Raw genomic sequence first — 40,382 nt, forward strand, 5'->3', positions numbered from 1 at the left:
GACATCGGTGATCGGGAGCAGGGTGGCGCCGCTGGTGCGCCCGGTGCCGGTACCGGCTTCGAGGTCGTGCAGGGTGGTGGTGACGATGATGGTGACCGGCAGCCCGCGGTGGGTGCCCAGGTCGCCGGAGGCGAACAGGGCGCGCAGGGCGGCCAGCGTCGCGTCGTGCTGACGCTGGCAGGTGCTGCGCCGGTCGGCGCCGGCGACCTCGGGGTCGGGTTCACCGTCGATGACTGGGGCGTCGTCGGCGGGGTTGGCCATGCCGGGGGCGGCCAGTTTGGCCCATAGCGCTTCGATCGCGGCGCGTAGTTCGGGGGTGATCAGCCCGCTGATCGTGGACATGCCGTCCCGTTGCTGGGCACCTAGGGTGATCCCGCGCGATCGGGTGCGTTCTTCGTCGGTGAAGTCCCCGTCAGGGTGCAGGCAGTTCATCATCTGCTGGGCGTAGCCGGCGAGCTCATCGGGGCGCTGCCAGGCGGCTTTGTCGGCCAGGTCGGCTTCGGCGGCCTCGCGGGTCAACGCATCGACCGCCGCGGGCAGATGTTTGAAGAAGTCGCGGATCACCTTGACTTGGCCGTCGCCGATGCGCCCGGCGTGCTGGCCGGCTGCGGTCGCGCTCAGCACCGGCTCCAGGGGTTGTCCGGTCAGCGCGCGACGCGGGCCCAGATCCGCGGCCTCGGCGATGCGGCGGGCGGCGCAGGGTTTGGTGATGCCCAGCCGGGTGGCCAGCGCCTCACACAGCGTGCCCCCCAACTCGGTTTTGTCGGCCTGGGCGGCGAGCTGATTGATCAACGGGTGCTGCGGGACCCGCAACCGGCGCGCCACCCGTTCCAGACGCTCCAACGCGCGCAGCCGCTCCGGGGTGGTCAACACCTCAAACGACAACCCACACAACCGATCCAACCCAGCATCCAGGGCATCGAAGACCGCCACGATCTCATCGCGCGAACTCGTTGCCATACCGATGATTCTACGAACCACCACCGACAACCAGATGAGCGATAAACGATTGCGCCAGAACATAATTCGCTCAAGATAGACGGAACCGAACGGCACCGGAATGCGTCTAACACATTAGTAGCCGGGGCGCACCGCCACTTCGAGTCACAGATGTGACGGACGAGACCCGCCACGCGTCACCTAGCAGCGAAGCGGCACCGATCAGGAGCCGTCCTCCAACTCGGGCGGGTCAGGAGTCACGGCGCCGACGGCCCTGTTGAGCCACTGCGGTGCCACCACGGAGACCACGGTGGTTCCCGCGGTGGCGCCGATCACGCCCGTCCACGCCACCGGGCCCAGTGGTGTGCAGCCGAAGAACTGGCTGAGCACCGGTGTCTGGATGATGCCGACCAGCACGCCCGCGCTGCCGAGCGCAGTGGCCACCACCAGCGGGCTGTGGCTACGGGTCAGCAGCGTCTGCGCCAGCTGCGTCGTCACCAGGGCCGTCAAACCCATTGTGGACGTGCGCCTTTCGGTGCCGGGTGTCCAGCGTCCGATGGACCAGGCGGCCGTCGCACCGGCAGCGGTGATGACGCCGCGGTTGACGATCGCACGCATCAGCGGCTCGTCGAGTGACGGCGCGGGTTGGGTCAGCAGGTCGAGCTGGCGGGCCCGGCGCGCATCCTCCACTTCGTCGGCGCTCAGACCGTCTTCTTCTTCCGGGTCCTCGTACTGCGAGGTGACCGCGACCGCGAGGGCGGGGAACATGTCGGTGAGCAGGTTCACCAGCAGCAGCTGACGGGTGCCGACCGGGGCGCGGCCCTGGCCGAAGGCCGTGCCGAGGATGGTGAACAACACCTCACCGACGTTGCCGCCGACCAGGATCGTGACAGCGTCACGCACACCGGCCCACATGTTGCGGCCCTCGACCAGGGCGTCGACCAGCACCCCCAGGTCGTCGTCGGTGAGCACGATGTCGGCAGCACCGCGGGCCGCCGACGATCCGCGGCCACTGACACCGATCCCCACGTCGGCCATCCGGATGGCGGCGGCGTCGTTCGCGCCGTCGCCGACCATCGCGGTGACCCGCCCGCAACGTTGCAGAGCCGCCACGATCTGCACCTTCTGCTCCGGGCTGACCCGGGCGAATACCTGGACATCGGCGGCGAGCTTGGCGTGTCCCTCTTCGTCGTGGCTGGCGAATTCGGCACCGGTCACCACGCGCGCGTCGTCGGGCAGGCCCAACTGGCGGGCGATGGCCCGTGCGGTGATCGGGTGGTCGCCGGTGATGAGCACGACGTTGCGCCCGGCCTCCACCAGCGCCTCGATCAGCGGCCGGGACGATTCCCGCGCGGTGTCGGCCAAACCCACGTAACCGAGCAGTTCCAGGTCGTGCGCGGCGGCGTCGACGTCGTCGACGTCGGTGTCGTCTTCCCTGGTGCCGTGCTCCCAGGTACGTTGCGCCACGGCCAGCACCCGCAACCCCTGTTCGGCGAGGTGCTGCACGAGCGAATCGGCATGATCGGACTCAGCCTCGGGATCGTCGAAGCGGCAGCGCGGCAGGATGACCTCGGGCGCGCCCTTCACCATCAGCACGGGCGCGGCCGCCGTGTCGGCCTCCGCGCCGATCGATGCGGCATAGCCTCGGCTTGATTCGAATGGAACCTCGGCCAGGATCGTCCAGTCACCTTCGCCGTCAAGGGAATTCGCCGCCGTGAGGATCGCCTCGTCGGTGGCGTGCGCGTGTCCCTCGCCGTCGTGCGGCTGGGTGGATGCCCGCGCGGCGGCCCGCAGCACTGCAATCGACTGCGGTTCGGACGTTTTCGGGAACGGTCCCTGTGCCGAGGTGGCGGCCGGGACGGCCAGCACCACGCGCAACCGGTTCTCGGTGAGGGTGCCGGTCTTGTCGAAGCAGATGGTGTCGACCCGGCCCAGGGCTTCGATGGTGCGCGGCGAACGCACCAGCACTCCACGCGCAGTCAGTCGCTGGGCGGCGGCGAGCTGGGACAGTGTGGCCACCAGCGGCAGCCCCTCGGGAACTGCGGCGACCGCGATGGCCACACCGTCGGCCACCGCCTGACGCAGCGGGGCGCGCCGCAGCAGGGCCAGGCCGGTCACGGTCGCCCCGCCGGCCAGGGTCAGTGGCAGCACCTTGCTGGTCAGCTCGCGCAGCCGGGCCTGCACGCCCGCCGACGTCTCGACGTTGGCCACCGCGGAGATGGCGCGTTGTGCGGCGGTACCGACTCCGGTGGCGACGACGATGGCCCGGGCGCGCCCGGCGACGATCGTGCTTCCCTCGAACAGCATGCTGGCCCGGTCGGGGTCGTTGACGGCGACGGGATCCACCTGCTTGTCGACCGGCAGCGACTCGCCGGTCAGGAAGGATTCGTCGACCTCGAGGTCGTCGGCAACCAGGATCCGGGCGTCTGCCGGGACCACCTCGGGGGCGGTCAGGTCGATGACGTCGCCGGGGCGCAGCTTCTTGGCCGACACCGTGGCGGTCCGGGTGGCGTTGCGGGCGGCCTCCAACCGGCGCCGCGTCGTTGCTACCGCAGGCACCACCACCCGACGCACCAGTTGGTCCTGCTCGGCGAACAACTCCGCGGCCGCGGCCTCGGCACGCAGTCGCTGCACTCCGCCGGTGACCGCGTTGACCGCCATCACGCCGGCGACCAGCAGTGCGTCGACGTTGCTGCCGACGATCGCTGAAGCCGCCGCGCCCACCGCCAGGATCGGCGTCAGCGGGTCGGACAATTCGTGCCGGGTGGCCACCGCCAGCCGCCCCAGCGTCTGAACCGGACCCCGCAGCGGCGCCACGACCGGCTCGTAGGACAGGTCGTCGAGCCGACGGCGCCAAGTCGGGGTGTCGGACGCCACTGCCAACGGGCGCGATCCGCCGGCCAGCCGCGAGTACACGATCTCCGGGTCCAGCGCGTGCCAGGCGGTCAGCGGTTGCGGTGTGGGATCCGGCAGGCGCAGCACCCGGGCGGCTGAGAAAGATCCGGAGAGCAGGGCCGTCGCCGCGGCGGTGTTGACCGGGTTCAGGAAGCGCCGGAAGGACACCGGGCTTGTGGACCGGCCGTCCTCACCGGTGACCAGCAACAGGCCGGCAAGCGTGGTGCCGCCCTGGGACAGATGCACCGCGGATTCGCTGGCGGCGCGGGCCACCGGCAGCGCGGACAGGATGCGCACCGCGGCGGCCAGATCGGTGCCGGTGATGATGTCGGCGGCCCACGGCGTGGCAGCACGGGGATCGTCGAGGGCGACCCCGATATCGGCGATGGCCAGTGCGGCCAACGTGTCGGTCGAGGCGAAGTCGCGGTGCAGCGCGGTGATCAGCAGCACGGGTCCGCGGTCCCCGCGCAGGTCGCGCACCAACTTCAAGAGCGGAGTCCCGGGCGGATGCGTCGAACCGACGCTGGCGGACAGATCTTCGGTGCCCGCCACGTGCCGCAACACCACCCGCGCCCCGGTGCGGTTCGCGGTCTGCAGCAACGGGATTGCGAAGGGGTCGACTTCCCAACCGACGTCGACGTGGCCCACCCGCCGGCCGTCGCAGACCAGGTCGGCGTGTTCCAGACCCTGCGCCGGTGTCGCCGACGAAGAACCTTCCGGCCGAATCCATTTCAGCCGCGCACCCCCGGCAGGCAGTTCGTCGGGATCGGGTTCGGGTGGCTCCTCCTCGTGCAGCAGCGCGTCGGCCACCTCGTAGACGCGGTCGTCGTCCCAGCCGGGTTCCTCACCCCAGGCGCTCAGCACCGCGCGGTGATCGCCGCGCAGTGCGGCGCCGTCGATCACCACCACCTGTATGCGGTCCAGGCGACGCAGCGCCCCCGGGTCGAGTACCAGCAGTCCCGCATTCGCCAGACCGCGCCCGAGAGTGGTCGCGAACGATTCCCGGCCGATGTGCGCGGCTTTCGGCACCCCGGCCAGGATCGCCTCGGCGGCCTCGGCTGCACCGCCACCGGCGAACAGCGCACCCGCGGCGGCGATCACCGAACCGCTGGCCGCCTGGTCTGAGTAGTTCTCAACCGGGCCTTTCATCGCGCCCTTGCCGATGTCGATCGCCGCGTCGATGGCACCGTCGACCACGACGTGGGAGGCCTCGCCGGCGGCGGCCGCCGCCCAGTTGTGCCGGGGCATCTGCGACTCGGCCCCCGCGGAGTTCAGCACCGGAACCACCGGCGCCTGCGGCCGGGCGGGTGAGGCGAGTTCGCGTTCCCGCTCCCGCCAGCGCTGCCGATGGGCCGTCGCCTCCACGAGCTGCAATGTGCGCTGGGTGAGATTCAGCATGGGTGTGCTGGGGGAACCGCTCAACCCGTAGGCCAATGCGGTGGAACCGCTCAGCGCGATGTCGGTGCCGACGCGACCGAGGCGCGACTCCAGGACGGCGACCACCCGCGGCTGGTAATTCAGCAGGGCCGCGGCGGCCTTGGCGCTGCTCGGTGCCATGGGCAGCCGGGTGAGCCAACCGGTCACCGCCGCACCCACCGCCACGGCGTCCATCGCCGCAGCGGTCAGCGGCACCAGGATCGCCAGCGGGTTGGCCGGGTCGGCGAACGGTGCCGCCTGGGACGCGGAGGAGGTGCCCGAGGCGGTGAGGTCGGTAGCGACGGCCGCGGCCGTTTCGCGGATCTCGTCCAGCACCGCGTCCTCGTCGGCGTCCTCGGCGATTTCGACGACCAGCCGGCCCAGCGCCCCTTCGACGTGTGCCTGGGCTACTCCGTCGATGCGGCGGACCGGCTCCTCCATCACCGCCGCGTATTCATGCCAGCAGGGAAACGGCAACAGCGGGTCGAGGTCCAGGTGCACCCGGCGCCCGCTGTGCCAGCGCACCGGCGGGGTGACCGCCTCGGGGGCGCCGTCCTTGGCGCCGCCCAGGCCGATCGCGCGCCCGGTGCTGTGCGCCACCGATTGCACCACCGGGCCTACCAGCTCGGTGACGGGACTGGTCAACGTCTGCACCGCGCCGGCCGCACCGGCAGCTCCCTGGACGCCGGCCCGGACGACCTGCGTGGCGCCTCCGGTGAGAGTGCCGACGATGTCGGCCACGCCCGGAATTTTCATCCATCACCCTTCGAATACGTCTATCCCGCGCCAATCCTTCCGGCGCCTTCAGCACCTGTCCACACGGTCCGCGGATTGCCCCTGGACTACCGCGTGGGCGGCAACCCAAACAACGAGAACAGCGACGGATCGAGAAAGACGGCCATCGCGGCGATGCCCGGGACGCCGCCCCGGTTGAGGCAGGTAAGAACCTGGATGGAATGGGCCGCCACCATGTTATCGGTGTTTGGCCGGTACCCGGCGACGGCCGGTTGAATCGGCGAGTGTGCGGACCACGACGCGACACGCCGGCGCGTCGTCGTGAACCGCACGCTCGGCGCGGCCGCGAGCTCCTACAAGTGCCGGTGATTCGCCCGGCCGACGTGATAGCCGGTGGGGAACGACTTCTCGATCACCTGGAGGTGGTGGTCCACCCGGGATTCCAGCTCGAGGACCACACAGCCGTCGCCGACGGCCTTGGATTCCAGCACGATGTACCGCTGACCGTTGTCGGTGATCGGATCGCCTGAGTGCAAATCTTCGACGGCCACCAACTCGGGGGTTCCGTGTGACTCCACCTCTGTCACAGTAGGTGAACCAGGCAGGCGAGGGAATAGTCCCGGTGGCGGGGGTGCGGCGCCGGGCAGCGGACGCCCGGCAAGAATGGCGCCATGACTACTTCGCAGCCGCCGGCCGATGCGCCGACCTGCTATCGGCATCCCGAACGCCAGACATACGTCCGCTGCACCCGCTGCGAACAGCCGATCTGTGGGGACTGCATGCGCAGTGCCGCGGTCGGTCACCAGTGTGAGCAGTGCGTGCAGGCGGGCGCGGCCACCGTACGGCAGCCGCGGACCCGCTTCGGCGGGCGGGAGGGCTCGGACCGGCCGGTGGTCACCTACGCGCTGATCGTGATCAACGTGCTGGCGTTCGTTGCGGAGTATGCCTCGGTCGCGGTGCAACGGCAGTTCACCCTGTGGCCGCCGGCGGTGGCGGCGTACAGCGAGTACTACCGCCTGGTGACCTCGGCGTTCCTGCACTACGGCCCCGCTCACCTGGGGTTGAACATGTTGGCGCTGTATTTCGTCGGGCCACCGCTGGAGATGTGGCTGGGCCGGTTGCGGTTCGTCGCGCTCTACGCCCTGAGTGGACTGGGTGGTTCGGTGCTGGTGTACCTGCTCGCACCGCTGAACACGGCCACGGCGGGCGCATCCGGCGCGATCTACGGGCTGTTCGCGGCGATGTTCGTCCTGGCCAAGCGGCTCACCCTCGACGTGCGTGGGGTGGTGGCGGTCATCCTCATCAACCTGGCGTTCACGTTCGTGGTGCCGGCGATCAGTTCGCAGGCGATCAGCTGGCAGGGGCATGTGGGTGGGTTGGTGGCCGGCGGCGCGATCGCGGCGGCCTACATGTATGCACCACGGCAACGACGTGACCTGGTCCAGGCCGCCGCGACCGTGGCAGCGCTGTGCCTGTTCGGGGCGTTGATCTGGTGGCGCACGGCCGATTTGCTCAACCAACTCACCTGACGCCGGGGCGGCGGTTCCCGTGCGGGGTAGGTTGCCCGGTATGACCTGGTGGACCGCGCAGGCCGAGCGGACGCTGAGCGAACAGGTGCCCGCCCCGCCCGGCGAGGTGCGCGACTACTACGTCGACCTGGGCAACATCAAACTGGTGCACCCGCTGATCGTCTCGGTGGAATTGCTCGATCGCAGTGACACCCCGGACGGCTACCGGGTCGGCTACCGGGTGGTGGACCGCATCGCGCTGGGGCCGATCACGATGAAGGTCCGCTACCGGGCGCGGCTGCATGTTCCCGTCGACGGCGACGTACACACCGAGGCCGACCAGTCCCCGGGCGTGCGGCTGCGGGGCACGGTGAGTTTCGCGCCGATCGAGGGCGGCACGCTGGTCACCGAGCGGATCAGGTTCGCCGCGCCGCGACCGCTGGCCGGGTTCACCGTCCGCGCGGCGGCCGAGGCGCACACCAAGATGCTGTCCGGCATCCGGCGTCATTTTGAATCAGGCTGAGCCGCTTTCCATTCCGACGTCAGCGCGAACTCGGACAGGTACTTGGTGGAACTCCATCCGCCGTCGACGACGATCGTCTGTCCGTTGATGAAGGCACCACCCGGCGAGCACAGAAACGCGACCGTACTGGCGACGTCGTCGACACTGCCCAATCGCTGATGCGGTGTCATCTCGGTGTTGATGCGCCGGAAACGTTCGTCCTGCAGGCGATGTTCGGTCATCGGCGTCTGTATCACCCCGGGAGCCACCGCATTACAGCGAATGCCCTGTGCCCCGTACTGGCAGGCGATGTGGGTGGTCATCGCCGTCAGACCGCCCTTGGCTGCCGAATAGGCACCACCGCGCATGCCGCCCACGACCGCGAATGTGGAGGTGATGTTGATGATCGCCGAACCGGCCTGCAGGTGCGGCAGCACCTCGCGCACCAATCGGAACGGCGCGCGCAACATCAGCCGCAGAAAATGGTCCAACGATTCATCGTCGGTTTCGTGTAGCGGTTTGGGGCTGCCCACTCCGGCCGCGTTGACCAGGAAATCGACACGGCCCCAGTGGTCCAGCGCAGCAGCGACAACCTGCCGGGGCGCGTCGTCGTCGACGAGGTCGACAGCGAGGGTCGCCACCCGTGCGGGATCGCCGATCGCGCGACTGAGCTCAGCGAGCCGGCCCTCGTCGCGACCGGTAGCCAACACCGCCACCCCCGCGTCGGCAAGCTTTGTCGCACAACCGAATCCGATGCCGCCGGTCGCCCCCGTCACAATCGCTACCTGCATGTCACCGATCTTCCGCCATCAGTTCCGCCCGGATCCGATGCTTGAGGATCTTCCCCGCATCGTTTTTCGGCAGACCCGCCCAGATAACCACTTGCTCGGGTGCCTTGAAGCGCGCAACGCCCGCGGCTTCGAGGAACCTGCGCAAGTCGTGCACGTCGGGGCCGGGACCGGCGGCGACGACGACCGCGCACGCCCGCTCGCCGGTGCGGTGGTCGGGCAGCCCGACCACGGCGATCTCGGCTATCCCCGGATGGTTGGTCAGCACGTCCTCGACCTCCTTGGGGGAGATGTTCTCGCCGTTGCGGATGATCATGTCCTTGGCCCGGCCGGTGACCACCAGGTATCCATCGCCGACCCAGCGCGCCAGGTCCCCGGTGCGGAAATAGCCGTCGGCGTCGAAGGATCCGTCCTCGTCCTCGGGGTGCAGGTAGCCGACCAGCATCTGTGGGCCGCGCACCCGGATCTCGTCGTCGATCAGCCGCACTTCTGCGACCCCGACCCGGCCGTCGGTATCCGCGGCACGATCGCGGTCCCGCGGCGCTCCGATCGTGGTCACCGGCACTTCGGTCGAACCGTACACCCGGGTCACCACGGCTGCTTCGAAATACGCTGTCGCGCTGCGGATCAGTGACGGTGACACCGAAGCGCCACCACAGATGAACAACTTCAGATCGGGCAGGCGGGTGTGGGCGCGCTGTGCGGCCGCCAGCAGCTGCTCCAGAAACGGTGTGGCGCCCGCCATGTGCGTGCAACGCTGGGCCCGCATGATCCGCACCGCGCTCTCGGCATGCCAGCGGTCCATCAGCACTGCGGTGGTGCCGAGCAGCAGCGGTGCTTCGAAGGCGTAGATGGATCCGCCGATGTGGGCGATCGGCGAGGCGACCAGAAACACGTCCCCTGGCGAGACGAACCAGTGCTCGCGAATCTGTCGGATCAGCGCGTGAATCGAGTTATGGCTGTGCAGAACGCCTTTGGGGCGACCGGTGGTTCCCGAGGTGTAGAGGATCATCCGGACCGCATCGGCATCCAGTGTCGGCAACGGCTCGGGCGTTCGCGGCGTGGTGAGCAGTGACCGGAACGGGATCTCGTCGGGTCCGCCGTCACCGCGCACCACGACGACATCCGGCGCTGACTCCAGCTGGGCGGTGACCCGACGCAACATCGGGACATAGTCGTAGCCGCCGAAATCAGGCGGGATGAACACCACTCGGCTGTCCGCGTCCTCCAGGATGAAGCGCAGCTCCCGATCGCGCAGCGACGGCAGAATCGGGTTGGCCACCATGCCCGCCAACGTGGCGCCCAGGTAGATCACCGCGGCTTCATGCCAGTTGGGCAGCTGGAACGACACCACACTGCCCGGCGGGATCCGCGCGTGCAGCGCGTGGGCCAATGCCGTGGCCTGCCGATGCAGCTCGGCGCAGGACAGTCGGTAGTCGCCGTCGACCAGCGCGATCCGCTCCGGAGTGTCCCGAGCGGCGTCCTCGAGGGCATCTGCCAATGTGGCACGGCCCCAATAACCTTGGGCGTAGGCCTGCGCGGCTCGGTCATCGTCCCAGCGCAGTAGGCGGCCGCCGATCAGCTTCCTACCCACGCACTCGTCGCATCGTCATCGAATGGCGGAAGCGGGACGCCGGGTGGGTATTGATCGTGACCTGGGCGACCTGGCCGTCGGAGGCACGGTAGGTGCGTTGCACCTGCAGCGCCGGCGTGCCGGGCTCCACATCGAGGCCGTCGGCCACTTCCGGGGCCAGCAGGACGGCGATGATTTCCTGTTGCACCTCAACGATGCTCAACCCGAACAGGTCCTCGATCAAGGGAAAGATCGGTCCCTCGTGGCGCTGCAGCAGTCTGCCGACGGCCGCGAACGCGCGGTTGATGTAGTACTCGGTGCGGCACAACGCGGTCTCGGAGTCGTCGGAGCGACGAAAGCCACGAACGGTCAGCCACTGCTCACCCACGGCCAGCCCGCTGCGTGCGGCCGATTCTCCGTCGATGGTGACCATCGCGACCGATTCGATCGCAAACCTGGTGCCGGTGGCGAACGCCAGCAGGTCGTTGATCGACATGACATGCTGGACATACGAATCCGACGACGGTCGCGGCACCACCAGAGTTCCGGTGCGTGGCCGCGACGACACCAGGTTGTCGTCGCGCAGTCGTCGCAACGCCTCCCGGATTGTGTACCGGCTGACCGCAAACCGCTCGCACAGCTCGTGCTCGGTGGGCAGCTGCGATCCCACCGGGTAGATGCCGTCCACGATCTCCTTGCGCAACGTGCGGGCCACCTGCAGGTACCGGTGGTCGACGACTTTTGCTTCCGAAGGTGGTGAGGACATTGCCGGTGGCCCTTCAGGATTCCTGACGTAGGGCCAGCAGACTGCCGTCGCCGTCGGCCGAGATGTACAGCGTGCCGTCGGGGCCGGCGGCGATACCCGCGAACGGTCCCTGAGGACCGGAGAACGGCGGCATGCCGCGCAGCGGTTTGGGTGTGATGCCCGGCGGGGCGCCGAGCGGCAGATCCGCAGCGAGGGTGGTCCGGACACCGGTGTCCAGGTCGAAGGCGACGACTTCCTTTGCGCCGGTGTCTACTACGTAGAGTTGCCGGCCCAGCACCAGCAGCCCCTGCGGCCGCTGCAGACCGTCGAACACCAACCCGCCGTCGAGGCTGCGGACCCGGCCGGTCTCCGACACCAGGCAGCTGCCGTCGCGGTCGATCGCGACGCCGACCGGATCGATCAGACCGGAGGCCAGGACCTGAACCTGGTTGCCGCGGAGTCCCAGCACCCGACCGGTGCCGAGTTCAGCGACGAACACGGTCCCGTCCGATGCCGCCGCCACACCGTAGAGCTGATCGAAACCTGCCGCCAGCACTTCGCTTTCGTTGTCCGCGGGCCGGTAGCGGGTGACTTCTCCGTTGGAGGTGGTGACGACGAACTCGCCGGGACCGGTCGAGTCCAGTCCGCGCAGGAATCCCGGATAGCCGGGGCTGAACAACATTCCGACGGTCCGCAGCGTGCCGTCGTCAAGAAGCGTGTAGAAGAAGGTGCCGTCGGCAATGTAAAGCTGCCCGTCGGGTCCGACCGTCAGGTCCAACGGCCAGTTCAACCCGCCCTTGAGCACCGTCTGCGAGTCACCGTTGCGACCGATTTCGGTGATCTCGCCGGTGAAGCTGGAGACGAACAACCGGTTGCCGACGAAGGTGCAGTTGTCCAGACCCGGGTTCAGGCTGGCCAGTACGGTCTTTTCACCGGTGCGCGGATTGATGCGCAGCACCTGGCCGCTGTGCACCTGGGTCGACACGATGTAGCCGTCGGCGTCGAACTTCACCGAGTCGGGGACACCGAGGTCACCGGCAACCCGTTCGGCTGCACCGCCTTCGGGGTCGATGCGCCAGATCTCGTTGGCGGTCATGACGGGGAAGTAGAGCATTCCGTCCGGCCCCACCTCCATCGCGTTGGGCATCGGAATGTTCTCCAGCAGCACCCGCGGCGCCCCGCCGTTGAGGTCGAGTTCGAGCAGCCGCCCGCCGGTGCGGCACTCGTTGATGAACAACCTGCCCCGGTGCACCGTGATGCCGTTGGCCGACGGCAGGTCGTCCCGTAGCACCCGGGTGCGGCCGGCGGCGTCGCGCATGCTGACCCGGCCGTCCATCACTTCGGTGGCGTAGAGGTTGCCTTCGGGGCCGAACGCGACGTCGTCGGGTGCGATGATGTCGCCGCCCTTGGCGCTGACCGTGTCTACCAGGCCGGTCTCGATGTCGAGCGCGCTGATCTGGCTGCCCGTCACCTGGGCGATGTAGATCCGGCCGTCCGGTCCGGTGCGGATGCCGTTGGCCCCGAACAGACGGCTGGGATCGGTGAGCCGAATCAGTGTCCACCCTTCGGCCAAAGTGGGCGAGTACGGGACGGGGTACCGGCCAAGTTGGCCAGTTGGGTGCGACGATCCGGTTCCGGCTATCACCGCTCGGACGATAGCAATCGTGCCGTGGTCCAGACAATAGTTCGTCGATATTCCGCGGCCGGCCTTGACGTGCACGCTACGTAGAGAGAATCATGCTCTCCAATGGGTGCACATCATTATCTTGTCCGGACAATTCGGTGAGCACGGATCTGCTCGGTCTCGCCGGACGCGTCGTCGTGGTCGCCGGCGCTGCCGGTGGCGGCATCGGCACCACTGTGACGCGCGTGGTCGCCGAGGCCGGCGCGACGGTGATCGGCGTCAGTCGCGGCCAGGACAATCTGGACCGGCACCTGGGTCCGCTGGTAGCCGAAGGGTTGCCGGTGGTACCGGTGGCCGCCGACGTGTCCACCGATGACGGCGTGGCGGCCACGATCGAAGCGGCGCGGCAGGCCGACGGAGAACTGCATGGTCTGGTCAACGTGGCCGGTGGTGCGGACCCGTCGACGTGGATGCCTGCGACGCGGGTGACGCGCAGCGACTGGCGGGAATTGTTCACCCGCAATCTGGAGACGATGTTCTTCATGAGCCAGGCCGTGGCCGCGGAGCTCAAGAGCAACCGGCGCGCCGGATCGATCGTGTCCATCTCGTCGATCAGCGGGCTGAACACCGCGCCGTTCCATATCGCCTACGGCACCGCCAAAGCCGCGATCGTCGCAGTGACCCGGACCATGGCCGCCGAACTGGCCTGTGACGACGACGGGGGCGCGGCGATCCGGGTCAATGCGGTCGCGCCCGGGGTCACCGAGACACCGGCGTCGCGCACCTACACCGACGACGATCCCGAACGGGACCGACGTGCCATCGCGATGGGCCGGCGCGGGCGCCCGGCGGAAATCGCCGGTGCGATCCTGTTCCTGCTGTCCGATCTGTCGAGTTACATCACCGGACAGACGTTGCTGGTCGACGGCGGTCTGAACCTCAAGTGGGGACACCTGGGTGCCGACAACACCTCGCTGTTCCTCAAGGACGAGTCGTTCCGCGCTGCGATCAAGCGTTGAGGAGAAGGGGAAGCGATGAATGACGATCTGACCGCACCGGTCACGATCGGGGTCGAGGCCTACATCTCTGCGGACTACGCCCGCGCCGAACGGGACAAGCTGTGGCGCAAGGTCTGGCAGCAGGTCGGGCGCGTCGAAGATCTGCCCAAGGTGGGTAGCTTCCTGACCTACGACATCCTGGACGACTCGATCCTGGTGGTGCGCACCGGACCCGACACCTTCAAGGCCCACCACAACGTGTGTGTGCACCGCGGCCGTCGGCTGGTGGACACCCCCGCCGGCGCGAAAAGTGCTTGCGGCCACAAGAAGTCGTTCGTCTGCGGATTTCACGGATGGACCTATGACCAGGACGGCAACTGCACCCACATCCCCGAACGGGCGGACTGGCAGGGGGCGCTGACCCCGGAGAACACCCATCTGGGCAGGGTCAACGTCGACACCTGGGGCGGCTGGATCTGGATCAACATGGACCCGGCGGCCGAGCCGCTGCGCGACTACCTAGAACCGGCAGCGACCATGCTCGATCCGTTCAATCTGGCCGACATGCGCTGCAAGTGGCGCAAATGGCTGCATTTCCAATGTAATTGGAAGGTCGCGATGGAGGCTTTCAACGAGACCTACCATGTCGCCACCACGCACCCGCAGTTCAACAAGTTCGGCAACTTCCGCGGCTGGGCCGCCGCGCACGGCAGGCACAGCAACATCGGCTACGACGCACCGGCGGATCTCGGTGAGACCAAGTCGAAGATCCGGTTGGGCACCGGGGCGGACCCGCGGGTCTCGACGGCCGAAATGCAGCTCTACACACTGGAAGAGACCAACGCCACCACCACTCAGACACTGGTGAACGCGGCGTTGCGGTTGGTCGACGAGCTGCCCGACGACGCGCCCGCCGACAGAGTGCTCAGTCACTGGCTGACCTCGGCACGCCGCGACGACGCCGACCGCGGCGTGGTCTGGCCGACCATCGATCCCGAACACCTGGCCAACAGCGGCACCGCCTGGCAGATATTCCCCAACTTCCAGATCGGGCAGGGTCTGACCACGGCGTTGTGCTACAGCGCGCGCCCGCACGGCTACAACCCCGACGAGTGCATCTTCGAAGCGTCCTGCTACGAGCTGTATCCGAAAGGCGAAGAGCCGCACACCGAGTGGGTGTATGCGCCGCCGGACGACCCGAATTGGCGCAGCGTCCTGCCGCAGGACTTCTCCAATATGGCCGCGGTGCAGCAAGGAATGAAGTCCCTGGGCTTCCGCGGCCCCAAGCCCAACCCCTACATGGAACGCAGTACCGCCAACCTGCACCGCAACCTCGCCGAGTACCTGGGCCGGGGCGCGCCGCAGGCCCTTGCAACAGAGACGGAGATTCAACGATGAAGGTCAACCTTGGCTTCGGAGCACACAATTCGCACGACTGGGAGCGAGTGCTGGCCGAGGACTTCAGCCAGCCGCCCGCAACCCCGGACTGGGAATGTGTGCAGAGCACACTGGCGATCGCCGATCTGGCCGAGCCGCTCGGGTTCGACGGCATCTGGATGCCCGAGCACTGCGGCACGCCCTATGGCATGACACCCAACCCGATTCAGGCGTTGAGCTATTTCGCCGGTCGCACCGAACGGGTCGCTCTGGGCACCTTTGTGGCGGTGGCGCCGTGGTGGCACCCCATTCGGTTGGCGCACCAGATCGCCTACCTCGACATCATCTCCAACGGCCGGTACACCACGATCGGGATCGGCCGTGGTGTGTCGAAGGGCGAGTTCGACGCCGTCGGGGTGCCCAGGGAGGAGAGCCGCCAGCGGTTCAACGAGACGCTGGACATCCTGGAGCTGGCGTTCTCCGGGGAGCGGTTCTCCTACGACGGAGAGATCTTCAAGGTGCCCGAGATGTCGTTGCGGCCCGAGCCGCGGAGTCGGGACCTGTTCTCCCGCATCTATTCCTCGTCGTCCACCGCGGAGTCGCTGGAGATCCTTTCCCGGCGCGGCATGGTGCCGCTGTTCGTCGGCAACAAACCGATCGAGGATGCCGGCCGGGAAGTGCAGAAGGTCAACACCTTCCGGCAGGAGGAGGGTCTGCCACCGTGTCAGCCGAAGAACGTGATGTTCATGTACTGCACGGCCGATCCCGATGGTGCGGCCAAGTCCGAGGAGTGGATCTACACGGCCAACCGCGACGTCACCGTGCACTACGGGTTCGCCGACGCCTCGAACTTCAAAGGCGTCAAGGGCTATGAGGCTTATGCGGCCCGGGAAGCGACCGCGACCGCGGTGCTGGCGTCCTCGGTGACACACGACTCGAAGGGTGCGCCCAAGACGCCGGGCTATCACGCCTCCAACCTGCTGATCGGGACTCCCGAGGAAATCTTCAACCGGATCAAAGCGGCCCAGGAAGCGTGCTCGTTCTGTGAACTGACGATCGTGCCGCAGTTCGGCACCATGCCCTACGACGAGGCGACGGTCAGCACGGAGCTGTTCGCCAAGGAGGTACTGCCGGCGGTGCAGGAGATGGCGGCACCGTTGCACCCGGCCGCGCTACCGGAGAACGCGCTGGCATGACCGGAGTCTCCGACTGCCCGCCGACGTCGGCGCCCATCGACATCGACCTGGACGGTTTGCGCGAAAAGTACCGCCAGGAACGCGAAAAGCGGCTGCGTCCGGAGGGTTCCAAGCAGTACATCGAACTCGTCGACGACTTCGCCGGATACTACGAGATCGACCCGCACTCGCCGGACCTGGTGCGCGATCCGATCTCGGCGGATATCGACGTGGCCGTGCTCGGCGGCGGCTTCGGCGGGCTGCTGTGCGCTGCGCACCTGAAGAAGGCGGGCGTCGAGGACGTGCGCATCATCGAACTGGGTGGCGACTTCGGCGGAGTGTGGTACTGGAACCGCTACCCCGGGCTGCAATGTGACAACGAATCATATTGCTACATACCGCAATTAGAGGAACTCGACTATATCCCGAGCAAGAAGTTCGCCGACGGTACCGAAATCTACGAGCATTGCCGCCGGATCGGGAAGCACTACGGGCTCTACGACGCCGCGCTGTTCTCCACCCAGGTGCGGGCGCTGCGCTGGGACGAGGAGATCAAGCGCTGGCGGGTCAGCACCAACCGCGACGACGACATCCGGGCGCGGTTCGTGGTCGTCGCGTCGGGTCCCTTCCACCGTCCCAAGCTGCCGGGCATCCCGGGCCTGAAAGACTTTCAGGGACATAGCTTTCACTCATCGCGTTGGGACTACAGCTACACCGGCGGCGACGCCACCGGTGGACTCGACGGATTGAGCGACAAGCGTGTCGCGGTGGTGGGCACCGGCGCCACCGCGATCCAGATCGTGCCGTTTCTGGGCCGCTACGCCAAGCACCTGTACGTGTTCCAGCGCACCCCGTCCTCGGTCGGTGTGCGCAACAACACCCCGACCGATCCGGAATGGGTGAAATCGCTGCAACCCGGATGGCAGAAAGAGCGGCAGCGCAACTTTCACGCCTGGACGTTCGAAGGCATGGCGCCCGGCCAGCCAGATCTGGTGTGCGACTTCTGGACCGAGCTCGGCCGCAACACCGCGGCCAGGGTGATGGCGCTCGAGGATCCCGCAGCGATGACCCCGGAACAGTTCATGGCCATCCGGGAGGAGGAAGATTACAAGGTCATGGAGCGGCTGCGCCGGCGCATCGAAGACATCGTCGACGATCCCGAGACCGCCGAGGCGCTCAAACCGTACTACAACTTCCTGTGCAAGCGGCCGTGCACCAACGACGACTATCTCCCGACGTTCAACCGGCCTAACGTCACGCTGGTCGACGTGTCGTCGTCCAAGGGCGTGGAGCGCGCCACCGCAAACGGGTTGGTGGCCAACGGTGTCGAGTATGAGGTCGACTGCATCATCTACGCCAGCGGGTTCGAGATCACGACCGAGATCAGCCGCCGGTACTCACTGGAGGCGATCGAAGGCCGCGACGGCCTGTCGCTGTTCGACTACTGGCGCGACGGCTATAAGACGCTGCACGGCATGACCAGCCGCGGCTTCCCCAACCAGTTCTTCACCGGATTCACCCAGGTCGGCATTTCGGCGAACATCGCAGCCAATTACGAACTGCAGGGTGAGCACATCGCCTACATCATCGCCGAAGCGCTGGCCCGTGGCGCGACCACGGTCGAGCCCAGCCAACAGGCGCAGGACGACTGGTGCACCACGATCCGCGAGACGGCGATCGACAACAGCGCGTTCGACCAGGCCTGCACGCCAGGCTATTACAACAACGAAGGTGGCGGCACCGAGGGCATCCGGTCGCATCTGGGTGAGCCGTACGGTCCGGGCTTCTATGCTTTCGGTGACCTACTCGCCGAGTGGCGCGCCGGCGGCAAGCTGGACGGGCTGATCCTGGAACCGTGATGGCTGAACTCAGATTCGACGATCGGGTGGCGGTGATCACCGGTGCCGGCCGGGGCCTGGGACGCGCATACGCGCTGATGCTGGCCGCCCGCGGGGCCAGCATCGTGGTCAACGACACCGGCGGCGCGCTGACCGGTGGTGGCGGCGTGGACGCCGGCCCGGCACAGCAGGTTGTCGACGAGATCAACGCGGCCGGCGGTGCGGCCGTCGCCTGCACCGAATCGGTGACCACCGCCGCGGGTGGGCAGGCCATCGTCGGGGCCGCACTCGACCAGTACGGGCGGCTGGACATCCTGATTCACAATGCCGGTACGGTGCGGCGCGGTTCGCTGAAGGAGATGAGCTACGAGGACTTCGACGCCGTCCTCGACGTGCATCTGCGGGGCGCTTTTCACGTGGTGCGTCCCGCCTTCCCGGTGATGTGCGGCGCCGGTTACGGCCGCATCGTGCTGACCTCCTCGATCGGCGGGCTGTACGGTAACCACGGTGTCGCCAACTATGCGGCCGCGAAGGCCGGCGTGATCGGACTGTCCAACGTCGTCGCACTCGAAGGCGCGGCGGAAGGGGTGCTGTGCAACGTCGTCGTCCCGTCAGCGGTGACGAGAATGGCTGACGGCCTTGATATTTCGCAATACCCCCCGATGGGGACCGAGCTGGTGGCACCGGTGGTGGGGTTGCTGGCGCACGAATCCTGCCCGGTGAACGGCGAGATGCTGATCGCGATCGCCGGCCGGATCGCCCGCGCGGTGATCGCCGAAAGCCCGGGCGTGCAACGCTTGTCATGGACCGTCGAGGATGTCGCCGAACAGCTCTACGCCATCCGGAACCTCGCGGCGCCACTGGAATTCCCGGTGGTCCCCGACGGGCACGCCCAGCACATCCGGTACAGCTTCGACTCTGCGGCCTGGGCAATGCGGGAGCGCGCGCACCATGTCTGAGGCTGGTACCGGCCCGCTGGCCGGCGTCCGCGTCGTCGACCTCACCGCGATGGTGATGGGGCCGTACTGCACGCAGATCATGGCCGACATGGGTGCTGACGTGATCAAGATCGAACCCCCGCGGGGTGACGACACCCGCTACGTATCGGTGGGCCCGGCGCCCGGCATGAGCGGCGTCTTCGTCAACGTCAACCGCGGCAAGCGCGGCGTTGCCATCGATGTGAAGTCAGACGCCGGCCAGCGCGCCCTGCGGGCGCTGATCGAACGCGCCGACGTGTTCATCCATTCGATGCGGGCCAAGGCGATCGCCCGCCTCGGGCTGAGCTATGTCGAGGTCGCGGCCGTCAACCCGGCCATCGTGTACACCAACTGCTACGGCTACTCGCGGCGCGGGCCGAATCGCGACCTGCCGGCGTACGACGACACCATCCAGGCCGCGTGCGGGTTGCCGTCGGTGCAACAGCAACTGACCGGCGAGGCCAACTTCGTCGGGACGATCCTGGCCGACAAGGTCGCCGGCCTCACCGCGCTGTACGCGACGACGATGGCGCTCTTCCACCGCGAGCGCACCGGTGAGGGGCAAGAGGTCGAAGTCGGCATGTTCGAGGCGATGGCGTCGTTCATGTTGGTCGAACACGTCAACGGCGCGATGTTCGACCCGCCGTTGAGTCCCGCGGTCTACCCGCGCGCGGTGGCGCCCAACCGACGGCCGTACCGCACCAGCGACGGCCACATCGCCGCCCTGATCTACAACGACAAACACTGGGCCGCATTCGTCGACGCGGTGCGACCGGCCTGGGCCAGCGATCGGTACACGACGTTGGCGGGGCGGGCGAGTCAGATCGACACCGTCTACGGGTTGCTGGCCCAGACGTTCGCCGAGCGCACCACGCAGGAGTGGCTGGATCTGCTGCGCGAACTGGAGATACCCGCATCCCCGCTGTCCAGTCCGGCGGAGTTGCTGGACGATCCGCAACTCGACGCGGTCGGCTTCTTCGAGACCGTCGACACGCCCCACGGACCGGTGCGCTTTCCCGGAGTGCCCACGTGGTTCTCCCGGACGCCGGGTCGCGTCGCCGGTCCTGCCCCGGAGCTGGGCGCGCACACTGAGGCGGTGCTGGCAGAACTGGGCCTGATGCCGGTGGACTCCGAACCCCCCGGTTAGTCGAAGAGCGGACTGTCGGTGGTGTAGGCCCGGTAGAAGTACGTCAGATTGTCCGGGCTGCCGTAATCGACCCGCTTGAAGGCTTTGCTGATCGGGTTGGCGTGGGTGTGGGTGCCGGGGTGGTACACGGTCAGCGAGCCCAGATGCTGCGCGAGCTCGGCCGGTGTGTCCACCCATACGTAGCCGGCGTTGCGCACCATGACCTCGCCGAGGTAGCAGCCGAGCACAAAGATGGGTTCGGCCATCAGGTCGGACCCGGGCCCGCGGAAGCCGTCCAGGATCGCGTCCACGTCGTGCAACGAGGCCGGGCTGAAGTCGAGTTCGACTGCGGACAGCGTCTGGGCTGCCGCGACGGCACGACCGGCGATTTCGGCCGCCGTGGCGGGACTCGGCACCGCCGGCAGCAGTAGCGCGCGACCAGTCCATGCGGGTCCGGCCGCGACCGCGGCGGCGTCGCCCGAGATGACTTCCACCGCAGCGCCTTCCTCGCCCGGACTGGTCTTGCGACGCCGGGTGAACCAGCCCATGTGGATGCCTTCTGCCGTGCCGACCGGGTGCGCGGTTGCGCGTCGTCCAGGGTACGGAAGTTGCTGTGGCCCTTCCACAGAACATCGAGCGGGCTCCGTGACCGTGGCGTGTCCTGCCGGGCTTGCGAGGCCCGCGCCTCTAGGATTTCTTGGATCAACTTCGAGGGGTAGCGACGTATCGGCAGCAAGGACGGCGCCGGACGACCACACGGTCAGGGCGCGCTGAAGACAAGGACTGAGCCGGGCGGGATACCAGCCGCACCGGCCGATTCCGCATTCCGGCGGCGCTGGGTGGCCCCGGTCCGACGCGTCGGCCGGTCGGCGGGATGGGATCGGCAAGAGCGGCACAGCGGTGTTCCGGCGCTGGACGGACTGCGGGCGATAGCGGTGGCGCTGGTCCTGATCGGACATGGTGGCATCCCGGGAGTCAGCGGCGGATTCATCGGCGTCGACATCTTCTTCGTGCTCAGCGGCTTCCTGATCACCTCGCTGTTGCTCGACGAACTCGGCCGTAGCGGCCGGATCGACCTGCGCGGCTTCTGGATTCGGCGTGCGCGCCGACTGCTGCCGGCGTTGCTGTTGATGGTGCTGACCGTCAGCGTGGCCCGGGAACTGCTGCCCTACCAGTCACTCAACGGCCTGCGCGGGGACGCGATCGCCGCGTTCTGCTGGTTGGCCAACTGGCGGTTCGTAGCCCAGAAGACCGATTACTTCACCCAGGGCGCACCACCCTCGCCGCTGCAACACACCTGGTCGCTGGGGGTGGAAGAGCAGTACTACATCGTCTGGCCGGTGCTGCTGATCGCGGTGACGCTGCTGCTGGCCGCCCGCGCCCGGCGCTACTTCGGCAAGACCACGGTGGGGCACGTCCGGTTCAGCGCCTTCGTGATCGCCACCCTGGGCGTGGTCGCCTCCGCCGCGGCCGCCATCGTCTGCACCAGCGACGGCAATCGCGACCGGATCTACTTCGGCACCGACACCCGCGCGCAGGCGTTGCTGATCGGTGCCGCGGCATCGGCACTGCTGGTCCGGGATTGGCCGGCGCTGAACCGCGGCTGGTGTCTGATCCGCAGCCGCTGGGGACGACGGGCCGCCCGGGCGCTGCCACTTGTCGGGTTGGGCACGCTGGCGGCGGTCACGCATTACGCGACGGGAAGCGCCGGTGAGTTCCGCCACGGCCTGCTGATCGTGGTGGCCGTCGCGGCGGTGCTGGTGGTGGCACCGGTGGCGATGGAGCAGCGCGGCGCCGTTGCCCGCGTACTCGCGTGGCGTCCGCTGGTGTGGCTGGGCATGATCTCCTACGGCGTCTACCTGTGGCACTGGCCGATCTTCCTGGTGCTCAACGGTGAACGCACCGGGTGGTCGGGCGGTGGCCTGTTCGCGGCCCGCTGCGCGGTCACGCTGGCGGTGGCGGGCGTGTCGTACTGGGCGATCGAGCAACCCATCCGGCGCTGGCGCCCGGAACGGGTGCCGCTGCTGCCGCTGGCCGCGGCCACCGTTGCCAGTGCCGCCGCGGCGACCATCCTGGTGGTCCCGGTCGGAGCGGGGCTGCGGGAGGTCGGGCTGCCGCCCGGCGTGTCGGCGGTCGCGGCGGTGTCGCCGTCGCCACCGGGCGCCGCTCAGCCCACCGCCGCCCCCGGCCCGCGCGATCCCAATCAGCCGTTCACCGTTTCGGTGTTCGGCGATTCGATCGGCTGGACGATGATGCACTTCCTGCCGCCGACACCCGGTTTCCGGTTCATCGACCACACCGTCATCGGCTGCAGCCTGGTGCGCGGCACGCCGTACCGGTACATCGGTCAGACGCTGGAGCAGCGTTCCGAATGCGATTCGTGGCCCGGTCGTTGGGCGACCCAGATCAGCCAGGATCGGCCGGACGTCGCGCTGCTGGTGATCGGGCGGTGGGAGACGGTCGACCGGGTCAACGAAGGAAAGTGGACGCATATCGGCGACCCGACGTTCGACGCGTACCTCAACTCAGAACTGCACCGGGCGCTCAACATCGTCGGCTCCACCGGTGTTCGGGTGATGGTGGCGACGGTGCCGTACAGCCGGGGCGGGGAGAAGCCGGACGGCCGACTGTATCCCGAAGACCAACCGGACCGGGTCAACCAGTGGAACACCATGTTGCGCAACGCTATCGGTGAGCATCCGCATGTCGGCATCGTCGACCTGAACAAAAAGCTCTGTCCGGACGGCGTTTACACCGCGAAGGTCGACGGCATCAAGGTACGCAGCGACGGTGTGCACCTGACTCCGGAAGGGGTCAAATGGCTGCTGCCCTGGCTGGAGGAGTCGGTCCGCTAGTTCGACCAGCAGCTCAGCTCCATGCTGTCGCTCTCCCTGGCCGGGAAGTTGAAGCTCACGTAACCGTTGCCGGGGTCGCGCACAAAGTCGAGGTAGGGCTGCATATCCGACGCGCTGGCATTGTCGGCGATCACCAGCGCGCCCGACGACAGCGACGGTTGCAGCAGATTGATCACCGGCAGGTAGAGGTCTTTCCAGCCGTCCAGCAGGACGAAATCGACCGGCCCGTCCAGTTCCGTCAGGGTGGCGAGCGCATCGCCTTCCAGGATCGTGATCACGTCCTGCAACCCGACGTCGGCGAACGTCTGCTTCGCCGCGGCGATCTTGGTGTCACTGAGCTCGGTGGTCACAACCCGGCCGGCACCGTTGTCGCGCACCGCGGCAGCCAGATGGATCGCCGAAATGCCGAAGGACATCCCGAATTCCACCACCGTCGCCGGACGGCTCGCCCGCACCAGCGAGTAGAGCAGGCGGCCGGCGTCGGGCGTCACCGGAATGTAGAACTCGCTCATCGCTTCGGTGCGTTCCTGCACCGTCATCGGGCCGTCGAACTGACCGCGCCGGTCGCGCAGTTGCGACATCTGCGCGCCGGCAGCGGCATACATCCGGTCGAGCACCGAGGCGACCCGGGGATCTTGCAAAGTATTGGCCATACACCCGACTGTATGCCCCCGGAATCAGCCCGCCGGCGGTCCTGAGCGTCAGGCCACGACGTCGATCGGGTCGCCGATGCTGACCATGTTGAAGTACCAGGCGGCGTTGTCCGGGCTCAGGTTGATGCAGCCGTGGCTGACGTTGGCGTAGCCCTGCGAACCCACCGACCACGGCGCGGAGTGCACGTACACGCCGCTGCCGGTGACGCGCACCGCGTACGAGGCGGTGATCAGGTACCCGTCCGAGGAGTTGAGCGGGATGCCGATGGTGCGGGAGTCCATCACAACGGTGCGTTCCTTGGACATCGCGTTGAAGTTGCCGATCGGGGTCGGACGACTGGGCTTGCCCATCGACGCCGGCATGGTGCGCAGCACCTCGCCGTTGCGGCTGACGGTGAAGGTGTGCGCGGAGATGCTGGCCACGCCGCGCAGCTCGTCACCGGTGTCAAAGCCTTCGTTGAGGGCCTGGACGCCGACGGAGACGTGGGTGTGGCCCGGCCAGTACCGGTCCGGCACCCATTGCACGACATTGCCGTCGAGCCACTGGAAGTGACCGGTCATATTGCTCGGAGAACTGACGCGGATGGACCGTTCGGCGGCGCGGTGATCCCGCACCGGCGCAGTGAAGGTCACCACCACCGGCGTGGCGATGCCCACCACGGCTCCCCCGGCGGGGAATATCGAGGCCACCCCGGGCAGCGGGTGGGGGACCGGGACGGCGCCGGTCGCGGGACTGCCCGATCCGGCCGCGGCCATCGTGGTGATCGCGACCAGGACGAAAAGATAACGAACCGCTCGACGCATGGTCTCGACCCTTCGGGATGGTGCGGTGGACACAACCACACAGTCTAGTGGCTATCCCCCGGAAGGGGTCATAGCAAACATGGCCAGCGTAGCCGGGGCTCGGCTTTCCGGTGTCGTCAGATCTTGCTGCTGCGGTTGAGGGCGGCCAGGTGCCCGCTTTCCACTCCGGCGCCGGGATCGAGCACGCAGTCGATCAGGGCGGGACCGTACGACGCCAGTGCCTCGGTCAGCGCGGTCTCCAGCTCAGCCGGCGTCCGCACGTGGTATCCCTTGCCGCCGAACGCTTCTGCGAGCAGGTCGTGCCGTGCGTCGATGTTCAGCACGGTGGGCGCCGGGTCGGATGCGGCCGCAGTGATCTCGTCGCCGCGGTACACACCGCCGTTGTTGAGGACGACGACGGTGACGGGAAGCCGGTAACGACAGACGGTTTCGATCTCCATGCCGCTGAACCCGAACGCACTGTCACCCTCGATGGCGACGACGGGGCGCCCGGTCTCCACGGCCGCCGCGATGGAGTAGCCCATCCCGATGCCCATCACACCCCACGTTCCGGTGTCCAGCCGGTGCCGCGGCAACTCCATGTCGATGACGTTGCGGGTCAGGTCCAGCGCGTTGGCGCCTTCGTTGACCACGTAGGTGTCCGGGTTACGTTGCAGGACAGTGCGAATGGCACCGAGCGCATTGTAAAACCGCATCGGGTACGGATTTTCGCTGAGCTGCTGGCGCATCTTGGCGTCGTTACGGGCTTTGCGTTCGCCGAGCTCATCCGGCCACGCCGCCGCAACCTCCACCGGGTGGGTGGCCAGCCCGTCCAGCAACGCCGACATCACCGAACCGATGTCCCCGGTCAGCGGCGCGGTGATGGGCTGGTTGCTGTCGAACTCGCTGGGCGCGATGTCGATCTGGATGAATTCGGCGTCCGGGGACCATTGTGGTGATTCCCCGTGTCCGAGTAGCCAATTCAGTCGCGCGCCGACCAGCAGCACGACGTCGGCGCGCTTGATCGCCAGCGAACGCGCGGCGGCGACCGACTGCGGGTGTACGTCCGGCAGCAAGCCTTTGGCCATCGACATCGGCAGGTAGGGGATCCCGGTGGTCTCGATGAATTCCCGAATCACGTTGTCGGCCTGCGCGTATGCGGCGCCCTTGCCGAGAACGATCAACGGTCGCCGTGCCCGGGCCAGTACGGTCAACGCCCGGTCCACCGCGTCGGGTGCCGGCAGTTGCCGCGGGTCCGGGTCGACGATGCGCCAGATCGAGTTGGCGGCGTCGGCAGCCGGCATCGTCTGCGCCAGCACCTCGCCCGGAATGTCCAGATAGACCCCGCCGGGCCGCCCGGAGATCGCGGTCCGGACCGCCCGCGCGACACCGCGCCCGATGTCTTCGACCCGGCCGATCCGGTAGGCCGCCTTGGCGAAGGGCCGCGCCGCGTTGAGCTGGTCGATGTCCTGATAGTCACCGCGTTGCAGGTCCACCACCGCGCGGTCGCTGGACCCGGAGATCTGGATCATCGGGAAGCAGTTGGTGGTGGCGTTCGCCAGCGCGGGTAGGCCGTTGAGAAAGCCGGGCCCCGAGGTCGTCAGGCACACCCCGGGCCGGCGGTTCAGGAAACCCGCCGCGGCGGCGGCGTTGCCGGCCGAGGCCTCGTGCCGGAAGCCGATGTAGCGGATCCCGGCGGCCTGCGCGGTGCGGGCCAGATCGGTGATCGGAATCCCGACCAGGCCGTAGACGGTGCTGATGTCGTTGGCTTGCAGCGCGTCCACCACCAGGTGGAAGCCGTTGGTCAGCGCGGCGGTCATGGGTCGCCCCTCCTCAGGTGGTGATCCGGCGTCACTGCTCATCATTCACGCTGCCCGTCATTGGACAGCGAGCCTTGCGCCCCGGCAGGGTGCACTGTAGAAGCCGCACCGGCCCCGAAGGAGCGTGGCATGACAGCCGATGAGACCACTGAACGGCGTCCGGGCATTCTCGAGTTGATCGAGGTGGCCGCGAACCGCGCGCCGGAAGCGACGTCGCTGGTCATCACCGCTGATCGCGTCCCGGTCAGCTATGGCCGGCTGATGGACCTGGTCGACGATCTCGCGGCCCAGCTGACGCAGGCCGGCCTGGTGGCTGGGGACCGGGTCGGGTTGCGCACCGGGAGCAGCGCCGAATTCGTGGTCGGTCTGCTGGGCGGGCTGCGGGCGGGCCTGATCGTGGTGCCGCTGGATCCGGCGCTGCCGCTCGCCGACCAGCGCGCCCGCAGCGCGGCGGCCGGTGTGCGGGTGGTGCTCATCGACGGCGGTCCCACCGAGCCGCCGGTGCCGTGGTGGCCGATCGCAGTTGCCGTCACCGGCGGTACGTGTACAGCCCGAGTGGATACGCCCACGGCACCCGATGCGGCCGCCGTTTCCCCTGCGGGGTTGCACGACGACGACGCGATGATCATGTTCACCGGCGGCACCACCGGCCTGCCCAAGATGGTCCCGTGGACCCACGCCAACATCGCCACCTCGGTCCGGTCCATTGTCGGCGGATACCGGCTGGGCGCACAGGATGCGACGGTCGCGGTGATGCCGCTGTACCACGGCCACGGGCTGGTCGCGGCGCTGCTGTCCACGCTGGCATCCGGTGGCGCCGTGCTGTTGCCGGCCCGCGGGAAGTTCTCGGCGCACACCTTCTGGGACGACATCGACGCCGTCGGAGCCACCTGGTATACGGCCGTGCCGACCATCCATCAGATCCTGTTGGAGCGTGCTGCCGGCGAGAGCGGCGAAACTAGAAGGGCCAGTCTGCGTTTCATCCGCAGCTGTAGCGCACCGTTGACCGCGGAGGTGGCCGCGGCGCTGCACGCGGAGTTCTCGGCGCCGGTGTTGTGCGCGTTCGGCATGACCGAGGCCACCCATCAGGTGGCGACGACGTCCGCCGACCAGGAGGTTGATCCCGCGGCGTCGGCCGGCCTGGTCGGCCGCTCCACCGGACCCGAGATCCGGATCGTCGACTCCGACGGCAAGACCGTCGCGCCCGGTGACGTCGGTGAAGTGTGGCTGCGCGGCGCCACCGTGGTGCGCGGTTACCTCGGCGACCCGAAGATCACCGCTGCGAACTTCACCGACGGCTGGCTGCGTACCGGCGACCTGGGGACGCTGTCGGATTCCGGTGACCTGACCATCCGCGGCCGCATCAAGGAGCTGATCAACCGCGGCGGCGAGAAGATCTCACCCGAGCGGGTCGAGGGGGTGCTGGCCGCCCATCCCCAGGTTCTGGAATGCGCGGTGTTCGGTGTGCCGCACCCGATGTACGGCGAGGCCGTCGCGGCAGTGATCGTGCCCCGGGGGCCAGCCGCCACCGCCGAAGAGCTCGCACAGTTCTGCCGGGACCGGTTGGCGCCGTACGAGATTCCGGCCAGCTTCGCCGTAGCCGAAGACTTGCCGCACACCGCCAAGGGCTCGCTGGATCGGCGCGCGGTGTCGCAGCGGTTCAGTCCGCAGCGCTAGGCACTGGCCCGCACCCGGGCCGCGGCGGATTCAGGCATCGGCTCGTAGCGGGCGAAGCTGCGGGTGAACGACGCCGCCCCGTGCGCCAGGGAACGCAGGTCGATGGCGTAGCGGGTCAGTTCCACCTGCGGCACCTCGGCATGGACCACGGTGCGCTCGTGGCCCGCGGTGTCGGTGCCCAGCACCCGGCCGCGGCGGCTGGACAGGTCGCCCATCACCGCACCCACGAAGTCGTCCGGCACCAGCACCGAGATCTGGTCGATCGGCTCGAGCAGCACCACCTTCGTCGCGGCCGCCGCCTCGCGCAGCGCCAGGGCACCTGCCATCTGAAAAGCGAAGTCCGACGAGTCCACGCTGTGTGCCTTGCCGTCGAACAAGGTGACCCGCAGATCGACCACCGGATAGCCGGCGTGCACGCCCTTGTCCATCTGGGCGCGCACGCCCTTCTCCACGCTGGGAATGTAGTTGCGCGGCACCGCCCCGCCAACCACTTTGTCCACGAACTCGAATCCCGAGCCCTCGGGCAGCGGCTCCACCTCGATGTCGCACACCGCGAACTGGCCGTGGCCGCCGGACTGCTTGACGTGCCGACCATGCCCTTTTGCCTTGCCGCCCAACGTTTCCCGCAGCGGCACCCGCAACTCGACGGTGTCCACCGTCACCCCGTAGCGGTTGGCCAGGGCATCGAGCACCACACCGACGTGCGCCTCGCCCATGCACCACAGCACCATTTGATGGGTCTCCGGGTTCTGCTCGATGCGCAGCGTGGGGTCCTCGGCGGCCAACCGGGCCAGCCCGACCGACAGCTTGTCCTCGTCGGTCTTGGCGTGTGCCTGAATAGCGATGGGCAGCAACGGTTCCGGCATCGTCCACGGTCTGAGTACCAGCGGCTCGGACTTGTCCGACAAAGTGTCGCCGGTTTCGGCGCGGCTGAGTTTGCCGATCGCGCAGATGTCTCCGGCCACCACGGACGGAGCGGGCCGTTGCTGCTTTCCGAGGGGAAACGACAACACCCCGATGCGCTCGTCCTCGTCGTGGTCGGGGTGCAGCGCCCCGTGCCCCTGGACGGTCCGGTCCTGGCCGAAGAACGACGAGAAGTGGCCCGACACATGGACGGTCGCATCCGGCTTGATCGTCCCGGAGAACACCCGGACCAGGCTGACCCGGCCGACATAGGGGTCCGAGGTGGTCTTCACCACCTCGGCGAGCAGTGGTGCGTCGACATCGCAGGCCAGGTCCTCGTGCGCGGCGCCCTGCGGGGTGAACACCTCCGGCAACGGATGCTCGCGGGGAGAGGGAAAGCCGCGGGTGGCCACCTCGAGCAGTTCCAGGGTGCCGACGCCGGTGCTGCTGCACACCGGAATGACCGGGAAGAACGAGCCACGGGCGACGGCCTTTTCCAGATCCTCGATCAGCACCGACTCGTCGATCGTCTCGCCGCCGAGGTAGCGGTCCATCAACGACTCGTCCTCGGATTCCTCGATGATCCCTTCGATCAAGCTGCCGCGGGCCTCCTCGATCCGGTCGGTGTCGGCGGGTGATTCGGTGCGCGTGCCGCCGGCGTAGGTGTACTCGGTTTGCGACAGCAGTCCGATCAGCCCGGCGTCGGTGGGCAGGTACAGCGGTAACACCTTGTCGCCGAACGCTTCTTGGGCCGCCGCCAACGCTTCTGCGTAGTTGGCGCGGGCGTGGTCGAGTTTGGTCACCACCACGGCCCGGGGCATGTCGACCTGGCTGCATTCCTGCCAGAGCGACTTGGTCGGTTCGTCGACACCCTCGTTGGCGGCGATCACGAACAGCGCGCAGTCCGCCGCGCGCAGACCGGCCCGCAACTCCCCGACGAAGTCGGCGTACCCGGGTGTGTCGATCAGGTTGACCTTGACGCCCTGGTAGGCGAGCGACGCCACCGCGACGCCTACTGAGCGTTGCTGCCGGATCTCGGCCTCGTCGAAGTCGCACACGGTGTTGCCGTCGGTCACCGAACCCGGCCGCGACAACACCCCGGCGGGCACCAGCAGCGCCTCCACCAGGGTAGTCTTGCCGCCCCCGGACGGCCCGACCAGCGCCACATTGCGAATGCCGTCCGGACCGGTCGCGGTGGGGGCGGTAGCCGCGCCCTGGGCAGCACTGACTCTGTCGGCCATGACATTCCTCCAGTTCTCCCGGAATTCCGGGTGATCCAGCTCACAGGACGCAGTGCCAACTTTTCTCCGCGGCGACGTCCAGCACAAGGGTCGGGCGCGGCAGTGCGCCGCTGGGCGGGCGGGGACGGCGGGGACGGCGGGGTCAGGCGTGCCAGCTCGACCAACGGCACACGGTCACCGCGATCACCGGGCCATCCAGCGAAACGGACTGGTACTGCGGATATTTGGCCCGCAGCAGTCGAAATCCGGTGTCCAGTGACTCGCCGTCGCGGGCAATGGCCGCGGTGCCGTCGGCGCGCACCCACCACAGCCGGGTCCAGTCGTCGTCGTAGTGGTCGACGAGCAGACTGACGGCCGGGTTGGTCTCGATATTGGTCAACCGTCGCAAGCGCCGGGTGGTTTTCGGCTTCGCGTCCACCGCGGTATAGACAACACCGGAATGCAGCGCGAAGACCACCGGCACCAGGTGGGGAACACCCTGCGCGCTCACCGTCGCCAGCCGCGCGACCGGGGAACGCGCAAACCACGCCACGGGGTCGAATTCCACCGGCTCAGCTTAGGAGGTGACGAGAGTCACCTTCTGGTTTGGCAATTGCGCTTTGAGCGGAAATTAGGGTCGCAGTTCCCCGATTCCTTGCCTGACCACCGTATTAAATGGGTATCTGGAATACGGTGGTGCCAGACAAGGCCGCCGCCCGGACCCTTGGGCTGGGACAATTCGGCTGTTTTCCGACGCAGGAGGTTCTTCACCGATGAGCAAATTGCGCCACCGTTCGCTGGGGTGGATGGTCGCCGTATTGGTCCTGCTCGGATTGGGCCTGGCGATCCCGCCCGGACCCGCGCAGGCCGCGCCGTTCAAACACTTTCCCGCCAAACCGCTCGACCCCGCGGCCACCGTCGCCCAGGTGAGTCCGCAAGTGGTCAACATCAACACGAAATTGGGTTACAACAACGCGGTGGGTGCCGGGACGGGGATCGTCATCGACTCCAACGGCGTGGTGTTGACCAACAATCACGTGATCTCGGGCGCCACCGACATCAGCGCATTCAGCGTCGGCGACGGGCGCACCTACGGCGTCGACGTGATCGGCTATGACCGCACCCAGGACATCGCGGTGCTGCAGCTGCGTGGCGCCGGCGGCATCCCGACCGCAGCAATCGGCGGACCGGTGAGCGTCGGCGAACCGGTGGTGGCGCTGGGCAACACCGGCGGACAGGGTGGCGCGCCGCGCGCGGTGACCGGCAAAGTGATCGCGGTCGGCCAAACCGTCCAGGCCTCGGACGCGCTGACCGGCGCGGCCGAAACGCTGAACGGACTGATCCAGTTCGACGGCGCGATCGCCCCCGGTGACTCCGGCGGACCCGTGGTCAACAGTGCCGGGCAGGTGGTCGGCGTCAACACGGCCGCCTCGGAGAACTTCCAGTTGCAGGGCGGGCAGGGCTTTGCCATCCCGATCGGGACCGCAATGGGCATTGCGAACCAGATCCGCAGCGGCGGTGGCTCACCCACCGTGCACGTGGGGCCGACGGCCTTCCTGGGCCTGGGCGTCGTCGACAACGGCGGCAACGGCGCGCGGGTGCAACGGGTGGTTGGCTCCGCCCCGGCAGCCTCGGTCGGGATCGCCAACGGTGACGTGATCACCGCCATCGACGGGGTGCCGATCAACTCGGCCACTGCCCTGTCCGATGCGCTCACGCCGCGCCACCCGGGGGATGTCATCTCGATCAGCTTCACGTCCAAGTCCGGAGTCGCACGCACCGAGAACGTGACACTGGCAGAAGGGCCACCCGCGTAGGCGGACAGGTCCTCTCGGGTTGCAACACGCGAATTCTTTTGGTATTGAACGGGATTCGCTGTCACCTGGGCCACATGTTTTCTTAACGACGGGCGTCGGGTACACGTGGCATCGTGGAATTGATGAACGACGAGAGAGATGCCGTCCGGCACGATCCCGCGCACGATCCCGCGGAGGGCAGTCACGTCGAGGGGGGTGTGGTCGAGCACCCGACCGCCCAGGACTTCGGGAACGCCGTTGCGCTGCCCGAAGACCCCACCTGGTTCAAGCACGCGGTGTTCTACGAGGTGCTGGTCCGGGCTTTCTTCGATTCCAACGCCGACGGATCCGGTGACCTGCGCGGCCTGATCGACCGCCTGGACTATCTGCAGTGGCTCGGTGTCGACTGCCTGTGGCTGCCGCCGTTCTACGACTCACCGCTGCGCGACGGCGGTTACGACATCCGCGATTTCTACAAGGTGCTGCCCGAGTTCGGCACCGTCGAGGACTTCGTCGCCCTGATCGACGAAGCGCACAAGCGGGGCATCCGGGTGATCACCGACCTGGTGATGAACCACACATCGGATTCGCATCCGTGGTTCCAGGAGTCCCGGCGCGATCCCGACGGACCGTACGGCGACTTCTACATGTGGAGCGACACCAGCGAAAAGTACACCGACGCCCGCATCATCTTCGTCGACACCGAGGAGTCGAACTGGACGTTCGACCCGGTGCGCCGCCAGTTCTACTGGCACCGGTTCTTCTCCCACCAGCCGGACCTGAATTACGACAGTCCGGCCGTGCAGGAAGCGATGATCGACGTGTTGCGCTTCTGGCTCGGTCTGGGCATCGACGGGTTCCGGCTGGACGCGGTGCCCTACCTGTTTGCCCGCGAAGGCACCAACTGCGAAAACCTGCCGGAGACCCACGCCTTCCTCAAGCGGTGCCGCAAGGTGGTCGACGACGAATACCCGGGCCGGGTGCTGCTGGCCGAGGCCAACCAGTGGCCGGCCGACGTGGTCGAGTATTTCGGCGACCCCAGCACCGGCGGCGACGAGTGCCACATGGCGTTCCACTTCCCGCTGATGCCGCGCATCTTCATGGCGGTGCGCCGCGAGTCCCGCTTCCCGATCTCGGAGATCCTGGCCCAGACACCGGCCATCCCGGACATGGCGCAGTGGGGCATCTTCCTGCGCAATCACGACGAGCTGACGCTGGAGATGGTCAGCGACGAAGAGCGTGACTACATGTATGCGGAGTACGCCAAGGATCCGCGGATGAAAGCCAACGTCGGCATCCGCCGCAGGCTGGCTCCGCTGCTGGAGAACGACTTCAACCAGATGAGGTTGTTCAACGCGCTGCTGCTGTCGCTGCCCGGATCGCCGGTGCTCTACTACGGCGACGAGATCGGCATGGGCGACGTGATCTGGCTTGGTGACCGCGACGGGGTGCGCACCCCGATGCAGTGGACGCCGGACCGCAACGCGGGTTTCTCCACCGCCAACCCGGGCCGGCTCTACCTGCCGACCAGCCAAGATTCCGTGTACGGGTACCAGGCGGTCAACGTCGAGGCGCAGCGCGACACCTCGACATCGCTGCTGAACTGGACCCGCACCATGCTGGCGGTGCGCCGCCGCCACGACGCGTTCGCCATCGGGTCATTTCACGAACTCGGCGGATCCAACCCCTCAGTGCTGGCCTACGTGCGCGAAGTGCCCCGCGAGGACCGGGACAACGACGTCGTCCTGTGCGTGAACAACCTGTCGCGGTTCCCGCAGCCGATCGAACTGAACCTGCAGCAGTGGAACAACTACACACCCGTCGAGCTGACCGGCCAGGTGGAATTCCCGCGGATCGGGCACCTGCCGTACCTGCTGACGCTTCCGGGCCACGGGTTCTACTGGTTCTCGCTGTCGCTGATTGAGGAGGACCATGACTCGCACCGGTGATGCAGCCCAGCTGCCGTGGTCGGAATGGCTGCCGCAGCAACGCTGGTACGCGGGCCGCAACCGGCAACTGTCGAGCGCCCGGCCCGGGGTCGTCGTGCCGCTGCGGGACGACCTGGAATTGGTGCTGCTCGACGTGGCATATACGGACGGCTGCACCGAGCGCTACCAGGTGATCGTCGGCTGGGACGCCGAACCCGTCTCGGAGTTCAGCGACCAGGCCACCATCGGGGAGGTCGGTACGCACACCGGTTTCGATGCGCTCTATGACGGCGCCTCGCCCCGCTTCCTGCTCTCGTTGATCGACGCCTCGGAGGTCCGCGGCTCCGCGGCCGCCCAGGTGAGGTTCATCGGGGAACCGGATGTCCAGCTGCCGCTGGACGCCTACCCCAGAGTGTCCGATGCCGAGCAGAGCAACACCAGCGTGATCTTCGACCGTGCCCCAGCCGCCATCTTCAAGGTGTTCCGGCGGGTCAGCCCCGGCATCAACCCCGACGTCGAGCTGAACCGAGTGCTCGGTCGCGCCGGGAACCCGCACGTGGCTCGGCTGCTCGGCAGCTACGAAATCGGCGCTCAGGACGCGTCCGCGGACGCGACGTCCCCGTTGGGCATGGTGACCGCCTTCGCCGGCAACGCGGCCGAAGGCTGGGCCATGGCCACCGCCAGCGTGCGGGATTTATTCGCCGAAGGCGACCTGTACGCCCACGAAGTCGGCGGCGATTTCGCCGGCGAGTCCTACCGGTTGGGGGAAGCGGTGGCGTCTGTGCACGCCACGCTGGCGGAGGCCCTGGGCACGTCGCAGGCGCCGTTCCCGCTGCAGCACATGCTGTCGCGGCTGTCGTTGTCGGTCGCCGCGGTGCCGGAACTGGCGCAATACGCCTCGACGATCCAGGAGCGGCTCGGCAAGCTCGCCGACGAGCAGATCACCGTGCAGCGGGTGCACGGCGATCTGCACCTGGGCCAGGTACTGCGCACCCCGGAGAGGTGGTTGCTGATCGACTTCGAAGGCGAGCCGGGCCAACCGGTGGCCGAGCGGCGGGCACCGGATTCGCCGATGCGGGATGTGGCGGGTGTACTGCGGTCGTTCGAATACGCCGCCTACGGTCCGCTGGTGGATCAGGGTGGCGACAAGCAGCTGGCCGCGCGGGCCCGGGAGTGGGTCGGACGCAACCGCACCGCCTTCTGCGACGGCTACGCCGCCGCGTCGGGGACCGACCCGCGCGACTCGGCGCTGCTGCTGGCTGCCTACGAACTCGACAAAGCGGTGTACGAGACGGGGTACGAGTCGCGGCACCGTCCCACCTGGCTGCCGATTCCGCTGCGCTCGATCGCGCGCCTGACCACCGCCTGAGATGCGGCGTTAGGCCCGATCGCGGCCGCTCTGGAAGCATGGGGCGGGTGCAGAAAGAAATGTATGACAGCGAGGCCAGGTTGGCCTGGCTGCTGGCCGCGCTGGCCGGGGTGCTGGGCGCCACCGCGTTCAGCCACTCCGAGGGCTACTTCGTCACCTTCATGACCGGCAACGCGCAGCGGGCGGTGCTGGGGGTCTTCCGCGACGACGTCTGGCTGTCCATCACCGCCGGGACGCTGTTGCTGTGCTTTCTCACCGGCGTCCTGGTGTCCTCGATCTGCCGGCGGCGGTACTGGGCGGCCCACCCGCACGGCCCGACCGTGCTGACGACGTTCGCGCTGCTTTTCGCGACCGGTCTGGACATCGTCCTGGGCGGCTGGGAGGAAACCATGCTCGACTTCGTGCCGATCATGTGTGTGGTGTTCGGGGTCGGCGCGCTGAACACCTCGTTCGTCAAGGACGGTGAAGTGTCGGTGCCGTTGAGCTATGTGACCGGGACATTGGTCAAGATGGGCCAGGGCATCGAACGGCACATGGCCGGCGGACAGATCGAGGACTGGTTCGGATACTTCATGATGCTGGCTACTTTTATGGCGGGCGCCGCGATCGGCGGCGCGATCAGCCTGGTGGTCAGCGGGACGCAGATGCTGGCCGTCGCCGCATTCGTCTGCGCGGTGACGACCTGTTACACCTACCTGCACGCTGATCGGCGTGGCCTGCTGGACAACAAGGCGTGAGAAAGAAACATCGGCAGCAGCGCTGGCCGTAGCGCTGCTGCCGATGTGGTCTCGGGCGGATCAGGTCCCTTGCCCAGGCACCGCGGGCGGGGCGGCCGGTGCCGCCGGTGGCGGCGCGTTCACCGCGGTGAGTACCTGCAGCATGTCGGGTTTCATCGCCATCAGTTGCTGGTTCCAGTAGTTCCATGAGTGGGTCCCGTTGCTCGGGAACTGGAACACCCCGTTGCGTCCGCCGTTGGCCGCGTAGGTCTGCTGGAACTGCTGGTTGGTGCGCAGGGTGAGGCCTTCGAGGAACTTCGCCGGCATGTTGTCCCCGCCGAGGTCGCTGGGCGTGCCGTTGCCGCAGTAGACCCAGACCCGGGTGTTGTTGGCGACCAGGCGGGGGATCTGCACCATCGGGTCGTTGCGCTTCCATGCCGGGTCGGTGGACGGCCCCCACATGCTGTTGGCGTTGTAGCCGCCGGAGTCGGTCATTGCCAGGCCGATCAGCGTCGGCCACCAGCCCTCGGACGGGTTGAGGAAGCCCGACAGCGACGCGGCGTACGGGAACTGCTGCGGGTAGTAGGCGGCCATCACCAGCGCCGAACCGCCCGACATGGACAGGCCCACGGCCGCGTTGCCGAACGGCGACACACCCTTGTTGGCCTGCAACCAGGTGGGCATCTCCCGGGTGAGGAAGGTCTCCCACTTGTAGGTGTAGCCCTGGCCGTTGCCCTGCGACGGCTGGTACCAGTCGCTGTAGAAGCTGGACGTGCCGCCCACCGGCATGATCACCGACAACCCGGACTGGTAGAACTCCTCGAAGGCGGGGGTGTTGATGTCCCAGCCGCTGTAGTCGTCCTGGGCGCGCAGGCCGTCCAGCAGGTAAACCGCGTGCGCCCCGCCGCCCTGGAACTGCACCTTGATGTTGCGGCCCATGGCCTGGGACGGGATCTGCAGCGTCTCCACCGGAAGGCCGGGCCGGGAGAATGCCTGCGCTGGAGCCGATCCGCCGACCACGCCGACGAGACCGGGCAGCAGCGCGGCGCCCACCGCCGCGACAGCCAGGTTGCGGGGCATGGTTTTGGCTGCGCCTCGCAGATTTCGCATCTTTGCCAAGAACGACATCGCTAACCTCATCCCAACTGCTCGTCTGCCGCTCACCGCGGTGGAATCTGTTCTCGGCGAGTGAAACACAAGCGGCAGACGCAACTCAGGCGTCGCGGCCGTAACCTTGGGTCGCGGTTGGCTAACGGTTGAGTGTCGGGCCGGACAAGCCGGTGACGAGGTCGCGAAACCGTAACGATCGATTACCGGATCAGCCGTGGCATCTTGTGCTCAGGCCGTGCCAGGGCTAGGCGACCAGTCGACGCAAAACCTTTGACGCCGCAATGATTCCGATCACCGGAGCGATCAGCAGCACGGTGACGTCGACGAGGTGGAAGGGAGTGCCGATCAGCAACGCCCGCAATACGTCGACCTCGTAGCTCAGCGGGTTGATCTTGCTCAGCACCCGCAGCCAGGACGGCATCACGTCGACCGGATAGAGGGCGTTGGAGGCGAAGAACAACGGCATGGTGATGGCCTGGCCGAGCCCCATCAGCCGGTCGCGGTTACGGACCAGACCCGCCAAAGTCATTGACAGACAAGCGAAGAAGGCAGCACCGAGCATGACCGCGCCCATCGCCGCCAGGATGCGCAGTGGGTTGGCCGTCAGGCCGATGTTCATTGCGTAAGCCAGCACCAACACACCGACGATCTGGGCCACCGAGCGCACGCCGGCGGCGAACGATTTGCCGGCGATCAGGGCCGAGGCCGGTGCCGGGGTCACCATCAGCTTGGCCAGCACGCCCGCGTCGCGATCCCAGATGATCTGAATGCCATAGAAGATCGAGATGAACAGCGCCGACTGGGCGATGATTCCCGGGGCCAGGAACGCGAGGTAGGACACGTTGCCGGTGTCGATGACACGCAGGTGGCTGAAGGTGGTCCCGAAAATGAGCAGCCATAAGGCGGGCTGCACCATCCGCGTCACGAGTTCGGTGCGATCGTGCTGCAACTTCTGCAATTCGACGATCGCGAAGGCCCCGACGCTGCTCGCGGTCGCCCTGACCCGGTCGATGCCGCGTGGGGCGCGTACCGGATGGGCGGTGGCAGGGGGACAGTCCCGGTCAACCGACATGACGGTCAGCCCTTCTGCTGGAACGGATTTCACGGGGAGTGGTGGCTTCGGTGTGCAGGTCTGAGGCGGCGTAGTGACGGAACACATCCTCGAGGGTGGCATCGGGTGAGACCTTGGCCTTCAGCTCTGCGGGTGTTCCGATCGCCTGCAGCGCGCCGTGGTGCATCAGTGCGACGCGATCGCACAGCGTGTCCGCCTCCTCCATGTAGTGCGTGGTCAGCAGCACGGTCATGCCGAACTGCTCCTGCATGCTCCGCACCTGCGTCCAAACCCCATCGCGCGCAATGGGATCGAGTCCCACTGTCGGTTCGTCGAGCACCAGCAGCGAGGGTCGATTGACCAGGGCCTGTGCCACTTCCAGTCGCCGCACCATGCCTCCGGAGTAGCTGGAGGCCAGTTTGTCGGCGACGTCGAGCAGGTTCATCGCGTCCAGCGCCTGCTCCACGCGCTCGGAGCGCTCGCGACGGGGCACTCCGTACAACCGGGCGAACCACTGCACATTCTGCCGGCCGGTCAATGCCGTTTCGATCGAAAGCTGTTGTGGTACATAGCCGATGTTGCTTCTGATGTCGATGGTCTGACGTCGGGCATCCATCCCGAAGATATAGAGTTCGCCGTCCTGAACCGGCGCCAGCGTCGTCAACACCCGCACCACGGTGGTCTTGCCGGCGCCGTTGGGGCCCAGCAGGCCCATCGTCTCACCGGGGTGCACCCCGAAGGTGACGTCGTCGACGGCGATGTCCTGGCCGTAGCGGTAGGTCAGGTGCCGGCAGTCGATCGCCTGGTTCATGTGTCCCGCTCCCGCAGCCGTCTGGTCATGTCTTCGAGGACTTTCAGCCCGTTGGCCAATACCCCGATCTGGTCTTCGTCAAGCTCGGCGAGCAGGTCGGTGAGCACGGCCCGACGCGCCTGCGCGGTCGCGTCCATCACCTGCTGAGCCGACTCGGTGAGCCGCAGCCGGCTGACCCGACGGTCGGCGGGGTCAGCGGTCCGCTCCAGTAGGCCGGCGCAGGACAGTTTGGTCACCAGGGTGGACGCGGTGTTGGGCATCAGGCCGAGTTCGGCGGCCGCGGTGCTGACCGAGACCCCCGGACGGTGGGTGACCAACCGCAACAGCTCGGCCTGAGACTCCGAAAGCTGTCCGGGTGCGTAACCGGTGCCGGCGGAACGCCGCAGCTGGCGGCGGAACCTGCCCAGGATCCGCGGGATATCGGCAGTGAGGTCGGTCTGTGTGTCCACTGCCGTCCAGAATACCTCTGTAGCCGAGCTATCTAGTAATGCGATGTAGCACCACCTCGTGCAGCGCGCCCCGCGCGACCGTGGCGGTCAGGTAGGTGCAGTGTGGTTGCCGGCGCCGATCCGTCGGCGAGCCCGGATTGAGCAACCGCAGCCCGCTGGCCGTGGTGGTGTCCCAGGGGATGTGGCTGTGCCCGAAGACCAACACGTCGGAGTCGGGGTAGAGCCGCGACATGCGCGCCTCGCGACCTGCGGTCGCACCCGTCTCATGCACGACCGTGACGTGCAGCCCGGCCAGCTGCGCGTCCGCCCGCTCCGGCAGCCGGGACCGCAGCTCGGGGCCGTCGTTGTTGCCCCAGCACGCCAGCAGCCGTGCGGACCTGGCCTCGAGTCGGTCCAGCAGGTCCGGGGTCACCCAGTCGCCGGCGTGGATGACCACATCGGCCTCGTCGACCGCGTCCCACACCTGCGCCGGCAGGTCCCGCGCCCGTTTGGGGACGTGCGTGTCGGCGATCAGCAACAGGCGCATAAGTTCTATGCATACCCCGACGAGAGGATGGATCCATGCGTACGTTCGAGTCCGTCAACGACCTCGCCGCCGCCGCGGGTGAGGACCTCGGGCACAGCGACTGGGTGACGATCAGCCAAGAAGAGGTCAACCTGTTCGCCGATGCGACCGGTGATCACCAGTGGATACACGTCGACCCGGAGCGGGCCGCCAAGGGGCCGTTCGGCACCACCATCGCCCACGGGTTCATGACCCTGTCGCTGCTGCCGCGGCTGCAGCACCAGATCTACACCGTCAATGGCATCAAGCTGGCGATCAACTACGGCCTGAACAAGGTTCGTTTCCCGGCCCCGGTGCCCGTCGGGTCCCGCGTGCGGGCGGCGGTCACGTTGGTCAGCGTCGACGACTTGGGTGAAGGCACCGTCCAGGCCACGTTGTCGACCACGGTGGAAGTCGAGGGTGCGGCCAAGCCGGCCTGCGTGGCCGAAAGCGTGGCGCGCTACATCTCCTGACCGCGAGC

The 40,382-nt window shown here is 67.7% G+C and carries 33 protein-coding genes; 15 read left to right on the plus strand and 18 right to left on the minus strand.

The features are described 5' to 3' along the window. From AC5Y3Z_RS25110 to AC5Y3Z_RS25120, 3 genes are all read right to left on the minus strand, one after another. On the minus strand, positions 1–960 hold a 960-nt coding region (locus AC5Y3Z_RS25110), incomplete at its 3' end, for a 13E12 repeat family protein (protein WP_500001879.1). A gap of 201 nt (positions 961–1,161) precedes the next feature. After that, positions 1,162–6,006, minus strand: a complete 4,845-nt coding sequence (locus AC5Y3Z_RS25115; protein ID WP_473138829.1) for a cation-translocating P-type ATPase — start codon at positions 6,004–6,006, stop codon at positions 1,162–1,164. A 332-nt stretch (positions 6,007–6,338) separates the two neighbouring features. Then, a complete protein-coding gene (locus tag AC5Y3Z_RS25120) occupies positions 6,339–6,563 on the minus strand; it encodes a hypothetical protein (protein WP_463827865.1) in 225 nt (74 codons plus the stop codon). 93 nt (positions 6,564–6,656) lie between these two features. Here AC5Y3Z_RS25120 and AC5Y3Z_RS25125 point away from each other — a divergent pair, with 93 nt between their 5' ends. Beyond that, a complete protein-coding gene (locus AC5Y3Z_RS25125) occupies positions 6,657–7,514 on the plus strand; it encodes a rhomboid family intramembrane serine protease (RefSeq protein WP_473138830.1) in 858 nt (285 codons plus the stop codon). A 40-nt stretch (positions 7,515–7,554) separates the two neighbouring features. Next, positions 7,555–8,016 (plus strand): SRPBCC family protein, encoded by a 462-nt coding sequence (locus AC5Y3Z_RS25130; protein ID WP_473138831.1) that lies wholly within the window; start codon positions 7,555–7,557, stop codon positions 8,014–8,016. Here AC5Y3Z_RS25130 and AC5Y3Z_RS25135 read toward each other — a convergent pair. Genes AC5Y3Z_RS25135 through AC5Y3Z_RS25150 form a run of 4 tightly spaced genes read right to left on the minus strand, consistent with a single transcriptional unit; the run spans position 7,998 to position 12,758 of the window. Then, the gene (locus AC5Y3Z_RS25135; protein WP_473138832.1) at positions 7,998–8,786 is read right to left on the minus strand and encodes an SDR family NAD(P)-dependent oxidoreductase; all 789 of its coding nucleotides are present in this window, start codon (positions 8,784–8,786) and stop codon (positions 7,998–8,000) included. The two genes, AC5Y3Z_RS25130 and AC5Y3Z_RS25135, sit on opposite strands and share 19 nt — an antisense overlap. A gap of 1 nt (position 8,787) precedes the next feature. Then, positions 8,788–10,347 carry an AMP-binding protein gene (locus tag AC5Y3Z_RS25140; protein WP_473138941.1) on the minus strand — a complete coding sequence of 520 codons (1,560 nt, stop codon included), beginning with the start codon at positions 10,345–10,347 and terminating at the stop codon, positions 8,788–8,790. A 22-nt stretch (positions 10,348–10,369) separates the two neighbouring features. Continuing rightward, complete coding sequence (locus AC5Y3Z_RS25145) at positions 10,370–11,122, minus strand: GntR family transcriptional regulator (RefSeq protein WP_473138833.1); 753 nt, start codon at positions 11,120–11,122, stop codon at positions 10,370–10,372. 13 nt (positions 11,123–11,135) lie between these two features. Then, a complete protein-coding gene (locus AC5Y3Z_RS25150; protein WP_473138942.1) occupies positions 11,136–12,758 on the minus strand; it encodes an SMP-30/gluconolactonase/LRE family protein in 1,623 nt (540 codons plus the stop codon). A gap of 125 nt (positions 12,759–12,883) precedes the next feature. Here AC5Y3Z_RS25150 and AC5Y3Z_RS25155 point away from each other — a divergent pair, with 125 nt between their 5' ends. From AC5Y3Z_RS25155 to AC5Y3Z_RS25180, 6 genes are read left to right on the plus strand one after another with little or no spacing between them, the layout of a single operon-like run. Further along, positions 12,884–13,744 (plus strand): SDR family NAD(P)-dependent oxidoreductase, encoded by an 861-nt coding sequence (locus AC5Y3Z_RS25155; protein ID WP_473138834.1) that lies wholly within the window; start codon positions 12,884–12,886, stop codon positions 13,742–13,744. A gap of 15 nt (positions 13,745–13,759) precedes the next feature. Next, complete coding sequence (locus tag AC5Y3Z_RS25160) at positions 13,760–15,121, plus strand: aromatic ring-hydroxylating oxygenase subunit alpha (RefSeq protein ID WP_463827871.1); 1,362 nt, start codon at positions 13,760–13,762, stop codon at positions 15,119–15,121. Next, positions 15,118–16,296 carry an LLM class flavin-dependent oxidoreductase gene (locus tag AC5Y3Z_RS25165; protein WP_473138835.1) on the plus strand — a complete coding sequence of 393 codons (1,179 nt, stop codon included), beginning with the start codon at positions 15,118–15,120 and terminating at the stop codon, positions 16,294–16,296. Before AC5Y3Z_RS25160 ends, AC5Y3Z_RS25165 begins: the two co-directional genes overlap by 4 nt. Further along, on the plus strand, positions 16,293–18,134 hold the full coding sequence (locus AC5Y3Z_RS25170) for a flavin-containing monooxygenase (protein ID WP_473138836.1): 1,842 nt from the start codon (positions 16,293–16,295) through the stop codon (positions 18,132–18,134). The genes AC5Y3Z_RS25165 and AC5Y3Z_RS25170 overlap by 4 nt, the downstream gene beginning before the upstream one ends. Continuing rightward, positions 18,134–19,072, plus strand: a complete 939-nt coding sequence (locus AC5Y3Z_RS25175) for an SDR family NAD(P)-dependent oxidoreductase (protein ID WP_473138837.1) — start codon at positions 18,134–18,136, stop codon at positions 19,070–19,072. Before AC5Y3Z_RS25170 ends, AC5Y3Z_RS25175 begins: the two co-directional genes overlap by 1 nt. Further along, positions 19,065–20,237 carry a CaiB/BaiF CoA transferase family protein gene (locus AC5Y3Z_RS25180; protein WP_473138838.1) on the plus strand — a complete coding sequence of 391 codons (1,173 nt, stop codon included), beginning with the start codon at positions 19,065–19,067 and terminating at the stop codon, positions 20,235–20,237. The genes AC5Y3Z_RS25175 and AC5Y3Z_RS25180 overlap by 8 nt, the downstream gene beginning before the upstream one ends. Here AC5Y3Z_RS25180 and AC5Y3Z_RS25185 read toward each other — a convergent pair. Continuing rightward, positions 20,234–20,764, minus strand: coding sequence for a hypothetical protein (locus tag AC5Y3Z_RS25185; protein ID WP_473138839.1), 531 nt, complete (start codon positions 20,762–20,764; stop codon positions 20,234–20,236). The two genes, AC5Y3Z_RS25180 and AC5Y3Z_RS25185, sit on opposite strands and share 4 nt — an antisense overlap. Before the next feature lie 249 nt (positions 20,765–21,013). Here AC5Y3Z_RS25185 and AC5Y3Z_RS25190 point away from each other — a divergent pair, with 249 nt between their 5' ends. Then, positions 21,014–23,071 carry an acyltransferase family protein gene (locus AC5Y3Z_RS25190; RefSeq protein WP_463828020.1) on the plus strand — a complete coding sequence of 686 codons (2,058 nt, stop codon included), beginning with the start codon at positions 21,014–21,016 and terminating at the stop codon, positions 23,069–23,071. Here the strand turns inward: AC5Y3Z_RS25190 and AC5Y3Z_RS25195 are convergent. The 3 genes from AC5Y3Z_RS25195 to oxc all read right to left on the minus strand — a co-directional run bounded on the left by AC5Y3Z_RS25195 (position 23,068) and on the right by oxc (position 26,327). Further along, entirely contained in the window at positions 23,068–23,724 is a 657-nt protein-coding gene (locus tag AC5Y3Z_RS25195) for an O-methyltransferase (protein ID WP_473138840.1), read from the minus strand. The two genes, AC5Y3Z_RS25190 and AC5Y3Z_RS25195, sit on opposite strands and share 4 nt — an antisense overlap. A 48-nt stretch (positions 23,725–23,772) precedes the next feature. Beyond that, the gene (locus tag AC5Y3Z_RS25200; RefSeq protein ID WP_463827878.1) at positions 23,773–24,528 is read right to left on the minus strand and encodes a L,D-transpeptidase; all 756 of its coding nucleotides are present in this window, start codon (positions 24,526–24,528) and stop codon (positions 23,773–23,775) included. Between the two features lie 116 nt (positions 24,529–24,644). Beyond that, complete coding sequence (gene oxc / locus AC5Y3Z_RS25205; protein WP_473138841.1) at positions 24,645–26,327, minus strand: oxalyl-CoA decarboxylase; 1,683 nt, start codon at positions 26,325–26,327, stop codon at positions 24,645–24,647. Positions 26,328–26,456: 129 nt separating this feature from the next. Here oxc and AC5Y3Z_RS25210 point away from each other — a divergent pair, with 129 nt between their 5' ends. Next, positions 26,457–28,004 (plus strand): FadD7 family fatty acid--CoA ligase, encoded by a 1,548-nt coding sequence (locus AC5Y3Z_RS25210; RefSeq protein WP_473138842.1) that lies wholly within the window; start codon positions 26,457–26,459, stop codon positions 28,002–28,004. Here the strand turns inward: AC5Y3Z_RS25210 and AC5Y3Z_RS25215 are convergent. Both AC5Y3Z_RS25215 and AC5Y3Z_RS25220 read right to left on the minus strand, forming a co-directional pair. Continuing rightward, positions 28,001–30,148: an elongation factor G-like protein EF-G2 gene (locus AC5Y3Z_RS25215; RefSeq protein WP_473138843.1), complete on the minus strand. Its 2,148-nt coding sequence runs from the start codon at positions 30,146–30,148 to the stop codon at positions 28,001–28,003. The genes AC5Y3Z_RS25210 and AC5Y3Z_RS25215 overlap by 4 nt on opposite strands. A 142-nt stretch (positions 30,149–30,290) precedes the next feature. Next, the gene (locus tag AC5Y3Z_RS25220) at positions 30,291–30,695 is read right to left on the minus strand and encodes a TIGR03668 family PPOX class F420-dependent oxidoreductase (protein WP_463827882.1); all 405 of its coding nucleotides are present in this window, start codon (positions 30,693–30,695) and stop codon (positions 30,291–30,293) included. Positions 30,696–30,900: 205 nt separating this feature from the next. Here AC5Y3Z_RS25220 and AC5Y3Z_RS25225 point away from each other — a divergent pair, with 205 nt between their 5' ends. The 4 genes from AC5Y3Z_RS25225 to AC5Y3Z_RS25240 all read left to right on the plus strand — a co-directional run bounded on the left by AC5Y3Z_RS25225 (position 30,901) and on the right by AC5Y3Z_RS25240 (position 35,957). After that, on the plus strand, positions 30,901–31,944 hold the full coding sequence (locus tag AC5Y3Z_RS25225; protein ID WP_463827883.1) for a S1C family serine protease: 1,044 nt from the start codon (positions 30,901–30,903) through the stop codon (positions 31,942–31,944). A 122-nt stretch (positions 31,945–32,066) separates the two neighbouring features. Beyond that, complete coding sequence (gene treS / locus AC5Y3Z_RS25230; RefSeq protein ID WP_463827884.1) at positions 32,067–33,872, plus strand: maltose alpha-D-glucosyltransferase; 1,806 nt, start codon at positions 32,067–32,069, stop codon at positions 33,870–33,872. Next, on the plus strand, positions 33,856–35,220 hold the full coding sequence (locus AC5Y3Z_RS25235) for a maltokinase N-terminal cap-like domain-containing protein (RefSeq protein WP_473138844.1): 1,365 nt from the start codon (positions 33,856–33,858) through the stop codon (positions 35,218–35,220). Before treS ends, AC5Y3Z_RS25235 begins: the two co-directional genes overlap by 17 nt. 47 nt (positions 35,221–35,267) lie before the next feature. Beyond that, positions 35,268–35,957: a YoaK family protein gene (locus AC5Y3Z_RS25240; RefSeq protein ID WP_463827886.1), complete on the plus strand. Its 690-nt coding sequence runs from the start codon at positions 35,268–35,270 to the stop codon at positions 35,955–35,957. 60 nt (positions 35,958–36,017) lie between these two features. Here AC5Y3Z_RS25240 and ag85C read toward each other — a convergent pair whose 3' ends face one another. The 5 genes from ag85C to AC5Y3Z_RS25265 form a co-directional block, all read right to left on the minus strand. Next, positions 36,018–37,064 (minus strand): diacylglycerol acyltransferase/mycolyltransferase Ag85C, encoded by a 1,047-nt coding sequence (gene ag85C / locus AC5Y3Z_RS25245; protein WP_463827887.1) that lies wholly within the window; start codon positions 37,062–37,064, stop codon positions 36,018–36,020. Positions 37,065–37,290: 226 nt separating this feature from the next. After that, positions 37,291–38,118: an ABC transporter permease gene (locus AC5Y3Z_RS25250; protein WP_473138845.1), complete on the minus strand. Its 828-nt coding sequence runs from the start codon at positions 38,116–38,118 to the stop codon at positions 37,291–37,293. Continuing rightward, on the minus strand, positions 38,108–38,908 hold the full coding sequence (locus AC5Y3Z_RS25255) for an ATP-binding cassette domain-containing protein (protein WP_473138846.1): 801 nt from the start codon (positions 38,906–38,908) through the stop codon (positions 38,108–38,110). The genes AC5Y3Z_RS25250 and AC5Y3Z_RS25255 overlap by 11 nt, the downstream gene beginning before the upstream one ends. Then, on the minus strand, positions 38,905–39,357 hold the full coding sequence (locus AC5Y3Z_RS25260; RefSeq protein ID WP_473138847.1) for a MarR family winged helix-turn-helix transcriptional regulator: 453 nt from the start codon (positions 39,355–39,357) through the stop codon (positions 38,905–38,907). The genes AC5Y3Z_RS25255 and AC5Y3Z_RS25260 overlap by 4 nt, the downstream gene beginning before the upstream one ends. Positions 39,358–39,385: 28 nt before the next feature. Beyond that, positions 39,386–39,883 carry a metallophosphoesterase family protein gene (locus tag AC5Y3Z_RS25265; RefSeq protein WP_463827891.1) on the minus strand — a complete coding sequence of 166 codons (498 nt, stop codon included), beginning with the start codon at positions 39,881–39,883 and terminating at the stop codon, positions 39,386–39,388. Positions 39,884–39,918: 35 nt separating this feature from the next. Between AC5Y3Z_RS25265 and AC5Y3Z_RS25270 the strand changes: the two genes are divergently transcribed. Then, on the plus strand, positions 39,919–40,374 hold the full coding sequence (locus AC5Y3Z_RS25270; protein WP_463827892.1) for a MaoC family dehydratase: 456 nt from the start codon (positions 39,919–39,921) through the stop codon (positions 40,372–40,374). Positions 40,375–40,382: the final 8 nt, after the last annotated feature.

This window comes from Mycobacterium sp. NGS61, assembly GCF_059812325.1.

Bases quoted from the DNA above. Each gene is read 5' to 3' on its own strand.
- AC5Y3Z_RS25115 (WP_473138829.1), bottom strand. From the start codon at position 6,006: ATGAAAATTCCGGGCGTGGCCGACATCGTCGGCACTCTCACCGGAGGC.
- AC5Y3Z_RS25125 (WP_473138830.1), top strand. From the start codon at position 6,657: ATGACTACTTCGCAGCCGCCGGCCGATGCGCCGACCTGCTATCGGCAT.
- AC5Y3Z_RS25130 (WP_473138831.1), top strand. From the start codon at position 7,555: ATGACCTGGTGGACCGCGCAGGCCGAGCGGACGCTGAGCGAACAGGTG.
- AC5Y3Z_RS25135 (WP_473138832.1), bottom strand. From the start codon at position 8,786: ATGCAGGTAGCGATTGTGACGGGGGCGACCGGCGGCATCGGATTCGGT.
- AC5Y3Z_RS25145 (WP_473138833.1), bottom strand. From the start codon at position 11,122: ATGTCCTCACCACCTTCGGAAGCAAAAGTCGTCGACCACCGGTACCTG.
- AC5Y3Z_RS25160 (WP_463827871.1), top strand. From the start codon at position 13,760: ATGAATGACGATCTGACCGCACCGGTCACGATCGGGGTCGAGGCCTAC.
- AC5Y3Z_RS25165 (WP_473138835.1), top strand. From the start codon at position 15,118: ATGAAGGTCAACCTTGGCTTCGGAGCACACAATTCGCACGACTGGGAG.
- AC5Y3Z_RS25170 (WP_473138836.1), top strand. From the start codon at position 16,293: ATGACCGGAGTCTCCGACTGCCCGCCGACGTCGGCGCCCATCGACATC.
- AC5Y3Z_RS25175 (WP_473138837.1), top strand. From the start codon at position 18,134: ATGGCTGAACTCAGATTCGACGATCGGGTGGCGGTGATCACCGGTGCC.
- AC5Y3Z_RS25180 (WP_473138838.1), top strand. From the start codon at position 19,065: ATGTCTGAGGCTGGTACCGGCCCGCTGGCCGGCGTCCGCGTCGTCGAC.
- AC5Y3Z_RS25185 (WP_473138839.1), bottom strand. From the start codon at position 20,764: ATGGGCTGGTTCACCCGGCGTCGCAAGACCAGTCCGGGCGAGGAAGGC.
- AC5Y3Z_RS25195 (WP_473138840.1), bottom strand. From the start codon at position 23,724: ATGGCCAATACTTTGCAAGATCCCCGGGTCGCCTCGGTGCTCGACCGG.
- AC5Y3Z_RS25200 (WP_463827878.1), bottom strand. From the start codon at position 24,528: ATGCGTCGAGCGGTTCGTTATCTTTTCGTCCTGGTCGCGATCACCACG.
- oxc (WP_473138841.1), bottom strand. From the start codon at position 26,327: ATGACCGCCGCGCTGACCAACGGCTTCCACCTGGTGGTGGACGCGCTG.
- AC5Y3Z_RS25210 (WP_473138842.1), top strand. From the start codon at position 26,457: ATGACAGCCGATGAGACCACTGAACGGCGTCCGGGCATTCTCGAGTTG.
- AC5Y3Z_RS25215 (WP_473138843.1), bottom strand. From the start codon at position 30,148: ATGGCCGACAGAGTCAGTGCTGCCCAGGGCGCGGCTACCGCCCCCACC.
- AC5Y3Z_RS25225 (WP_463827883.1), top strand. From the start codon at position 30,901: ATGAGCAAATTGCGCCACCGTTCGCTGGGGTGGATGGTCGCCGTATTG.
- treS (WP_463827884.1), top strand. From the start codon at position 32,067: ATGAACGACGAGAGAGATGCCGTCCGGCACGATCCCGCGCACGATCCC.
- AC5Y3Z_RS25235 (WP_473138844.1), top strand. From the start codon at position 33,856: ATGACTCGCACCGGTGATGCAGCCCAGCTGCCGTGGTCGGAATGGCTG.
- ag85C (WP_463827887.1), bottom strand. From the start codon at position 37,064: ATGTCGTTCTTGGCAAAGATGCGAAATCTGCGAGGCGCAGCCAAAACC.
- AC5Y3Z_RS25250 (WP_473138845.1), bottom strand. From the start codon at position 38,118: ATGTCGGTTGACCGGGACTGTCCCCCTGCCACCGCCCATCCGGTACGC.
- AC5Y3Z_RS25255 (WP_473138846.1), bottom strand. From the start codon at position 38,908: ATGAACCAGGCGATCGACTGCCGGCACCTGACCTACCGCTACGGCCAG.
- AC5Y3Z_RS25265 (WP_463827891.1), bottom strand. From the start codon at position 39,883: ATGCGCCTGTTGCTGATCGCCGACACGCACGTCCCCAAACGGGCGCGG.
- AC5Y3Z_RS25270 (WP_463827892.1), top strand. From the start codon at position 39,919: ATGCGTACGTTCGAGTCCGTCAACGACCTCGCCGCCGCCGCGGGTGAG.